Annotated in this window: 55 protein-coding genes and 1 pseudogene (2 of these 56 only partly in view); 33 read left to right on the forward strand and 23 right to left on the reverse strand. The window is 68.2% G+C overall.

Annotated features, from left to right (window positions below):
* Both F614_RS0106605 and F614_RS0106610 read right to left on the reverse strand, forming a co-directional pair.
* Positions 1 to 734 carry the 5' portion of a bifunctional diguanylate cyclase/phosphodiesterase gene (locus tag F614_RS0106605; RefSeq protein ID WP_019558554.1) on the reverse strand. It extends 523 nt beyond the left edge of the window, so only the first 734 of its 1,257 coding nucleotides appear in the window; its start codon is at positions 732 to 734; the stop codon falls past the left edge of the window.
* Positions 735 to 897: 163 nt separating this feature from the next.
* On the reverse strand, positions 898 to 2,145 hold the full coding sequence (locus F614_RS0106610) for an HD-GYP domain-containing protein (RefSeq protein ID WP_051080439.1): 1,248 nt from the start codon (positions 2,143 to 2,145) through the stop codon (positions 898 to 900).
* A gap of 208 nt (positions 2,146 to 2,353) precedes the next feature.
* Here F614_RS0106610 and F614_RS0106615 point away from each other — a divergent pair, with 208 nt between their 5' ends.
* Entirely contained in the window at positions 2,354 to 4,483 is a 2,130-nt protein-coding gene (locus tag F614_RS0106615; RefSeq protein WP_019558556.1) for a DUF1631 family protein, read from the forward strand.
* Positions 4,484 to 4,504: 21 nt separating this feature from the next.
* On the opposite strand, the gene F614_RS0106620 is transcribed toward F614_RS0106615, so the two are convergent.
* From F614_RS0106620 to amrS, 5 genes are all read right to left on the reverse strand, one after another.
* Positions 4,505 to 6,829, reverse strand: a complete 2,325-nt coding sequence (locus F614_RS0106620) for an HDOD domain-containing protein (protein ID WP_018876371.1) — start codon at positions 6,827 to 6,829, stop codon at positions 4,505 to 4,507.
* Between the two features lie 158 nt (positions 6,830 to 6,987).
* Complete coding sequence (locus tag F614_RS0106625; RefSeq protein ID WP_018866118.1) at positions 6,988 to 7,368, reverse strand: DUF2237 family protein; 381 nt, start codon at positions 7,366 to 7,368, stop codon at positions 6,988 to 6,990.
* An 81-nt stretch (positions 7,369 to 7,449) separates the two neighbouring features.
* Positions 7,450 to 8,481 carry a DUF2235 domain-containing protein gene (locus F614_RS0106630; protein WP_018882638.1) on the reverse strand — a complete coding sequence of 344 codons (1,032 nt, stop codon included), beginning with the start codon at positions 8,479 to 8,481 and terminating at the stop codon, positions 7,450 to 7,452.
* Positions 8,482 to 8,541: 60 nt separating this feature from the next.
* Complete coding sequence (locus F614_RS0106635; protein ID WP_026280301.1) at positions 8,542 to 9,078, reverse strand: Hsp20/alpha crystallin family protein; 537 nt, start codon at positions 9,076 to 9,078, stop codon at positions 8,542 to 8,544.
* A gap of 80 nt (positions 9,079 to 9,158) precedes the next feature.
* Entirely contained in the window at positions 9,159 to 10,265 is a 1,107-nt protein-coding gene (gene amrS, locus F614_RS0106640; RefSeq protein ID WP_018876368.1) for an AmmeMemoRadiSam system radical SAM enzyme, read from the reverse strand.
* An 85-nt stretch (positions 10,266 to 10,350) separates the two neighbouring features.
* Between amrS and amrB the strand changes: the two genes are divergently transcribed.
* The 4 genes from amrB (at position 10,351) to F614_RS0106660 (ending at position 13,413) form a co-directional block, all read left to right on the forward strand.
* Positions 10,351 to 11,151, forward strand: a complete 801-nt coding sequence (amrB, locus tag F614_RS0106645) for an AmmeMemoRadiSam system protein B (protein ID WP_018877605.1) — start codon at positions 10,351 to 10,353, stop codon at positions 11,149 to 11,151.
* Positions 11,148 to 11,726, forward strand: coding sequence for an AmmeMemoRadiSam system protein A (amrA, locus tag F614_RS0106650; RefSeq protein ID WP_018880027.1), 579 nt, complete (start codon positions 11,148 to 11,150; stop codon positions 11,724 to 11,726). The genes amrB and amrA overlap by 4 nt, the downstream gene beginning before the upstream one ends.
* Positions 11,716 to 12,330 carry a rhomboid family intramembrane serine protease gene (locus F614_RS0106655; protein ID WP_018876365.1) on the forward strand — a complete coding sequence of 205 codons (615 nt, stop codon included), beginning with the start codon at positions 11,716 to 11,718 and terminating at the stop codon, positions 12,328 to 12,330. The genes amrA and F614_RS0106655 overlap by 11 nt, the downstream gene beginning before the upstream one ends.
* Positions 12,331 to 12,402: 72 nt before the next feature.
* A complete protein-coding gene (locus F614_RS0106660) occupies positions 12,403 to 13,413 on the forward strand; it encodes an adenosine deaminase (RefSeq protein ID WP_019558557.1) in 1,011 nt (336 codons plus the stop codon).
* Positions 13,414 to 13,431: 18 nt separating this feature from the next.
* Here F614_RS0106660 and F614_RS0106665 read toward each other — a convergent pair whose 3' ends face one another.
* Positions 13,432 to 13,920, reverse strand: coding sequence for a PleD family two-component system response regulator (locus F614_RS0106665; RefSeq protein WP_018880030.1), 489 nt, complete (start codon positions 13,918 to 13,920; stop codon positions 13,432 to 13,434).
* Positions 13,921 to 14,162: 242 nt separating this feature from the next.
* Here F614_RS0106665 and F614_RS0106670 point away from each other — a divergent pair, with 242 nt between their 5' ends.
* Positions 14,163 to 15,524 carry a diguanylate cyclase gene (locus F614_RS0106670; protein ID WP_019558558.1) on the forward strand — a complete coding sequence of 454 codons (1,362 nt, stop codon included), beginning with the start codon at positions 14,163 to 14,165 and terminating at the stop codon, positions 15,522 to 15,524.
* A 360-nt stretch (positions 15,525 to 15,884) separates the two neighbouring features.
* On the opposite strand, the gene F614_RS0106675 is transcribed toward F614_RS0106670, so the two are convergent.
* Together F614_RS0106675 and F614_RS0106680 are read right to left on the reverse strand one after the other, a co-directional pair.
* Entirely contained in the window at positions 15,885 to 16,346 is a 462-nt protein-coding gene (locus F614_RS0106675; protein ID WP_018866108.1) for an RT0821/Lpp0805 family surface protein, read from the reverse strand.
* 102 nt (positions 16,347 to 16,448) lie between these two features.
* Positions 16,449 to 17,969 carry an AAA family ATPase gene (locus tag F614_RS0106680; protein WP_018866107.1) on the reverse strand — a complete coding sequence of 507 codons (1,521 nt, stop codon included), beginning with the start codon at positions 17,967 to 17,969 and terminating at the stop codon, positions 16,449 to 16,451.
* A gap of 135 nt (positions 17,970 to 18,104) precedes the next feature.
* Between F614_RS0106680 and F614_RS0106685 the strand changes: the two genes are divergently transcribed.
* From F614_RS0106685 to F614_RS0106695, 3 genes are all read left to right on the forward strand, one after another.
* The gene (locus F614_RS0106685) at positions 18,105 to 18,797 is read left to right on the forward strand and encodes a VTT domain-containing protein (protein WP_018866106.1); all 693 of its coding nucleotides are present in this window, start codon (positions 18,105 to 18,107) and stop codon (positions 18,795 to 18,797) included.
* A gap of 121 nt (positions 18,798 to 18,918) precedes the next feature.
* Positions 18,919 to 19,662 (forward strand): class I SAM-dependent methyltransferase, encoded by a 744-nt coding sequence (locus F614_RS0106690; protein WP_018876359.1) that lies wholly within the window; start codon positions 18,919 to 18,921, stop codon positions 19,660 to 19,662.
* A 117-nt stretch (positions 19,663 to 19,779) separates the two neighbouring features.
* Positions 19,780 to 20,100, forward strand: coding sequence for a hypothetical protein (locus F614_RS0106695; protein ID WP_019558559.1), 321 nt, complete (start codon positions 19,780 to 19,782; stop codon positions 20,098 to 20,100).
* Between the two features lie 18 nt (positions 20,101 to 20,118).
* Here the strand turns inward: F614_RS0106695 and F614_RS0106700 are convergent, their stop codons facing one another.
* Positions 20,119 to 21,555 carry a diguanylate cyclase gene (locus F614_RS0106700; RefSeq protein ID WP_018881123.1) on the reverse strand — a complete coding sequence of 479 codons (1,437 nt, stop codon included), beginning with the start codon at positions 21,553 to 21,555 and terminating at the stop codon, positions 20,119 to 20,121.
* A 170-nt stretch (positions 21,556 to 21,725) separates the two neighbouring features.
* Here F614_RS0106700 and F614_RS0106705 point away from each other — a divergent pair, with 170 nt between their 5' ends.
* Complete coding sequence (locus F614_RS0106705) at positions 21,726 to 22,739, forward strand: MDR family oxidoreductase (RefSeq protein ID WP_019558560.1); 1,014 nt, start codon at positions 21,726 to 21,728, stop codon at positions 22,737 to 22,739.
* A 58-nt stretch (positions 22,740 to 22,797) separates the two neighbouring features.
* Complete coding sequence (locus F614_RS0106710; RefSeq protein ID WP_019558561.1) at positions 22,798 to 23,148, forward strand: hypothetical protein; 351 nt, start codon at positions 22,798 to 22,800, stop codon at positions 23,146 to 23,148.
* A gap of 27 nt (positions 23,149 to 23,175) precedes the next feature.
* Here F614_RS0106710 and trxC read toward each other — a convergent pair whose 3' ends face one another.
* Positions 23,176 to 23,610 carry a thioredoxin TrxC gene (trxC, locus tag F614_RS0106715; RefSeq protein WP_026329819.1) on the reverse strand — a complete coding sequence of 145 codons (435 nt, stop codon included), beginning with the start codon at positions 23,608 to 23,610 and terminating at the stop codon, positions 23,176 to 23,178.
* 35 nt (positions 23,611 to 23,645) lie between these two features.
* Positions 23,646 to 24,203 (reverse strand): hypothetical protein, encoded by a 558-nt coding sequence (locus F614_RS0106720; RefSeq protein ID WP_018866099.1) that lies wholly within the window; start codon positions 24,201 to 24,203, stop codon positions 23,646 to 23,648.
* 144 nt (positions 24,204 to 24,347) lie between these two features.
* Between F614_RS0106720 and F614_RS0106725 the strand changes: the two genes are divergently transcribed.
* A complete protein-coding gene (locus tag F614_RS0106725; protein WP_019558563.1) occupies positions 24,348 to 25,259 on the forward strand; it encodes a patatin-like phospholipase family protein in 912 nt (303 codons plus the stop codon).
* A gap of 50 nt (positions 25,260 to 25,309) precedes the next feature.
* Positions 25,310 to 26,266 carry a pentapeptide repeat-containing protein gene (locus F614_RS0106730; RefSeq protein ID WP_018866097.1) on the forward strand — a complete coding sequence of 319 codons (957 nt, stop codon included), beginning with the start codon at positions 25,310 to 25,312 and terminating at the stop codon, positions 26,264 to 26,266.
* On the opposite strand, the gene F614_RS14815 is transcribed toward F614_RS0106730, so the two are convergent.
* Positions 26,263 to 26,469, reverse strand: a complete 207-nt coding sequence (locus F614_RS14815) for a hypothetical protein (protein WP_019558564.1) — start codon at positions 26,467 to 26,469, stop codon at positions 26,263 to 26,265. The genes F614_RS0106730 and F614_RS14815 overlap by 4 nt on opposite strands.
* A 134-nt stretch (positions 26,470 to 26,603) precedes the next feature.
* On the opposite strand from F614_RS14815, the gene F614_RS0106740 reads away from it, so the two are divergent.
* The 7 genes from F614_RS0106740 to F614_RS0106770 all read left to right on the forward strand — a co-directional run bounded on the left by F614_RS0106740 (position 26,604) and on the right by F614_RS0106770 (position 34,605).
* A complete protein-coding gene (locus F614_RS0106740; RefSeq protein WP_026329820.1) occupies positions 26,604 to 28,160 on the forward strand; it encodes an EAL domain-containing protein in 1,557 nt (518 codons plus the stop codon).
* Between the two features lie 7 nt (positions 28,161 to 28,167).
* The gene (locus tag F614_RS0106745; protein WP_018877613.1) at positions 28,168 to 28,884 is read left to right on the forward strand and encodes a hypothetical protein; all 717 of its coding nucleotides are present in this window, start codon (positions 28,168 to 28,170) and stop codon (positions 28,882 to 28,884) included.
* Positions 28,885 to 28,910: 26 nt separating this feature from the next.
* Entirely contained in the window at positions 28,911 to 29,927 is a 1,017-nt protein-coding gene (locus tag F614_RS0106750) for a sensor domain-containing diguanylate cyclase (RefSeq protein WP_026329821.1), read from the forward strand.
* Between the two features lie 188 nt (positions 29,928 to 30,115).
* Positions 30,116 to 30,499, forward strand: coding sequence for a hypothetical protein (locus F614_RS0106755; protein WP_019558567.1), 384 nt, complete (start codon positions 30,116 to 30,118; stop codon positions 30,497 to 30,499).
* A 161-nt stretch (positions 30,500 to 30,660) separates the two neighbouring features.
* Positions 30,661 to 33,138: an EAL domain-containing protein gene (locus F614_RS0106760; RefSeq protein WP_018877614.1), complete on the forward strand. Its 2,478-nt coding sequence runs from the start codon at positions 30,661 to 30,663 to the stop codon at positions 33,136 to 33,138.
* Between the two features lie 94 nt (positions 33,139 to 33,232).
* The gene (locus F614_RS0106765; protein WP_018866090.1) at positions 33,233 to 33,547 is read left to right on the forward strand and encodes an MliC family protein; all 315 of its coding nucleotides are present in this window, start codon (positions 33,233 to 33,235) and stop codon (positions 33,545 to 33,547) included.
* The gene (locus F614_RS0106770; protein WP_019558568.1) at positions 33,544 to 34,605 is read left to right on the forward strand and encodes a phosphotransferase; all 1,062 of its coding nucleotides are present in this window, start codon (positions 33,544 to 33,546) and stop codon (positions 34,603 to 34,605) included. The genes F614_RS0106765 and F614_RS0106770 overlap by 4 nt, the downstream gene beginning before the upstream one ends.
* Before the next feature lie 139 nt (positions 34,606 to 34,744).
* On the opposite strand, the gene F614_RS0106775 is transcribed toward F614_RS0106770, so the two are convergent.
* A complete protein-coding gene (locus F614_RS0106775; protein ID WP_028484565.1) occupies positions 34,745 to 35,638 on the reverse strand; it encodes a hypothetical protein in 894 nt (297 codons plus the stop codon).
* 99 nt (positions 35,639 to 35,737) lie between these two features.
* On the opposite strand from F614_RS0106775, the gene F614_RS0106780 reads away from it, so the two are divergent.
* Complete coding sequence (locus tag F614_RS0106780; protein WP_019558569.1) at positions 35,738 to 37,042, forward strand: PAS domain S-box protein; 1,305 nt, start codon at positions 35,738 to 35,740, stop codon at positions 37,040 to 37,042.
* A 34-nt stretch (positions 37,043 to 37,076) separates the two neighbouring features.
* Here F614_RS0106780 and F614_RS0106785 read toward each other — a convergent pair whose 3' ends face one another.
* Positions 37,077 to 38,339, reverse strand: coding sequence for an HD-GYP domain-containing protein (locus F614_RS0106785; protein ID WP_018876348.1), 1,263 nt, complete (start codon positions 38,337 to 38,339; stop codon positions 37,077 to 37,079).
* Between the two features lie 143 nt (positions 38,340 to 38,482).
* On the opposite strand from F614_RS0106785, the gene F614_RS0106790 reads away from it, so the two are divergent.
* The 4 genes from F614_RS0106790 to F614_RS0106805 all read left to right on the forward strand — a co-directional run bounded on the left by F614_RS0106790 (position 38,483) and on the right by F614_RS0106805 (position 43,212).
* Positions 38,483 to 39,487, forward strand: a complete 1,005-nt coding sequence (locus F614_RS0106790) for a TIGR00341 family protein (RefSeq protein ID WP_019558570.1) — start codon at positions 38,483 to 38,485, stop codon at positions 39,485 to 39,487.
* Positions 39,488 to 39,635: 148 nt separating this feature from the next.
* Positions 39,636 to 40,778 (forward strand): hypothetical protein, encoded by a 1,143-nt coding sequence (locus tag F614_RS0106795; RefSeq protein WP_018866084.1) that lies wholly within the window; start codon positions 39,636 to 39,638, stop codon positions 40,776 to 40,778.
* Between the two features lie 19 nt (positions 40,779 to 40,797).
* Entirely contained in the window at positions 40,798 to 41,745 is a 948-nt protein-coding gene (locus tag F614_RS0106800; protein ID WP_018880045.1) for a hypothetical protein, read from the forward strand.
* Positions 41,746 to 41,982: 237 nt separating this feature from the next.
* A complete protein-coding gene (locus F614_RS0106805; RefSeq protein ID WP_019558571.1) occupies positions 41,983 to 43,212 on the forward strand; it encodes a bifunctional diguanylate cyclase/phosphodiesterase in 1,230 nt (409 codons plus the stop codon).
* On the opposite strand, the gene F614_RS0106810 is transcribed toward F614_RS0106805, so the two are convergent.
* Complete coding sequence (locus F614_RS0106810) at positions 43,206 to 43,901, reverse strand: DUF4197 domain-containing protein (protein ID WP_019558572.1); 696 nt, start codon at positions 43,899 to 43,901, stop codon at positions 43,206 to 43,208. The two genes, F614_RS0106805 and F614_RS0106810, sit on opposite strands and share 7 nt — an antisense overlap.
* A 112-nt stretch (positions 43,902 to 44,013) precedes the next feature.
* Here F614_RS0106810 and F614_RS0106815 point away from each other — a divergent pair, with 112 nt between their 5' ends.
* On the forward strand, positions 44,014 to 45,081 hold the full coding sequence (locus F614_RS0106815; protein WP_018880047.1) for a triacylglycerol lipase: 1,068 nt from the start codon (positions 44,014 to 44,016) through the stop codon (positions 45,079 to 45,081).
* Between the two features lie 155 nt (positions 45,082 to 45,236).
* Here the strand turns inward: F614_RS0106815 and F614_RS0106820 are convergent, their stop codons facing one another.
* Complete coding sequence (locus F614_RS0106820) at positions 45,237 to 46,364, reverse strand: site-2 protease family protein (protein WP_019558573.1); 1,128 nt, start codon at positions 46,362 to 46,364, stop codon at positions 45,237 to 45,239.
* Between the two features lie 119 nt (positions 46,365 to 46,483).
* Here F614_RS0106820 and F614_RS14820 point away from each other — a divergent pair, with 119 nt between their 5' ends.
* The 5 genes from F614_RS14820 to F614_RS0106845 all read left to right on the forward strand — a co-directional run bounded on the left by F614_RS14820 (position 46,484) and on the right by F614_RS0106845 (position 50,849).
* Positions 46,484 to 46,645: a hypothetical protein gene (locus tag F614_RS14820; RefSeq protein ID WP_155986834.1), complete on the forward strand. Its 162-nt coding sequence runs from the start codon at positions 46,484 to 46,486 to the stop codon at positions 46,643 to 46,645.
* Between the two features lie 72 nt (positions 46,646 to 46,717).
* Complete coding sequence (locus F614_RS0106830; RefSeq protein ID WP_019558575.1) at positions 46,718 to 47,374, forward strand: MOSC domain-containing protein; 657 nt, start codon at positions 46,718 to 46,720, stop codon at positions 47,372 to 47,374.
* Positions 47,375 to 48,013: 639 nt separating this feature from the next.
* Positions 48,014 to 48,367 (forward strand): hypothetical protein, encoded by a 354-nt coding sequence (locus F614_RS0106835; RefSeq protein WP_018866076.1) that lies wholly within the window; start codon positions 48,014 to 48,016, stop codon positions 48,365 to 48,367.
* A 374-nt stretch (positions 48,368 to 48,741) separates the two neighbouring features.
* Positions 48,742 to 50,274 carry an L-lactate permease gene (locus F614_RS0106840; protein ID WP_019558576.1) on the forward strand — a complete coding sequence of 511 codons (1,533 nt, stop codon included), beginning with the start codon at positions 48,742 to 48,744 and terminating at the stop codon, positions 50,272 to 50,274.
* Positions 50,275 to 50,375: 101 nt separating this feature from the next.
* A complete protein-coding gene (locus tag F614_RS0106845) occupies positions 50,376 to 50,849 on the forward strand; it encodes an SgcJ/EcaC family oxidoreductase (protein ID WP_018877625.1) in 474 nt (157 codons plus the stop codon).
* 23 nt (positions 50,850 to 50,872) lie between these two features.
* Here F614_RS0106845 and F614_RS0106850 read toward each other — a convergent pair whose 3' ends face one another.
* The 5 genes and pseudogenes from F614_RS0106850 to F614_RS0106870 form a co-directional block, all read right to left on the reverse strand.
* Entirely contained in the window at positions 50,873 to 51,337 is a 465-nt protein-coding gene (locus tag F614_RS0106850; RefSeq protein WP_018877626.1) for an SRPBCC family protein, read from the reverse strand.
* A gap of 1 nt (position 51,338) precedes the next feature.
* A complete protein-coding gene (locus F614_RS0106855) occupies positions 51,339 to 51,818 on the reverse strand; it encodes a VOC family protein (protein WP_019558577.1) in 480 nt (159 codons plus the stop codon).
* 399 nt (positions 51,819 to 52,217) lie between these two features.
* Positions 52,218 to 52,520 (reverse strand): annotated as a pseudogene (locus tag F614_RS15080) (VOC family protein); the annotation flags it as partial.
* Positions 52,521 to 52,625: 105 nt separating this feature from the next.
* On the reverse strand, positions 52,626 to 52,814 hold the full coding sequence (locus F614_RS0106865) for a hypothetical protein (protein WP_018866071.1): 189 nt from the start codon (positions 52,812 to 52,814) through the stop codon (positions 52,626 to 52,628).
* Positions 52,815 to 52,861: 47 nt separating this feature from the next.
* Entirely contained in the window at positions 52,862 to 54,919 is a 2,058-nt protein-coding gene (locus F614_RS0106870) for a sodium-translocating pyrophosphatase (protein ID WP_019558579.1), read from the reverse strand.
* A gap of 509 nt (positions 54,920 to 55,428) precedes the next feature.
* Between F614_RS0106870 and F614_RS0106875 the strand changes: the two genes are divergently transcribed.
* Entirely contained in the window at positions 55,429 to 55,968 is a 540-nt protein-coding gene (locus tag F614_RS0106875; protein ID WP_018866069.1) for an HIT family protein, read from the forward strand.
* 14 nt (positions 55,969 to 55,982) lie between these two features.
* Positions 55,983 to 56,645, forward strand: partial view of a c-type cytochrome gene (locus tag F614_RS0106880; RefSeq protein WP_018876333.1) — the 5' portion only. Its footprint extends 12 nt past the window's final position; 663 of the gene's 675 nt are visible here — the first part of the coding sequence; its start codon is at positions 55,983 to 55,985; its stop codon lies beyond the right edge, outside the window.

A 56,645-nucleotide genomic window follows, 5' to 3' on the forward strand; every position in this document is an offset into this window, starting at 1 on the left:
CGGTATTCGGCGCACTGGCGCAACGCGGTGTTGAAGACCCAGTGGGTCAGGCGCGGCATCAGATCGGTCCCCTCCGCCGCGCGCACCATGGTGTACGGCCGGATCGCGCCATATTCCGGGTGATCCCAGCGCAGCAGGGCCTCGGCCGATTCCACCCGCCCCGAAGCCAGGGCGATCTGCGGCTGATACTCGAGGTGCAGGGCTCCCTCCTCGATCGCATCGCCCAGCTGCGACCACAGGTCGACACCCTCCAGCATCGTCTCGGCTGCGTCGGGGGCATGCAGGCGCAGGCGGACCCGTTCACGCCGAGCCTTGCGCATCGCCGCACAGGCCTGGGCCAGCAGGGTCGGCGGGGCTACGGCGCGCCCGCCCCGGGACAGGGCCAGTCCGACCCGCGGCCACAGGAGCACCTCGCGCTCGCCGCAGGGAAAAGGCTCGCCCAGCACCCGCAGCATCTTGTGGCCCGCCAGCTCGGCAAATCCGCTGCCGTCCACATGGGGCAGCATGCAGGCGAGCTGGTGGCGTCCCGTCATCCCGACGAACCCGCCCGGCAAGGCGGTCGCCAGGGCCTCGCCGGCCTGATGCAGCAACCGGTCCGTCACGTCATAACCCAGGGCGGCATCAATATCGCCCAGGCCCTCCAGATCGACCACGGCCAGGGCCGGAGAACGCGCACCGCAACCCGCCTGCAGGCGTTCGAGAAAGGCTGGATAGTCCGACAGATTCGACAACATCGCTGGGCTCCGGCATTGCGCCCGCGCGGCGCCTCCAGGAAAAGACTGAATCCGTTCGGTCCGGCCGTGTGCCACGAACGCTGTAGCGGACCAGGAACCACTCACCTGGCACTGGGACGCCGGCCGCCGCTTGTAACCAAACCGGACATTTTTTCAGTCTTTTCTAGAGATAATAGCGTGCAGGATCGACTCCGTAGGCCCCGGCCGGCAAATCGCGCACGATCTGCCGTTGCGCACCCTCGGATTCCGGGTCCGTCGACCCGAGGTCGAGTTCCAGCGGATCGGGGTAAGGCTGACGCTGCGGATCCAGGATGCGCATGACCCGAGGCATGAAGCGCTGGGTCCGCCGGTGGCTCAGGACGATGGCGACCTCGCCGCTGTCCAGCTCCACAAGACTGCCCACCGGGAACAGCCCCACGCAGTGCGTGAACTGGTCGACCAGCGCCGAGTTCAATCCCCAGCGGCCATGCTCGCGCAGTTCCTTGAGCGCCTCGAAGGGCGTTCCCGCCAGGCGCCGATCCGCCAGCAGTTCCTCGTAGGAGTCCACGATCGCCGCCATCCGCGCGCAGGCGCTGATCTCGTTGGCCACCAGCCCCCGCGGATAGCCGCGACCGTCCTCGCGCTCGTGATGCTGAAGGACGATATCGCAGACCTTATCGGGGATGCCGTGGGAGCGCTGCAGGATCTGCTCGCCGTACTCCACGTGCCGCTGCATCTCGCGGCGCTCGTCGGGGGACAGCCGCTTTCCCCGCTCCAGCAAGGCCGGGGACAACTGCATCTTGCCCACATCCATCAACAGCCCGCCCAGCCCCAGGATCGACAGCTCGCCACGGTCCAGTCCCAGGTGCCGTCCCAGTGCCAGCAGATGCACGGACACCCGCAGGGAGTGGTCGTACAGGACATCGCCGGAATCGCGCAGTCGGGCCAGCAACAACAGAGCATCGGGATTGCGCTCCACGCTCTCGCGCAGCGCCTCCGAGGCCTCCCGCGCCGCCGCGACGCGCACCCCGGGATTGCGCTCCATCTCGGTCCGGATGCGATCGAGAATGGTACCGGCCGTGGCCCAGGCCTCGCTTGCGGCCGGGAACTCCTCGTCCACGCTGCACTGATCGCGGTAGACGGTCATTCCCCGAAACTGGGCCGCCTCGGCGCGACCGGGAACGGCTTCGGTCAGCGCCGCTTCGCGGGTGGCGGGCGCAAGTCGGGTCAGCGATTCCGGGGCACTCTTCTCCCGGTCCACGTACACGTGGCGACAGTGGCGGGCCAGCTCGTCGATGTCCTCCTGCGAGCGGATCAGAATGCCCTCGACCCAGTACGGCGTATCCCGCCACGGGCGGTCGAGCTGGCTTACGTACATGCCAACCCGAATCTCCTCAACGGGAATCTCCTGTTGTATCAATCCCCAGGACATGCCAGGAACACTCCGCTTGCCATCCGGCGCTCTCGTAACTCACACCTTCAGTATTGTTTTCTACACTACCCAGACGCCCCGCCCCAGGCCAGCCCGTTAGTGCGCCGGCCGTGAATCGCTAACGCTCGGCGCCCCGAACCCGTGCACACATCACGATTTTGCGGGACGATGGACCCGCAGCGACGACGATCCCACGCCGGAGTGCCTCATGCCAGCCGACCAAGACACCCTCCTTGGTTCTTCCCGCCAGCCGCTCAAGGCCTCCGGCAAATGGACCGGGATGGCCGGGCTGTCGATCGTGCAGCGAGAGCAGCTCGCCGAGATGGTCGTGCCCCGGGTGATCGAACACCTGGAGCGCTGCCTGGCGACGGCCCGCGACGAATGGGAGGCCGGACGCACCTGGGGCAATGTGACGGGCAATCCCCTCCTGTGGGCGAATGACTTCCGCATGTTCGAGAAGCGCGTGACCCGGGACTTCCAGGACGCCCTGATGGAGGACTTCCGCAGCCACGACTACCCCCCGCAGTACGAGTTCTCGGGGGTCGCGTTCGCGGATCAGGACGACGGTCTCAGCATCCTCGACGACTACCAGTCCACGCGGCGGTCGCTGCGGCACAAGCTGGAAGGCTCGATGCGCGAGAACAACCGCTACTCGCACTACGTGTTCACCCAGGCCGCGCGCGAAAAGAACCGCTTCGAGCATCCCAACTGGGCCCCCTGGTCACCGCTGCACTGGTACGAGCGCCTGATCGAGATTGGCGAGCTGTACTTCGGCAAGACCGAGATGACCCTGGACCTGATGCGCTCCTACCTGGACTGCATGCAGAAGACCGCGGCCCCCACCCTGGCCTTCGTGGTCGAGGCGATCGAACACTGCGGGCTGATCACCGAGACACCGGCCGCCCCCGAGTCCAGCGAAACCCTTCGCCGCAACGCCTCATGGAAACGCCTCGCCGGCGCACGCGATACCGACGCCTCCGCGGAACCGGACGCCGACCCCGCCACGACGACCTCCGGGTGGCGGCCCTCCACGCGCAAGGCCGAGGCCGACGAACCCGCGCGCATGCCCGACACCGAGGCCGACCCGGCCCAGTGGGCCGCCTGGGCCTCGAACATGGTGCAGTCCCCGGTGTTTCGCCCAGTCGAAGGCCATGGCGGCGGGCAAGCGGCGGGCTCCGGCAACGCGGCCCCGATGACGGCCTTCGTCATGCCCTCCGATCAGCCGGACCCGCGCGCCTCGCTGATGCCGTTCATCCACGACCTGCTGCAGGGGCTGTTCGACCACATCTTCCGCGAGGTGGGGTTCAACCCGGCCGTGCGCGCCGAGATCGGCGAGATGCAGTACCCGCTGGCCACCGGCGTCATCCGGGATCTCGGCTTTTTCCGCGACCGCTCGCACCCCTTGCGCCTGTGGATCGGGAGCCTGATCAACGTCGCCATACGCATCAATCCGGAGTCGGAGCCCGACAGCGAGGATGTGGAACGCTACCTGGGCTGCATCCGGCGTTCCATCGAATACTTGCGCAACCGGGCCGACCGCCTCGACCGCGACAGCGCCGAGGTGCTGATGAACCAGTTCCTCGAGAGCGTGGAGAACGAGGACGCCCTCTGGCATGCCCGCCAGATCACCCAGATCGACCTGCCCAACGCCGAGGAATGGGCCGAGCAGGCCCGGCGCAACCTGGCGCTGGCCGCGCTGGAGACCGGGGCCGATCTCCCGGAGACCGCGGCCGAGGAGATCTTCCAGTCCTGGGAGACCGTGCTGGCCGTGGAGCACGACGCCGGCGAGGCCGGGGAGGCCCTGCATCGCGTGCTGCGCCAGGTCGTGCGCCACATCTGCAACATGGCCACCGCCGCCGAGGTGAATCCGCTGGTGGCCGAGGCGAAGGAACACGCCCGCGCCGCAGGCCTGGGGGACGACCGCATCCGCGACCTGGTGCAGCACCTGGGCAAGGCCCACCTCTACCGCCTGCGGGCCCCGGAGGACGCCGAGCGCTTCGACCCGCGGGCACGGCTGCAGACACGCGAATCCGTGCGCTACGAGGACGACGACCCGACACTGGACCAGGACCGCGACGACGACCACGTCTTCGCCGCGATCGGGCTCGACATCGGAGACTGGTTCGAATTCTGCGACGACGCCGGCGAGAACCCGCGGCGCCTGGCCCTGATCTGGCGCGGCGACACGACGCGGCGCTTCTTCTTCCTGTCCCTCGACGGCGTGCACGCCCGCCGCCACAGCCTGCAGGGCGTGGCCCAGGAGCTGCGCCAGGGCCGCATGCGCGCGCTGCCGGAGGACAACCCGCTGGACGCCATTATCGAGGCCCCGGGGGGCTGAGCCCCCGCGCAGCCGGATCGGTCAGTCGCGCGCCTGGCGGATCGCCAGGGCCAGCTGGTTGCGCACCGCCTTCAGCGCCCGCAACACGCTCGGGTCCAGCGAAACGCCTTCCGGCAATTCCAGGTAGAGCAATCCCACACACCGATCCCGCACCGCCAGGGGCAGCAACAGGAAGCTGCGCGCATCCAGGGCCTGCCGGAACTCGTCGGGGATATAGCGGCTGATCGATGCCTCGTGGCTGTCGCTGATGACCAGATCCTTCTGCTGCTCCAGGGCGAGGGACAGGATGTCGCCCTTGCCCGCTACGCTCAGGCGCAAGCGACCGGACAGGGTCTCCGCGTCCTGACCAAACGCGGTATGGGCCACCAGGACCCGGTGCTCGCGGTCCGCCAGCATCAGCATGACCCGGCGCAGGCCCAGCGCCTGATACAGCGTCTCGAGCGTCGTCTGGACCAGCGCGTTCAGGTCGAACTCGCCGACCATGCTGTCCAGCATGTCGGTCAGGGCCTCCATCAGCGCCGCGGCCTGAACGGCGGGCTCCTGCCCGGCCCGCGGGAGCGCATCCCCGGCTCCCGGCTCGGGTTCCAGCGCCTCCGCTTCGCCGTCATCAATGCGTACCCCCAGGTTCGCCTTCAGGCGGTTCAGCGGTTCCCGACCTTCCGGCGGCAGCTTGACCACCGCCAGGAAGTGATCCATATGCTCGCGTCCCGAGCGGATCGCCCGCTGCATGCCGCGCGCATCCACGCCCAGGGCATGTTCATAGCGCCGGCGCAGATCGGTCAGCAAAGCCCCCTGCTGGTCGCGCTCGGCGCGGGTGATGCACTGGCCCATCTCGGAGGCCAGGGTCACGATGCGATGCAGGCGCTGATCGGCATCCCGGGCCGCCGGCAGGATGCCGGACGGAGCGCGCTCTACCGATGCCACCAGCTCGCGCGGGAAATTCCAGTCCTCCAGTACGCTGCGCGCCAGCGCCTCGTAGGAGATCCCCAGCACCTGGCGGGCGGCACTGTCCTCCCCCGTGCCCTGACCCACACGGATGCGGATCTCGTCCGCTTCCTCGGGCAGGTAGTACAGCACCAGCATGCGCCCGATATCGTGGAACAGCGCGCAGACGAAGGCCTGCTCGCTCTCCACCCCGCCAACCTGCTCCGCCAGATCGCGCGCCAGCATAGCGCTGAACAGCGTGCCGACCAGGGCCTCCATCAGGCGACCGGAATGCCGGCCGCCCTTGAGGTTTTCGAACAGCACCAGCCCGAGCGCGGCCGTGCGCACCTGCTCGAAACCAAGCAGCACGATCGCGCGCGACACCGTCCGGATATTGCCGCCGAAGTTGCTGTAAAAGGGCGAGTTGGCCAGTCGCAGCAGCTTCTGGGTGGTGGCGTAATCCTTCAGCACCGCGTTCGACAGCTCCGCCACCGAACGCTTCATGGTGTCATCGGAACACTGGGTAATCTCGCGGATGTGGCTGGAGATCCCGGGAAAATCCGGCTTGCGCCGGATCTTGCGCAGGATGAAATCCTGCGACCCGGCGTCCTGCGAGCCTTCCCCCTCCAGGGCCGCCACCAGTGCCTCGCGAAACTCTCGGGCCGAGGCAAAGCGTTCCGCCGGATCGGGGCGGGTCGCCCGCAGGATCAGGGCATCGAAGCGCTCGTCGCCATTACCGGTACGACCGGATGGTGGCTCCAGCCCCGCCGCCAGCATCGACTGCCGGATCGCCTCCGGATCCTCGCCTCCAAAGGCGCGTTCACCCGTCAGCATCTCGAAGAACAGGGCCCCCAGCGAGAAGACGTCAGAGCGTTCGCTGGCCGCTTCGCCTGCCAGCTGTTCCGGGGCCAGGTAGTAGGGGGTGTCCGGCAGGTGGCTCTCGCCACGGGCCGCGGCGTCGGGCAGCGCCATGCCCAGCCCGGTGATGCGTGCATGCCCCTCGGGGTTCACGGTCACGTTGGCCGGCTGCAGGGTCCCGTGCAGGATGCCCTGCTCATGGGCCGCCGCCGCGGCGTCCAGCAGCTCGCGCATCAGGGCCAGGCCACGATCAATCGGCAGCGCGCCCCCGGCCAGGATCCGGTCCAGGGTCTCGCCCTCGACGTACTCGAACACCAGGTAGACGCCCTGGGGGTAGCTCCCCGCCTCGAAGATCGGCGCAATATTCGGATGCCGGAAGCGGCTCAGGCGACGCGCGTCCGCGAGCAGGGCCTGACGGGTGAGGTCGTCGGCGCCCGCCTGGGTCAGCGTGCGAATCGCGACCTGCCGATCCAGTACCGGATCGTGCGCCACGTAGAGCCCGTCGCGGGTACTGGCACCCAGCGTCCGCAGAATGCGGAAGCGTTCAATCTCGGGAACCGCCATGTGCTCAGCCATCCGCCCGAACCCCGACCGCACCCCACCCCTGTCCAGGGCGCCTGCTCGCGCCCGGCATGCTCGGATCCATCCGTATCTCTCCCTAATTTACAGCGGGCCGGCCCCATCCCGGCCCTGCGCCGATATTCCGCGGAGGATTGCCCCGCTCAATCGGCCGGGTCGCGCGCGTGTTCCTTCAGGATATCCAGCGGAATGACCGCCAGGGTCTCCTCGTGCGTGGCGCGCAGAAACACCCCGGGCGCCGCCCCCGCCCGGTAGGCCTCCAGCCAGCGCGCGGCACACAGGCACCAGCGATCCCCTGCCTCCAGGCCGGGGAAGCCGAACTCCGGTACCGGTGTCATCAGATCATTCCCCTGCGCCAGGGAAAAATCCAGGAACTCGCGCGTGACCTCGGCACACACGGTGTGCATGCCCTGGTCGTCATAGCCCGTGGCGCAACGGCCGTCGCGATAAAAGCCGGTCACCGGGTCCCGGCCGCAGGGCTCGAGCGCCCCGCCAAACACATTCTTGGAGGGAAAAGGCTGCATGGAAAACTCCCCGTTCATGGTCCCTACAGCATAACGGACACCCCCCCGCCCCATGCGAGCGACTACTCGGCCCGCGGGAATTCAGTCGGCATCGGGCCAGCCCCATTCCACCAGGTGGTTCCGCAGATTCTCGGGCCGATAGTCGGGATCCTGCTGGTACCGATCGAGGACGCTGGGATGCAGTTCCGTCGGATACCCCGGCTGGTGCAATGGACGCCGATGGCGGCGGCGCAGGCGATAGATGTGCCGCCGTGAACGATGCAGCGGGGCCAGCGGATCGGGCCGCAGGGCATCGACCAGGTGCGGCTCCACCTGCAGGCCGGCCGCCCGCGCCTGGTCGATCATCCACGCGAGCGGCGCCTCCGACGCCAGACGCCCGTCGGCATCCGGGGCATAGCCGCCCCCCACATCGGCATGCACCCCGCTGAACCAGACCTGCTTGAGGTCCAGCCCCGGGCGCGGCTCCCACAGGGTCGGCTCGAAGTCGGCGCGGGTCTCGTCGATCGCCATCGCATGCCGCGCGACCCGCACGTTGGGGCCCAGCTTGGTGTCGTAGAACTCGTCAGTGCGGTCGAACAGCCCCAGCAGGGAGAACGGGATGCCCAGGGCGCCCACCGTATCCCAGACCCCGACAAAGCGGATCTCCCGCGAGGGGTGGGCATACGCCGCCCGGAACTCGCGCGAGGCCAACCCCTCCGGCGCATGGCTCGCCGCGGTCTTCTTGTAGTGACGGAAGGCCTGTTCGATCAGGCGCGCGTCCGGGCGCCTCAGGATCCCGCAGTTGTTGATCAGCCCGCACAGGCTGCGCACGGTGTAGGCACCGCGACTGAAGCCGAACAGAAAGATCTCGCTGCCGGGGTTGTAGTTCTGGACGATGTAGCGATAGGCATCCTGGATGTTCTTGTGGATGCCCCGCCCGGTCACGCCGCCCGTTACCTTCGCGTAGTACGCCCCGACACCCCAGTCGTAGAAGACCTGCTGGGGGTCACCACTGGCATCGGCGGGCGCGATGGCCCGCGCCAGACGCAGCACGTTGGTCGGCACGTCCGACTCGACGTCCTCCTCGGGGCGATTCCAGGTCCCGTCCGCGCAGATCACGATCCGTCGTGTCATCCGCCCGCCTCCCATCCTGTTCGTAATGACGACCGCAGCCGCCGTGGAGCCTGCGACTGATCAGGAGCCAATGTCGATCCGGCGCACTCCCGGCCGCGCGTCCTCCGCACGGCGGGGGATGTCGATCGTCAGCACGCCGTTTTTGAACCGCGCCTGGATCGCATCGACATCCGCATCCCCCGGCAGGCTGAGGATCCGGCGGAACTGCCCGTAGGCCCGCTCGACCCGATGATAGCCCTGGTCTTCTTCTTTGGTCTCCTGGCGCTTCTCGCCGGAGATGATCAGGTCATCGCCGTCCACCGTCAGGTCGATCGCGTCCTCCTCGATGCCCGGCACCTCGACGGTGATCCGGTAGGCTTTGCGACTCTCGGCAATATCCACACTGGGCTTGAGCAGCAGCGAGGCCGTATCACGCCCGCGCCCGCCGAGAGCGGCACCGAAGAAGTCCTCGAACATCCGGTCCATCTCCCGGTGCATGCGCATCAGCGGATCACGCATGTGCACCTCCGACATCTCGCCACGCGCCGGAACCACCTCCGGGTTCGCCGCCTCCTCGCGCTTGAACCAGTTCCACGGCTTCAGCTTTTGCAGGTCCATGATCATCACCTCCGGTAGAAATCCAACCCTGTCTAGCGAATTAACTAGGTCGCCCAAAGGGACTTTTCAAGCCCGGTGAATCAAGCCCTTCGAAAGTCGGCCAGCCGCACCGACTGCCGCCGGGCACCCCAGGTGCCGGGGCGGGACTCGAAGACACCCGGGACCGATGCCCCGCAGGCGTTGCAACAGCTATCGGCGGTCAGATTCCAGTCCGACAGTTCATACCAGTCGCGCCCGATCAGGCGTTGCCCGCACCCCGCACACCAGGTGCTCTGGCCGTCCGCATCGTGCACATTGCCGGTGTACACGTGATGCAGGCCCTGCTCACGCGCGATCCGGCGTGCCCGCTGCAGGGTCTCGATCGGCGTGCGCCGGTGTTCCGTCATCTTGAAATCCGGATGGAAGGCCGTGAAGTGCAGCGGCACATCCGGCCCCAGATGTTCCAGGATCCATTGCGCCATCGACGTAATCTCCGCGTCGCTGTCGTTCTCGCCGGGGATCAGCAACGTGGTGATCTCGACCCAGGTATCGGTCTCGTGTACCAGCCACTCCAGGGTGTCGAGCACCGGCTGCAGATGCGCCCCGGTCAGCTTGTGGTAGAAGCGCTCGGTGAACGCCTTCAGATCCACGTTCGCCGCGTCCATGGCGGCAAAGAACTCGCCGCGAGCCTGTTCGGTGATGTAACCGGCGGTGACCGCCACCGAGCGGATGCCCCGCGCACGGCAGGCAGCCGCGACGTCGATGGCGTATTCATGGAAGATCACCGGGTCGTTGTAGGTGAAGGCCACCGCGCGGCAACCCAGCGCCTCGGCCGCGCGGGCGATGGTCTCGGGATCGGCACGGTCCGCCAGGGTGTCGATCTCGCGCGACTTGCTGATATCCCAGTTCTGGCAGAACTTGCAGGCCAGGTTGCAGCCCGCCGTACCGAACGAGAGCACCGGGCTGCCCGGCAGGAAGTGGTTCAGCGGCTTCTTCTCGATCGGGTCGACACAGTAGCCGGAGGAGCGCCCGTAGCTGGTCAGCACCACGGCATCGTCGAGGTTGGCGCGGACAAAGCAGGCCCCGCGCTGCCCGGGCTTCAGCTTGCAGTAGCGCGGGCACAGGTCGCATTGCACGCGGCCATCCTCCAGGCTGTGCCAGTAGCGCGTGGCCACCGTGAAGGCGTCGTGTTCAGGGGTGTCGTTCATATCCGGTCCGGCTCGTGGTTCATGCCCTTGAATATGAGGCCGAAACCCCGATATTCAACGACATAATGTCCGACGGAGACCTCCCATGAGCGCCCCGCTCCGCGTCCGCGAGCCCGCTATCGCGGGACAGTTCTACCCGGCCGACCCCGCCGAGCTGCGGGCCACGGTCACCCGGCTGCTGGATGCCGTCCGGCCGGCACCCGACGCGGCGCCGCCCAAGGCCCTGATCGCCCCGCACGCCGGCTACCCCTACTCCGGCCCGGTGGCGGCCTCGGCTTATGCCCGCATCCGCCCGCTGGCGGGCCGCATCCGGCGCGTGGTGCTGCTGGGCCCGTCGCATCGCGTGCCCTTCCACGGGATCGCGACCACCACGGTCACGGCCTACCGCAGCCCCCTGGGCGACGTCCCCGTGGATCACAAGGCGCTGGACACCATCGCGGGGCTGCCCGGCGTCCAGGCACTCGACGTCGCCCACGCCCCGGAACACAGCCTGGAGGCGCACCTGCCGTTCCTGCAGGTGGCCCTGGGGTCCTTCGAGCTGGTACCGCTGGTGGTCGGGGATGCCCCCGCGGAACAGGTTGCGAACGTACTGGAACGCCTGTGGGGCGGCCCGGAGACCCTCGTCGTGGTCAGCTCGGATCTCTCCCATTTCCATGACTACGCCACGGCGAGCCGCCTGGATGCCGCCACCACCCGGGCGATCGAACGCCTGGACGAACACGCGCTGGGCCCGGAACAGGCCTGCGGCTGCCGCCCGCTGGCGGGCCTGTTGCGTCTGGCGCGGCAGCGGGGTCTCGCCATTACCACTCTGGACCAGCGCAACTCCGGCGACACCGCCGGCCCGCGCGACCAGGTGGTCGGCTACGGCGCGTGGATGCTGCAATGACGCCCGTCATCGAACTGTCCGCGCCGGCGCGTGAGCGCCTGCTGGAACTCGCAGCGGACGCCATCCACCGGGCCGCGCACGACCATGCCGCCGACGGTATCGCGCTCGCGGAGGAGCCCGCCCCGCTTGCCGACCCGGGCGCCAGCTTCGTGACCCTAAAGCGGGGGGATGCCCTGCGCGGCTGTATCGGCAGCCTGGAGGCCCATCGCCCCCTGGCCACGGATGTCCAGCACAACGCCCGGGCCGCCGCCCTCCATGATCCGCGCTTTCCCCGCCTGCGCCCGGAGGAACTCGTCGGGCTCGAGTATTCGGTGACCCTGCTAAGCGCCGCGCACCCCGTGGATGCCCCGCATCGAGAGGCCCTGCTGCAGCAGTTGCAGCCCGGGCGCGATGGCCTGGTCATCCAGGCCGGGACGCGGCGGGCGACCTTCCTGCCCGCGGTGTGGGAGCAGCTACCCGATCCCGAGGCCTTCCTCGATGCCTTGCTGCAGAAGGCCGGGCTGGGGCATGACGGCTGGACAATGGGGCTCCAGGCCTGGCGCTACAGCTCGCAGGAGTTTGCCGGTGAACTTTGAACCCAGCATCACCCTTTACATCGTCATTGCCACGGTCGTGATCTCGCTGCTGGCATGGCAGAACCCGCGCTGGCTGCAGGCGATGATCCATCACCCACCGTCGGTGCAACGCGGCCAGTACTGGCGCCTGGTGACCCACGGCTTCATCCATGCCGACGGCACCCATCTCGCGTTCAACATGATCACGCTGTTCTTCTTCGGCATGGCCATGGAGCGCGTGCTGGTGCCCGAGATCGGCATGGGTGGCTTCGTCCTGTTCTATCTGGCCGCCATCGTGCTCGCCAGCCTGCCCAGCCACCTGCGCCATCTGCGCGATCCCGGCTACCGCTCCCTGGGGGCCTCTGGTGCGGTGTCCGCGGTGCTGTTCGCCTACATCCTGCTCCAGCCGTGGTCCCTGCTGTTCGTGTTCTTCATCCCGGTCCCGGCCATCGTGTTTGCCGCGGTCTATGTCGGCTACTCGCTCTACGCCCAGCGGCAGAACCGCGACAACATCAACCACAGCGCCCATCTGTGGGGCGGCGCCTGGGGCGTGGCCTTCATGCTCTGGCTGGAGCCCGGCCTGCTGGCCCGGTTCTTCCACGAGCTGCTCGCGCCCCTCGGCTGACCCCGATACTTGTCCGGAGCGCCGCGTCCGCCTAGCCTGCGCGCCTTCTTTCGGCCGCTACGAGATCCCGCCATGCAAGACGCCATCGCCACCCTGCCCAAGGTCGAGCTGCACCTGCACATCGAGGGCACGCTGGAGCCCGAGCTGATGTTCGCCCTGGCCGAACGCAACGGGGTCGAGCTGCCGTACGCCTCGGTCGAGCACGTGCGCGCGGCCTACCAGTTCCACGACCTGCAGTCCTTCCTGGACATCTACTACGCCGGCGCCCGCGTGCTGCTGACCGAGCAGGACTTCTACGACCTGACCTGGGCCTACCTCGAACGCTGCCACGCGGATCACGTCCGCCACACCGAGATCTTCTTCGACCCGCAGACGCACACCGAACGCGGCGTGGCGTTCGCGACCGTCATCGACGGCATCCGCCGGGCACTCGCCGATGGCGAACGTGAACTCGGCATTACCAGCCGGCTGATTCTCTGCTTCCTGCGTCATCTGAGTGCGGACGCGGCCATGGAGACCCTGGAGACGGCACTGCCGTGGCGCGAACATATCCATGCAGTCGGCCTCGATTCGGCCGAGCTGGGCAACCCGCCCGAGCGCTTCCAGGCCGTGTTCGATCGGGCCCGCGCCGAGGGCTTCCCCGCGGTGGCCCATGCGGGGGAGGAAGGCCCGCCGGAATACATCTGGCAGGCACTGGACGGGCTCCGGGTCGCGCGCATCGACCACGGGGTGCAGGCCGAACAGGACCCGGCGCTGATGGAGCGACTGGCCCGCGACCGGATCCCGCTCACGGTCTGTCCGCTGTCCAACATCAAGCTGTGCGTCTTCGACCGCCTGGAAGGCCACAACCTGAAACGCCTGATGGACGCCGGGCTGTGCGTCACCATCAATTCGGACGACCCGGCCTATTTCGGCGGCTATGTGGGGGAAAACTTCCGCGCGACCGCCCAAGCCCTGCAACTGGGTCCCGACGACCTGGAACGCCTCGCGCGCAACGCCATCGACGCCGCGTTCCTGGAGCCCGAAGCACAGCAGCGTCTGCACGGCGAGATCGACGCCTGGCGCACCCGTCTCGCGGACTGACGGCGCTCGACGACTTCTCTACCCGGAAAACCGGAGCGGACGCGCCGGCAGGCGACCCTGCTCCACCAGGCGCTCGATCCGCGAGAAGACCTCGCCGCGACCGAAGGGTTTCTTCATGAAATCATCGGAGCCGATGCGATCGAGGAAGAACTGCTCCACCGCGTCCTCGTTGCCGCTGATCATGATCACCGGCACCTTCGCGGTGGCCGGATCCCGGCGCAGCTGACGCAGCATGGCAAACCCGGTCATCCCGGGCAGGATGATGTCGAGAAAGATCAGGTCCGGCGGGTTCTCGCGGGCCAGCGCCAGGGCCTGCTCGGCATCGCCGGCCCCCACCGGCTCCATCTCGTTTTGCCGGAGCATGCTGGAGAGCAGTGCGACCACGGTGCGCGAATCATCCACCACCAGCACCCGCAGCCCGCGCGCGGCCTCCCGGCGTGCCTTCCTGCGCCGTTCGCCAGCCTTGCCAAAACGCAGCAGACTCCCCATTCGCTGCAGATAGCTCATGCCGGACTCCCTTCCTGATCCATAGGCCTGGCGCGCTCGCCCGCCTGGCTGCATTGTTCCTCCCCCCGCTGGCCCTGTCCACCGCGCCCGTTGCTTCGGTTTGAACAGCAGCGCAAAGGCGCGCATCATCCGGGTTTGCGTGCGGATGCCTGAACGGAGTCGGAACCCGCCATGAAGACCAATACAGCCCGGCCACAGCCCACGCGCGCGCCCCTGCGGCGCCCGGCCGCGGGAGGCCCGGCATGAAGATCCTCGTCGTCGACCGCTCGCGGGTCTTCCGGGCGCTGTGGAGCCGCATGGTCCTGGCCGCCGGGCACAAGCCGATCATGGCCAGCAGCGGGGCCGAAGGGCTTGCCCGCATTGAGGAAAACGACCTGGAACTGGTCTGCGCCTCGATCACCCTGCCCGACATGAGCGGCGTGGAATTCTGCCGCCGGGCCCGTGCCAGGGCCGCTGGCCATGACCTGCCCCTGATCCTGCTCACGACCCAGCACGACCACGACATCCGCCGTCAGGCATTCGAGGCCGGCGCCACCGACCTCCACGACAAGACCAACATCCGTGACCTGTTCCATCAGGCCGCGCGCTACGGGCGGCCGGTGGAACACGCCCACGAGGGGAACGTCCTGTACGTGGAGGACAGTCCCACCGTCGCCCGCGTGATGATCCGCATCCTCGAGGGCATGGGCCTGGAGGTCGCGCACTTCCGCAGCGCCGACGAGGCCCTGCAGGCCTTTGACCGGGGCACCTGGGACCTCGTGCTCTCCGACATCCTGGTCGAGGGCGAGATCAGCGGGATGGGGCTCGTCAGTCGGCTGCGCCAGCAGTTCCCCGACAAGACCAGCCTGCCGATCGTGGCCATGTCCGGCCTGGACGACCAGAACCGGCGCGCCGAACTCTTCCGCCTCGGCGTCAACGACTTCGTGACGAAACCCGTGCTGGAGGACGAGGTCCGCGCCCGCATCGGGAACCTGCTGGCCAACAAGCGGTTGTTCGAGGAGGTCCAGGACCAGCGCCAGAAGCTCTACGACATGGCAATGATCGATCCGCTGACCGGGCTGCGTAACCGCAACGTCCTGGCCGAGTGCGCCGCGCGTTTCTTCGCCGAAGCCAACCAGAACGACATCCCGCTCAGCCTGATCCTGCTGGACATCGACCACTTCAAGCAGATCAACGACACCCATGGCCACCTGATCGGGGACGAGGTCCTGGTCGGCGTCGGCGAACTCCTGCGCACCACCGGACACGAGAGCGACGTGGCCCTGCGTTTCGGGGGCGAGGAATTCCTCCTGGTACTCCCGGAATGCGACCTGTTCGATGCCCACACCCGCGCGGAGGAGCTGCGCCAGCAGCTGCGTGAACTCGAACCCGCCGGGCTGACCATTACCGCAAGCTTCGGCGTCACCAGCCGCCCGGCCGGGCGCGAGGTCAGCATGAACGACCTCTTCCGGGTCGCCGACCAGGCCGTCTACCAGGCCAAGGGCGAAGGCCGCGACCGCGTGGTCTCGCGCACCCTGGACGGCCCGGGCAAAACCGACCTGCCGGACACCCCACCCGATTCTGCCCCGGGGGATGGACAGGCCAGCCCGCAACCCGTCAGCTAGGGAGACGCTGACTGAATCGCACGTCCGCGTTGGTGCCCCCCCAGTTGTTCGAGACAATCGTTCCGAGACAAGGCGCGTCGTGCAGCGGGTAGTGGTTCTACCCGCCCGTTTTGGATGGATTCGGGGCGCAACGCAGGATCGGGCCATATTCATTCAGAATCGGGGGGCACCAACCCCACAAGCCATTGAAAGCAGGGGCTCGGCCGCCCGTTGTTGATCAACAACGGGCGCGCGCACAGCGTTGCGGTTCCCTTGTGCAGAATGACTGCACCGCAGTCACCGCGCCTTGTTCGCACGCAAAAGCGACTCGAGCGCGGACGTGCGATTCAATCAGCGTCTACCTAGGTAGACACCGGCGTCTCAGCCCTGGACGCGCCAGCTGCCATCCGCCTGCCGACAGGCCGTCCCGTACACCTGCTCGGTCTGGCCGCCAATCACCGCGTCAATGGTGTATTCGCGGCACGGGCCGGCCGTGGTCTCGTAGGTTCGGGTCGGCACCACGGTGTACTGATTGCCACTGTCGGGATTGACCCATCGCGAGGGCACGCCCGTGCGCACGCTCTCCAGGGTCTGGGCCGTCTTCAGGCGGTCCACCTCGTCCATGGACTGGCCCACCGAGCCACCGATCGCCGCACCGGCCAGGGTCCCGGCGATGATGGCGGCCGTGCGGCCACGTCCGGATCCGACCTGCGAACCGAGCACGCCGCCCAGCACGCCACCGATCACCATCCCGGCCTGCTCCTGCGAGCCCTGATAGGTCGCACAGCCGCCGAGCCCCAGGGTCGCCGCCAGGACGATCACGAAAGAAACATTGCGCCACATGAGCATTCCTCCACCGGCGACCCGACCCTGAACCCGCGGGGGACCGGCGCCGGCTTCGGCGTCCCCCTGCTCCGAGTATAGGCGGCCCGGCGAACCGGGCGGTCAGCCGGACGGCTTCGGCGGGGCTGCCGTCTCCGGCTTCGAGGCGTTGATCGCGCGCTGGAATACCCAGCTCTTGATCTCGCGGATCTGCTCCACCATGGTCCGCGACAGCGGTACCGTGTTGATCACGTTACGGATCACGTCGCGCTGGTTGAATACCCGGCCCTCCTGGTAGGCGTCGATGCGCGCCGATTTCACCGCCTGCTCGATCTCGGCCCCGCTCCAGTCCTCGGTACTGGCCGCCATGTAGTTCAGGTTGAAGTCCTCGAGGTGGCCGCCATGGCGCTCGATATGGATGCGCAGGATCTCCTTGCGCTCCTCCACGTTCGGCAGGTCGAGGAAGAACAACTGGTCAAAGCGCCCCTTGCGCATCAGCTCGGCCGGGAGCTGCTGGATACGGTTCGCGGTCGCCGCCACGAACACGCGTGGCGACTTCTCCTGCAGCCAGGTGAGGAAGCTCGAGAAGATATTCACATTGCCGGCGCTGCCGGCGGCGTGGCTGTCGAAGCCAAAGGCATTCTCCAGCTCGTCCACCCACAGCACCATGGGCGCGATTTCCTCCGCGATACGGGTGGCCCGGGCAAAGGCGTATTCCGGGGTGCCGAAACTGCCGGACAGCACCAGGCTCATGTCCAGCCGCACCAGCGGCAGCCCCCAGGCGGTGGCGATGGCCTTGGCGGCCATGCTCTTGCCACAGCCGCTGACCCCCATGAACAGCACCCCGGCGGGCAGCGGAACGTTGTCGTTCCAGGCCTTCTCGGTGAACAGGTCGGCGCGCGTGCGCACCCATTCCTTGAGATTCTCCAGGCCCCCGATGTCCTCCAGCGAGCGCTGTGGCGGATAGAACTCGAGACAGCTCTCCTTGCGCAGGATCTGGCCCTTCTCCTCCTGGATCTCGGCCAGCATCTCGGCCTCGGGCAGGGGCTGGCCGCGGAACAGCCGCGCGCTCAGATGCCCGACCTCGTTCAGGGACAACCCGCGCATCCCCGCCGCGAGGCGGAACAACTGCTCGCGCGGGATCGCCTCGGCGCCATGGGTGTGCTCGAGCTGCTCCAGCACCTCGGCCTCCGAGGGCAGGTCCACCTCGACCAGGAAGACCTCCTTTTTCAGGATCTCCGGCAGCTTCAGCAGCGGACAGCTGAGGAACACCACGTTGCGACCCTTCTTCAGCTGGTAGTAGAGATCGCGGACCCCGCGCACCAGTGCCGGGTTGTCGTCGAACCAGGTGGGCAGGTCCTTCAGCAGGACCATGCGCGGCGCTTCCGTCTCCCCTGCCGCCACCCGCGCCACCGCCGCGACCGGATCGGTGGTCGGCGCGCCCGGGGCATCGTGTTCGCCGAACCCGTGGCTCGCCGACCAGACCTCCAGGTGGCCATCCTCGCCGTAGAACGAGCGCGCGACCGAGCGCAGCAGCCGCTCCATGCGGTCCTCGTCCCAGCCCAGCAGGTAGAACACCGGATAACGCGACTTGAGCCCGCGCAGGATCTTGTGTGCCGTCCGGTTTTCCAGCTTCTTGCTCAATCCGTCGCTCCTTCGCGGTACCCCGCCGAGTGTACCCATCCATCGCGGCAATGCGAGGGAAACACGGATCATCCACGCCACCCGTGCGCATCGTCTACCCTGAGACCATCGTCCCGCCGCAGCCACGGAGAACCCATGCCGCCAGTCCACCACCGGATCACGCGCGCCACCCTGGGGCGTGGCGTGCTGGTCCTGCTGATCGCGCTGGGCATCGGCAGCGCGCTGTGGATGGGGGACCCGGCCCGCCTGCTGGCCTGGGGCGAGACCTTCGCGGGCGGCCCCTGGGCCACCGCCGGGCTGGTGCTCCTGATGGCGCTGATGCTCGTCTTCGCCCTGCCGGGCACGCTGGTCATATGGCTGATTGCCCCGTTCCATCCGCCGCTGGTCGCCGTCGGCCTGTTGCTGATCGGCAGCACGAGTGGTGCCTGGGGGGCCTACCGGGTCGCCGCCCGCCTGGCGCGCACCGAACGCGATGGCCGCGAGGACAACTGGCTGACGGATTTCCTGCGGCGCCACGGCCACGTCGCCACGCAGATGGCGCTGCGGGTGTTCCCCGGTTTCCCGCATTCAATGATCAACTACGCCGGCGGGGCCCTCGGCCTGCCACTGGGCGGCTTCCTGCTGGCGGCCGTGCTCGGCCTGGCCGTCAAGTGGGGCGTCTACGCCACCGCCATCCACGAGGCCACGGATGCCATCACCACCGGCGAGGTCCTGCAGGCCCGGACCCTCCTGCCGCTGGTCGTCCTGGCGATCTTCCTGTTGCTCGGCTCGGTGCTGCGCTACTGGATTCAGCGCCAGCACTCGCGCCGGCGGGCGGGCCGGCCATGACGGCGTACCCATGCGGTCGCCCCCCTCAAACCGAGAACGGTTTCCCGCTACACGCCCGCAAACCTGTCACCGTCCTCCAGGTTCGTTAGACTGTCGTCCCGCATTCCAGCACGCCCTCTACGTGACTCGAGAGCCCTCCCCACAACCCTGTTCGGACATCGGCGACGTCAATCAGCGTTTCTATGATGGCCTGTGGGCGGATACCCGCCTGGTAGCCCCCGAGCGCTTCAATACCTGGACCCTGGTCTCCAGTCTCGCGGCATCCCGTGAGCGCCGCCTCGAAGTGGGGCCCGGCATGCGCCCGCGACTGCCCATCGCGGACACCCACTTCGTCGACATCAGCCCGCCGGCCCTGGCCGCACTGGACCATCGGGGCGGTGTCACCCAGACCGCCCCGATCTCCGCCCTGCCCTATGCCGACGACCGCTTCGACCTGGTGTGCGCACTGGACATCATCGAACACGTGGAGGACGACGAGGCGGCCCTTGGCGAACTCTCGCGGGTGGCCGCGCCCGGGGCCCGGGTGCTGCTTTCGACCCCGCTGCACCCGGAATACTGGACCCCGTTCGACGACATCGTCGGCCACTACCGGCGCTACGAGCCGGCGCATCTGATCCAGCTACTCGAATGCCACGGGCTGACGATCGAACAAAGCGCGATCTTCGGGATGAAGCCGAAATCCTCGCGCCTCACCGATCTCGGGATGTGGTTCCTGCAGCGACACCGGCCCGTCGCCATGAAGGTCTACAACCGTTTCCTGATGCCGCTGGGCCTGCGCCTGCAGAAGCCGCTCGCACTGAGCCCCGGCATGGTGCCCACCGCGGGAGTGGAAGAGGTCTTCCTGGTCTGCCGCCGCGAACCCTGAGATCCGCCGGCCGCGCCCCGGGCCAGCCAAAAACCCGGCCTTTCCTCATGCCCGCTTGAAGGAACCACCCGCCCCGGCGTAATGTCTCCTGAAGCAAGACTCCCGAGAGACCATCCGATGCTCGATCTGCTGCGTTCACGTTCCACCTACCGCGATCAGGGCTTCCAGCTGTCCCTGCTGGTGCTGGCCACGGGCTTCGTGCTGACCGTGCAGAACCCCGAGGCACAGGAATCCGCCGCCGAGCTGTTCTCCAAGGTCGAGTTCCCGAATCTGGCCCAGGTCCAGGACATGCGGCCGCAATTGCCGCCGCCGTGGATGGAAGGCGACCAGTTCGTCAGCGAGGACAGCGAGGCCACGCCCGTCGTACCCCTGCTAGAGCGCACCGACGCGCGCTCGCCCGACCCGCGCGAGCGCCCGACGCGCTCAACCGGCGAATAGCGACTCGGGCGCGGCCACTTACAGCCCCGCTGCGCAGACCCGGTTGCGCCCCTCGCGTTTGGCGCAGTAGAGCAGCCGGTCCGCCTCGCCCAGCAGAGCCTCCGGGGTCGTCGAACGCGCCCCGCTCACCGTACTGACGCCGAGACTGACCGTCACCGTAGCGGTCACGTTATCCGGATGTTCCAGTTGCAGGGCCTCCACCTCGCGGCGCACCCGCTCGCCGACCGCGCGGGCACCCTCCAGCGTGGTGTCCGGCAGGATGCAGGCAAACTCCTCCCCCCCGTAGCGCGCAACCAGATCCGTCGGCCGGTGTGCCGCCTCCCGCAGCACCCGGGCCACCTGGCGCAGACAGTCATCCCCGCGCTGATGCCCGAAGCGGTCGTTATACGGCTTGAAGTGGTCGATATCGATCATCAGCAGTGCCAGATTCACCTCGCGGCGAGAGCGGCATTCGCGCTCCAGCACGGCGTCGAATTCGCGTCGGTTCGCCAGCCCGGTCAGGCCATCCACCCGCGCCTGGCGCGCCAGCTCGGCCTCCGCCTGCTTGCGGGCGAACGTTCCGGCGATGATGTCGGCCACCACCTGCAGGGTGGCGATCTCTTCGGGGCTCCATTCGCAGCGCCGGTTCACCGAGTCGAAACCCAGCATGCCGAAGGCGTTCTGATCACTGATCAGCGGGATCAGCAACAGGGACTCGATCATCTGGCGGCGGAACTCGGCCTGCTCCACCGCGGCCTCCGGGGGGAGGTCGTCCACATCGGGCACGTGCACGGTATCGCGGCGCCGGATGTGACCGGTCACCCACCCATGGGACTCCATGGGAATGCCCTGCATCTGGTCGAGGAACGGCTGGACGCCGGGGGCACACCACTCGTGCACCAGGTCCATAGTCGCCCCGTCCGGACGGAACCGGATCACATAGGCACGGCCCGTCTGGAAGAACTCGCCGAGATCCCGAAGTACCTCCGTTACGGCCGCGTCCACTGCGTCCGCCGCGAGGTCGGCGAACCGGGCGGAGATCGCGGACACCAGCGCCTGCAGCCGCTGCTGGCGCTGGGCCCTTGCCTCCAGGTGCTTGCGGCGGGTGATGTCCTCGGCGATCGCACTGGCCCCGATGAGCGTGCCGTCATCATCGAAAAACCGCTGGGCCGCCCACGACAGCGTGCGCGCCTCGCCGCTGCGCGTCCGGATCGTGGTCTCCAGACCCGCAATCTCGCGCCCGTCGCGAATGATGGCCTCCACCTCCTCCTGGATCGCCGCGCGATAGTCAGCGTCGGGGTAAAGCCATTCCCAGATCGCGGCATGCCCCACGACGTCCTCGCGCCGATAGCCGCTGATCCGCTCCGCCGCGCGATTCCAGAGCGTCACCCGCCCCTCGGTGTCCAGGGTGTTCACCCACACCGGGGCATGCTCGATGATCAGGGTGTGGAAACGCGTGTGGAGATCGTCCGCCATGGCCATCCTCGCACAGGGATACCTGTCGGCACGCACCGCGCAATCGTTCGACGGAGCCCGTCCACGATGCTCGCCCATACTCTGGAGGGTAGCAACATTCCCGCCGCGCGGGTCCCGCGCTCGCACCTTTGTTAGGCTCTCCGTCCCATCCGTACACCACGCCAGACCGCATGACCGATACCTTCAAGGCCCTGATCCTCGAACACACGCCCGATGGACCGCGGGCGACAATCCGCCCACTCCAGCTCGATGACCTGCCCGCCGGCGAGGTCCTGCTGCGGGTGCACTATTCCGGGCTGAACTACAAGGACGGCATGATCCTGCAGGGCCAGGGGAACCTGGTCCGGGACTACCCGCACGTGCCGGGCATCGACCTGGCCGGCACGGTCCTCGAGTCCGCGGACCCACGCTACCGCCCGGGCGACCCCGTTGTGCTGACCGGCTACCGAGTGGGCGAGACCCACTGGGGCGGCTACGCCGAACGCGCCCGCGTGCAGGCGGACTGGCTCGTCCTGCTGCCTGCGGGCTACAACGCTCGCCAGGCCATGGCCGCGGGCACCGCCGGCTTTACCGCCATGCTGGCGATCCAGGCCCTGGAGGACCACGGCCTGCAGCCGGACGCCGGCGAGGTCCTGGTCACGGGTGCCTCCGGCGGCGTGGGCAGTATCGCCGTACGTCTGCTGGCCCGCCTGGGCTACACGGTCACCGCCGTCACCGGCGGCGCGGAGAACGCCGACTACCTGCAACAGCTGGGTGCGTCGACGATCCTGCCCCGCGCCGACCTGGCCGATGCCCCGACCAAGCCCTTGCTGCGCGAACGCTGGGCCGGCTGCGTTGACACGGTGGGGGGCGACATGCTGGCCCATGTACTCGCCGGCATGGGCTATGGAACCTCGGTGGCGGCCTGCGGCCTGGCCGGGGGGCCACAGCTCAAGACCACGGTCCTGCCGTTCCTGTTGCGCGGCATCAACCTGCTGGGGATCGACTCGGTGATGTGCCCCGCCGAACGACGGCGAGCGACCTGGGAACGCCTGGCCGCATTGCTCCCCGGCCACGATCTGGAGGCGATGACCACCGAGATTGGGCTGGACGACCTGCCGCATTACGGCGAGCAGATCCTCGCGGGACAGATTCGGGGACGCACGGTAGTGCGCCTGGATCCGCAAGTCGCTGGCGACTCCTGATATCCCCGGGCCACCTCGAACCGGCTATGCTCGCGGACAGACCACCCCGGAGATCCCCATGACCGTACTCGCGTCCCGCCTGAAGTCCATCCGCGACCGCCTCGCCGAACTGGAAGCCATGGCCCGGGAGGACCGAGCGGAGGCCGCCCACCGCCTCACCGCCGAACTGACGCGGGAGCTCAATGAGGCGCTGGAGGAGGCCTCCGGCTCCACGAACGGCGAGCCCGCGCCGACATCCGGCGAACCCCGTCCGCCGCGCGACCCGGTCGAGAAATGCCCGCGCTGCACCCTGCGCAGTTTCACCTTCCAGGACGGCACCATCCGCGAACGCCCGGACGAACCGGGACACTTCGAGGCCCAGTACCAGTGCATGAGTTGCGGCCACGAGGCCTGGCGCCGACTGGGCTAACACGGGACGCCGGGCCCGGACCCACGTCTACACCTGCCCCCGCGTCCAGCGCACGATATCCGCCGCGCCCATGGCCCCCGCCTGGCGGGCCAGCTCGCGGCCGCCGCGGAACAGCGCCAGCGTCGGGATGCTGCAGATACCGAACTGCTGCCCCAGATCGGGTGCTGCCTCGGTGTTCACCTTGGCCAGCCGCACGGTGGGCTCCAGCTCCCCCGCCGCCTGCCGAAACTGCGGCGCCATCATCTTGCAGGGACCACACCAGGGCGCCCAGAAATCGACCAGCAGCGGGATATCGTTGCGCTCGACGTGCCGCCGGAAATTCGTGCTCGTCAGTTCCGCCGGTTCGCCGACGAACAACGGCTGGTGACACTGGCCACACTTCGCCCCGGCGCCAAGGCGCGCGGCGGGGATTCGATTGACCGCATCGCAATGCGGACACACCACATGCAGGGACTCACTCACAGCAGCACCTCGCCATTACCACCCGACGGACCACTTCATTCTACTCCGCGCCGCGGCAGCAACCACCCGAACAGAAGATGGGTCAACCACCAGACCCCGGTACAAAAAGCCATCACCACGCCCAGCCACGTGACCGGATGCATCCACTCCTGGACCTGGCCGCCCGGCCCCAGGACCCAGTTCACGTTGTTCTCGGGGTCCGCCAGCGCAAAGGTCAGCAGCAGGATGGCCCAGCCCAGAACCGCCATGTAGCGCCAGGCGCGCGGGTCGTAACCCAGGCGCCAGACCAGCCAGATCAGCACGAACGGCAGCGGCAGGTGGTACAGCGACAGCAGGCGCACGAACAACGGAATCTCGGGGTTGAACATGTAGTGCACGATGCCCAGCGGCGCCCAGCCCCAGACCAGCATGCTGAGCAGGAAGTCCAGCACCCAGCCCAGCTCCAGCAGGACCACGGCCACCAGCATCATGCTGGCCAGGCGACGGCTCTCCAGCCAGGCCGCGAGCAGCCCGCCCAGCAGCGCGACGTTGGAAAACCACAGGAAATTGAACCACCCGTGCACGGCCGCGTAGATCGGCACCAGCACCAGCACAAAGGCGAGATAGGCCCACTTGAACCCGCGGGGAATCCTGTCGGCCCGCGCACTCGAATACCCTGATTCCAAAAGGCTTGCCCCCGGATGCATTCCGGCTCAGGGTAGCAGGATGCACCTCACGATTCGGAAGTACGCCACCCCATGAAGCCGCTGCTGGTCCTGCTCCTCGCCCTGTTGCTGTCCGCCGCGCCGGCGCCTCTGATGGCGGAGCGCGCCGATTCGTCATCGCCAACCATCGGGCTGGCGCTGGGCTCGGGCGGCGCCGGCGGCCTGGCGCATATCGCCATCCTCCAGGTGTTCGACGACCTCGAGATGCACCCCGACCGCATCACCGGCACCAGCATCGGGGCCGTGATCGGCGGGCTGTATGCCGCTGGGCTGGATGCTGAAGAGATCCTGGACCTGTTCGATGACTTCGCCGGGTCCGAACTCGACGCCCTCACCGGGCTGGCACGCTCCGACATCAAGCTGCTGGACCTGGTCCCGCTGCGGCTGGGCCGCAACGCCCTGTTCGACTCCAGCGAATTCCTGCGCTTTCTCGCCGATCACACCGAGGCCCGTGACTTCGACGACCTGCGCATCCCGTTCTCCGTGGTGGCCACCGACTTCCGCAGTGGGGACAGCGTGGTGATCGACGAGGGCGACCTCTTCGCCGCCATCGGCGCGAGCATGGCCGTTCCGGGACTGTTCGAACCGGTGCAACATGGCGATGACCGCTACCTGATCGACGGAGGCGCCTCCAACCCGCTGCCCTACGACCTGCTCCAGGGCCAGTACGACTATGTCATCGCCGTGGATGTCTCCGGCAACGGCGCGCAGAACGACACCGAGGACATCGGCATCACGGACCTGCTGTTCAAGAGCTTCAGCATCATGCAGGGTTCCATCATCCGCCACATGACCCGGCTGGATCCGCCCGATCTTTACCTCGTCCCGGACACCGGCGGCATCCGCCTGCTGCACTTCAACCGCATTGACGAGATCCTCGAAAAGGCACAGCCCGCCGCCGACGAACTGCGCGAGCAGCTCGAGTCCCGGGGGCATCCCCTATAATCGCGGCATCGGTCGCAACGGAGGTGACCCCGCGGGAATCCAGGAGCAGCGTGGCCCACGACCCCCCCAATCCCTCGCCCGATCCCAACGACCCGTTACCGGAACCCGGCGACGGGCGCCATGAACTGTGGTTCACCCGGCGCGGCGGGCAGGTCTGCGGCCCCTACCCCCAGCGCTCCATCGGCCGCTTCCTGATCCTGGGCCGCCTGTGCCCGGATGACGAGGTCAGTCGCGACGGCGAGACCTGGTGGCGGATCGACCAGCGCCCGCACCTGATCCCCGAAGAGCTGCAGAACGCCCACACCCCGGAGGGTCGCGAACGCCTGGAGCAGGCGCGCCTGCGCGAAGACGAACGCCGCCGCGAGCGGCGTCACGACGACCCGCCGCCCGAGATCCGCGACCGCCGCAAGGGCGACCGCCGCTGCCCGGAATCACCGGAGACCCTCTCTCACCGCCAGCAATGGGCCGAGATCCTGGAACAACCGCCACCGCCCTGGAGCGGCTGGATCCGCGGGCCGCGCCCCTGGATCGTGGGCGGCTCCGCGGTTGCGCTGGCCCTCGCGCTGCTCATCGGTTTCGGCATCACGCTCGAACGCGACCCGGGACCGGACTGCGCAGCGGCACCGGCGCCCGGCATCAACTGGAACTACTGTGACCGGGCCGGCGCCGACCTGCGTGGCGTCGACCTGACGGGCGCATCCCTGCACAACACCCGCCTGGCCGGCGCGCGCTTGCACGGTGCCCGCCTCACGGACGCCGATCTGCGCTTCGCCGATCTCACCCTGACCAGCCTGGAGGGTGCGGATCTCGCCGGCGCCAACCTGACCGGGGCGGACCTGATCCGGGCGCACCTGGTCGACGCCAACCTCGAGGACGCCAATCTCGCGCATGCCAACCTGACCGGGGCCGACCTCGCGGGCGCACGCCTGGACGGGGCCCGGCTCGGGCGCAGCATCTGGACCGATGGCCGCATCTGCGCCCGCGACTCCGTCGGGACCTGCGACTAGGTGTGATCTCCCCGTCCATCCGCGGCGGATTCCGGGTCGATCCCCAGTTCCCGGGCGACTTCCGCCCAGTAGGGTTCCGCCTCGCAGGAACAGCAGTCACAGGACGCGGTCACGCCTTCGTGCATGCTGAGGCGGCTGCGCGGCACGGCAACAGCGGCTTCGGCCCGTGTTCCGGGCTGGGTGGGTTCCGTCTTCGTGTTCATCGGGCACCCCCGAACCGACTGGTATCCCTTCGAGCATAGACGGCTCCGGGTACCGCGCCAAAGCGCGGCGCCCAGCCCGGAATTCGTCCGGGCGCATGCTAAGCTTCACCTGTCCCGCCTCTTCCACGGCCACCATGATCACACGACGCGACAAGGTCCTGCTCTCGGTCTCGGCCGCGGCCCTGCTCGGCATCCTGCTGCCGCTCGCCGCCCTGGCCTGGTTCCTCTGGCAGGAGTCCGTGGTGGCGGAGGAAAAACGCCTGGCCGAACTCGCCCAGCGCCTGGGCGAAGGGACCGAGGCGACCCTGGTCGATGCCCGCGACCTGCTGGACACCCTGAACCAGCTGGAGATGGAGCCCTGCTCGCCGGAACACCTGGAACACCTGCAGGATGTGGCGATGGCCCGGCCGCATGTACGGGCCATCGGCTACTGGCGCGCGGCGGAACGCCAGTGCGGGGCCGGATTCGTCCAGGGCGAGGCCCTGACCCCGCCCCGGGCCAGCCGCATCTACGACAGCGGCGTGATCGCCTGGTGGCCGAGCACGGCAACCGCCGTGGGCGGTGTCGAGCTGTTCCTGATGCGCTTCGGACAGCACGACGTGGCCATCGACCCGCGGCTGCTGATGCCCCCCGGCCTGCTGGACAGCCAGCAGGTGGGTCTGTGGGTCGAAGGCCTGCCCATGACACGCCATCCAGCCGACGCGGACCTGCCGTCGCCCGACGCCACGCCCGCCGGTCTCAGCGTGGACCATGCCGCGGGGCGCCTGGTCAGCCACTTCTCCCTGGATACGATCTTTCCCATCGACATCATCGCGGCGCAGCCACTGGCGGCCTTCTGGGAGCGCTACCTGCCAACCCTCGTCGTGGCCGGGATCTTCGGGCTGCTGCTGGTGGCATTGTGGCTACTCCTGGTGGTGCACTACCTGCGGCGGCGCCTGAGCCTCGCCAGCGAGTTGCGCGAGGCCATCGCCCGCGACCGCCTGAGCGTGGAATACCAGCCCATCGTCGACCTCGCCGATGGCCGCTGCCGGGGGGCGGAGGCCCTCGCACGCTGGCACCGCGAGGGCGACGAGACCATTCGTCCGGATGTGTTCGTGCCCCTGGCCGAGGACACCGGACAGGCCACCGACCTGACCCTTGCGATCCTGCGCGCCATCCTCCACGACCTGGGGGATCACCTGCGGGCGCATACCGAACAGACCATCAACCTCAACATCACCGGCCACGACCTGGCCTCCGATCGCTTCGGGGACGCCCTGCGCAAGACCCTGCGCGAGGCGGGCGTTGCCCCCGCCTCGATCAAGCTGGAACTGACCGAACGCTCGCTGCTGAACGAAGACGCCGTACGCGGCCGCCTGCGGGAACTGCGCGGGCGCGGGCACCGCATCGCCATCGACGACTTTGGCACAGGATATTCAAGCCTTTCCTATCTGGAACATTTCGAACTGGATACACTGAAGATCGACAAGACCTTCGCCGATGCCATCGCCCACGAGGCGGTAACCAGCAGCGTGATCGGCCACATCATCGAGATGGCCCGTTCCCTGAAGCTGCACATCGTCGCCGAAGGCATCGAATCGCCCCACCAGGCCGAATGGCTGCGCCAGCAGGGCGTGGACGGCGGACAGGGCTACCTGTACAGCCGCCCCCTGCCCGCCGCGGCCTTCCTGGACTGGTGCCGCAACCACTGAGGAGAGCATGCCCAATATCCCCACCCCGCGCCTGCCGGGACGCGCCCTGACACTGGCCCTGTTGCTGGCGGCAACCGCCACCGGCTGCGGCCTGTTGCCGGTGGAACAGGAACGCCCGGCCGCGACCGAGGACCGTCCCGCCACGACCGCCGAGCCGGCCACCGACCCGGACGGGGCCGCGGACACCCCCGCGGCCGACGAGGCCACGCCCGAGGAACCCTCGGCCGCGGCGCTGAGCCTGGCCACCTCCGAGCACGCGGAAAGCGAACGCCGCGTGGCCCTGCGCGAGCAGGGCCACGAGACGCTGGAGCCGGCCCGCGTGGGCTACTACGTGGATGTCCTCGGCGCCCGGCTGCGCCAGGAGCTGGCCGGGCAGCCCGCCACCATCGAGCACCGGGACGCGGGCATCCACGTCACCCTGAACGAAGGCAACGGCCAGGCCCGTGCGCTGGACACCATTGGTCACCTGCTCCACGAATTTCGCGCCAGCCTGATCACCCTCGTGGCCTATCGCGACGGCCCGGACCCCGACTCCGACGACGGCGCGGAGACCCCCGCCGCAGGCGATGCCCTGAACGCGGGCAAGCGCCTGCAGGATGCCGGCGTGGCACCCGAGCGGCTGGTACTGCGCAGTATGGGTACCGGTACAGTGAACACGAACCCGGGCAGCCCCGTCCGGACCCCGCGCCTCGAGCTGCTGATCCAGCCACTCACAACAAGCTGAAATACGGCACAAGGACGCCTTTCGCCATGAGCGCGAACCCTCCCGAAACACCCGGTGGCACACCGGCGGACCTCGCGCGCGCCCGCGAGCCATCCACGACGCTCGCCGACATGGAACCGGACAGCGACGTCTATCGCACGCTGCTGGAATCCACCCGCGCGATCCCGTGGCGAATCGACTGGGCCACCATGCGCTTCACCTATATCGGTCCCCAGATCGAGGCCCTTCTGGGCTGGACGTCGGAGAGCTGGGTCAGCATCGACGACTGGGTGGAACGCATGCACCCGGACGACCGCGAATCGGTGGTCAACTTCTGCGTGACCCAGTCGCAGTCCGGCGTCGACCACGAGGCCGACTACCGCGCCCTGACCCGGGACGGACACTACATCTGGATCCGCGATGTGGTCCACGTGGTGCGCAAAGGGGGCGAGGTCGAAGCCCTTGTCGGGTTTATGTTCGACATCAGCGAACGCAAGCAGCAGGAAGAAGAACTGCTGCGCCTAAAGACCGAACTGGAAGCGCTGTCCTACCGCGACTCGCTGACCGGCATCGCCAACCGTCGTCAGTTCGATCTGGTGCTCGAGCGCGAGTGGGCGCACGCGCGGCGCGATCAGCGGCCGCTCGCCGTCATCATGCTCGATGTCGACCACTTCAAGGAATACAACGACCGCTACGGCCACCCGGCCGGCGACGTCTGCCTGCAACGGATTGCCTCCTGCCTTGGCGGTGTCGTCGAGCGCGAACAGGACCTGCTGGCACGTCTGGGCGGAGAGGAGTTCGTCCTGATCCTGCCGGACACCGATCGGGAGAGTGCTCACACCCTCGCCGAACGCTGCCTCCAGCGCATACGCGACGAGGCGATCCCTCACGCCAGTTCGCGCATTGCCCCGACGCTCACCGCCAGCGCCGGGGTGAGCAGCATCATCCCGGACGCAACGGGCGACGCCGCGCGGCTGGTCGAGACCGCGGACCGCGCGCTGTACCAGGCCAAGCGCAATGGCCGGAACCGGGTCGCGATCACGGACTCCCCGAGGGCTGGCTGAACCATTGCCATCGCCAGCGATCTCAGGGAAAACCGATACGCGCGCGTGACCGGGACACGATCGGCCGCTAACGCCCGAATCCGTGATCCATACCCGATTCCGCCGGGCGCTAAGCGCCGTCATCTGGAAAGCGCCCCGGTTTCGGACCAGACTCCGGGGAATCCGGCACTCGGGAGGGCGACACGAACATGACCAGCCTGCATGACCCCGCGCGCGAACCCGCGCTGTACCGAACCCTCGGCGTCACCCTGCCCCCGGTCGCGGCCTACCGCTACGGTGCCGCTGCCCACAGCTGCGCCGCTCCCATCGCCATCGTCTGGGCCGCCGCCCTGGTCTCCATTGCCTATGCGCTGTGGACCGGCCTCGGGGATACTTCGGGGCACGCCGCCTTCCCGCTGGCCATCGGGGTCTTTCTGTGGGGGTTTGCCACCGTGTGGACCTTTCTGGTGGTACGCAATGTACAGGCCGACCCCTCGCTCGCCGATCCCGGCCTGCACGCACGACGGGTGCGTCAACAGGAGGACGACCACGACCCGCTGGATCAGCTGGAGTCCCGCGAGGACCCGCACTGACCTCTACGGGCGCTCCCGCACCCGGCGACAGGCGGTCGCGTAGCGCGAGCCAAATCTCCCTCTGAAGTACCGTTTGCGCGGTCGCGGACCTCCTGCCAGACTCCGGAAGACGCGATCGGTGGGAAGGGGCCACCGAAACCGCGACCGACAGGGGGAAGTGCATGAGCGATTCGTCCGGGGTGGAGATCCAGTACCAGGAACTGGTGGAACATCACCCCTTCATCATCATCTGCTATCACCCCGACACGACCATCCTCTATGCCAACCAGGCCGCCCACGAATTCTTCGCGGCCCCGCCCGGCGGGCTGGTGGGCCACCGCTGGATCCACGACCTGCCCGACGAGCGCCAGGCGGAAAACCGGGCCGACCTGCTGCGCTACACCCCCGATGCCCCGGTGCGCACCATCGAAAACCCCGTCCAGCGCGGCGATGGCGCGGACCGCTGGGTTCGCTGGACCAGCCGCGCGTTCTTCGACGGGGCCAGCCGGATCACCCACTTCCAGACCCTGGGCATCGACGTCACCGAGCGCCGGCAGACCGAGTCCCTGCGCGACAACCTCCTGGGGAGCCTGGCCGAAGGCGTGTTCGGCATCGATGCCGACGGTCACTACACCTTCCTCAACCCCGCCGCCCGCGAACTGCTGGGGTTTGCGACGGAGGAAGAAGCTCTGGGCCGCAACTCGCACGAGCTGTCCCATCACAGCCGCCCCGATGGCCAGCCCTTCCCGGCCACGGAATGCCCCGTGTACCGGGTCCTGCGTACCGGGGAACCGCTGCAGGCCTGCGAGGAATACTTCTGGAGCCGCGCCGGGCACGGGTTTCCTGTACTGATCAACGTGGCCCCCCTGTTCAATTCCCGCAACCGGGTCACCGGCGCGGTGGTCTCCTTCCAGGACATCACCGAGCGCCAGGCCGCGCGCGAGGCCCTGGAGCAGCGTGAATGGGAACTCCAGGAGGCCCAGCAGATTGCTCATCTGGGCAACTGGATCTCGGATTTCGAGGCCGGCAGGATCCGCTGGTCCAGCGAAGTCTTCCGGATCTTCGGCCTCGAAGCGGACCAGTGGGGCGCGACCCACGAGGCCTTCATGCGGGCCGTGCATCCGGACGATCGCGAGCGCGTGCAGCATGCCGTCGACGCGGCCCTGACCCCGGAGGGCCCGGACTACGACATCGAACACCGGATCGTCCGCCCCGATGGCAGCGTCCGCATCGTGCACCAGCGCGGTAGCGTGGACTTCGACTCCCGAGGCCAGCCCCAGCGCATGGCCGGTGTGGTGCACGACATTACCGAGCGCCGCGAGGCGGAGCGGCGGCTGCATTTCATCACCTATCACGACGCCCTCACCGGCCTGCCCAACCGGACCCGGTTTGCCGAGCGCGCCGAGCAGGCCGTGGTGGATGCCGAACGCCTGGGACGCCCGCTGGTACTCGCCCATATCGGGCTCGACCGCTTCAAGAGCGTCAACGAAGGCATGGGCCAGGCCACCGGTGACGAGGTCCTGCAACATGTGGCGCGGCGGCTGGAGAACCGCCTGCCCGTGGGCGGCGTCCTGGCCCGACTGGGCGGGGACGAGTTCGGCGCCCTGCTGCCGGTGGAAGCACCCGGCGCGGTCGCCGGATCGGTCACCCGCCTGCTGGAACCCCTGCGCCGGGTCATCAAGGCCGGGGAACACGAACTCTACGTCCCGGGCTCGATCGGGGTCGCCGTGTATCCGCACGATACCCGCGACATCGCCGACCTGATGCGGCGCGCCGAATCGGCGATGCATCAGGCCAAGCGTACCGAGGGCAATGCCATCGAATTCTGCTCCGGCGACCTCAACAGCGACGTGCGCAAGCGCGTCTCGCTGGAGGGTCAGCTGCGGCGCGCGGTCGACCACCACGAGGGGTTCTTCCTGCATTACCAGCCACGGGTGGCCGCGCAGGACGGGCGCGTCGTCGGCGTCGAGGCCCTGCTGCGCTGGATGGACCCCGGCGGTACGGTGCATTCGCCCGGCGGCTTCATCCCGATCCTCGAGGAGACCGGGCTGATCGTCGAGCTGGGCCAGTGGATCCTGACCGAGGCCTGCCGCCAGTGCCGGGCCTGGCATCAGGCCGGACTCCCCGCCGTGCGGATGTCCGTGAACCTGGCCGCCCCCCAGTTCCGGGATCGGCAAATGGCCCACTGCATTGACCGTGTGCTGGAAGAGACGGGGCTGGACGCCAATGCCCTGGAACTGGAGGTCACCGAAAGCATGCTGATGGCCGACATCGAGCAGGTAATCCGTACCCTGGGCCAGTTCCGCGAGCGGGGCGTGCGGGTGGCCCTGGATGATTTCGGTACCGGGTATTCCTCGCTGGCCTACCTGCGCCGCTTCCCGCTGGACGTGCTGAAGATCGACCGCTGCTTCATCGCGGATCTGGCGCCCGGGACCAGTGATGCCGCCATCGTCCGCACCATACTGGGCCTGGCCGACAACCTCGGTCTCGAATCCGTCGCCGAGGGCGTGGAGACCGCGGCACAGAAGGACTTCCTGGAGGCGGAGGGCTGCCAGACCCTGCAGGGCTTCCTGTTTGCCCGCCCGCAGGCAGCGGCGGACTGCGAACGCCTGCTCGCGCGACCCGCGGCAACCGGCGCGCAGTCGGGCCACAGCGCCTGATCACTGCGTGCCAACAACCCCGGCACCGCAGGGAGACATGCAAGGGCGTCCGCCCAGCGGCTACGATGGCACACCATCCACCGGAGGCCACCGCGTGCGCCCACTCCTCGTCCTCGCCGGAATCGTCCTGCTCGCCGGCTGCAGCGCACTGCCCCGCGGCGACGACGCGCCGCGCGAGGTGTCCTACATCTGCGCCTACGGGCCCGAGTTCACCGCCACCTTCGAAGACAACCAGGCCCTGCTCGCCTTCAATGGTGCCCGGGCCCGCCTGCAGGCCACCGAGACCGCCTACGGCGGACGCTACGCCAACCCCACCGACGACATCGTGTTCTGGACGCGGGACGACGCGGCGATGCTGGAGATGGTCGGCGTGTTCTGGAGCTGCCGCGCCCTGCCCCCGCGCCGATGAGCGCCCGCACCACCGACTTTGTCCGGCAGGCCACCGGCGCCCGCCAGGCGGAACGCGAGCAGGTGATCCAGACCCTGTGGAGCGGTTACGGGGAGATCGTCCGCTACCGGCTGCAAGGGGCCGACCAGCCGACGGTCATCCTCAAGCACGTGGTCTTCCCCGACGCAATGGACCATCCGCGGGGCTGGAGCAACGACCGCTCGCATCAGCGCAAGGTTCGCTCCTACCAGGTGGAGATGGCCTGGTATCGTGACTGGGCCGGCCTCTGCAACCCCGTTAGTCGTGTGCCCCACTGCCTGGCCACCGGGACCATCGGCGACGAACACCTGCTCCTGCTGGAAGACCTCGACGCCGCCGGCTTTGCGCGGCGCAAGGAACACCTGACCCGCGCCGAGGCGCAGCACTGCCTGCACTGGCTGGCCCGCTTTCATGCACGCTTCCTTGGACACGCCCCGAAGGGGCTGTGGCCCGAGGGCAGTTACTGGCACCTGGCCACCCGCCCGGACGAATGGGCCGCCATCGAGGACCCGGCGATTCGCGCCGCGGCGCCCACGCTGGACGCCGCCCTGACCGGTGCCCGCCACCGCACGCTCGTCCATGGCGACGCCAAGGTCGCGAACTTCTGCTTCACGCCCGGGGCCGACGCCGTCGCCGCCGTCGATTTCCAGTACGCAGGCGGTGGCTGCGGGATGCGCGACGTGGCCTATTTCCTCGGGAGCTGCCTGGACGAACGGGAACAGGAGGCCTGGGAGGCCGAACTGCTGGAGGTCTATTTCGCCGCGCTGGGCGAGGCCCTGTACGCGCAGGGCAAGGGAGACGTGGCCGGGGCCGTCGAGCGCGAGTGGCGCGCACTGTTCCCGGTGGCCCAGGCCGACTTCTACCGCTTCCTGGTCGGCTGGATGCCGGACCACTGGAAGGTCCACGACTACAGCCGGCGCACGGCCCTCGCGGTGATCCACCGCATTCAGGAAGAAGGCGGGTCCGACACGGGCCCGGGGTCCATCGCGGGGCCCATCTCGGGATCCAGCCCCAGCTCCTCCGCGACTTCCAGCCAGTAGGGCTCCGCCGAGCAGCTGCCCCAGGCCGCGGTCGTGCCTGCCGGTTTCGCGTCCGGGGTGGGCGCTTCACTCGCCGATTCGGTGTTGTTCCGGCTCGTTTCGGTCGTCATCGGTGAATGATGGCATGTCCGGGCGCCCATCACGGAGCGGGAGAGTCGGCCGCGGCCGCGCCCGCCGCGCCGGAAAACCCGGGACCGCGCACATCCTCGGTTGACCAGCCGCGGTTGCTGTCACGTCCCGTAACCCACCACTCGTGCACGAACAGACGCAGCGGGCCCCGCACCCGCTCCTCGAAGCGGGTCGGCAAGGTGAATCCCTCGACCTCGGCATACTCCAGGAAGGTCGTGTCCACGTGGGCACCCTGGGTCGGTCCAAAGCCGTTCAGCGTGATGTGCACGCGATAGAGCAGGTCCGTCTCCGGATGGATCCACATCACCACCTGGTCCCGGTCGGCCTTGCCAAAACCCGGCTCGAGGGTGGCCAGGACGCGCCGATAACGCACCCCGCCCTCGCGCCGATCCTCCAGGCGCTCGAAACCCGTTGCCCGATGCTTCACGAAGCTGGGTCCGTAATGAAACAGCTCGCCGGCATCCGTGGTCATCGCGCTGGCACGTATCCGCTCGGGATCCGTGCTGCGTTCGCCGTCGTAGAACACCCGAAACACGTCGCCATGGCGGTACACGCTCTTGGTGCCCTCCGGTCCGGTGTAGTGGAGGGCGTACAGATCATCGGCGGGGCGGAAGCGCTCCTCCCCCACCCCGCGGTAGCCCGCGTCGGCCACCAGCGGCTGGATGCGCTGGATCATGCGCCCCCATTCGCCATCGGTCGCCTGATTCAGGTCGCCGTCGAACGCGCGCAGATCTCCACCGTGCGCCGCGAGCGTGCGCTGGAACAGGGCGTCCGCCGTCAGTCCATCCTCGAACGTCGCGCCGGGACCGGGCTGGGGAAAGGTCCCGCCACAGCCGGCCAGCAGCACGGCCAGACCAAGCCACAGAACCGCCCACGAGCCTCCCGAACGTGCTGAGTGCCCCATGCCATCGCTCCTTTTAACAAATAGCTGTACTTTTCTTGTACACGCCCTGTACAGTGTTTTCAACGACACAGGTCGTTCCCTCACTGTCCGGAGTCCACCATGACATCCATCTTCCCGTCCCGAGCCGACGCCGCAGCCGCTTCCGACGCGCCCGCCAACCCCGTGCTCGAGGCGATTCGCGAGGCGGTCGCCTACATCGAATTCACCCCGCGCGGCCAGATCCTCGACGCCAACGAGCGTTTCCTCCAGGCCGTGGGCCACAACCGCGAGGACGTGATCGGGCAGCACCACCGGATGTTCTGCAGCCCGGAATACGCCCGTTCGCTGGAGTACCGGGACTTCTGGCGCCGCCTGGCGGCCGGGGAATCGCGCGCCGGCACCTTCCCCCGAGTGACACGCTCGGGCGAAACCCTCTGGCTCGAGGCCACCTACTTTCCCGTGCGCGACGCCCATGGGCGGGTGGAGAAGGTGGCGAAACTGGCCTACGACGTGACCGAGCGGCAGGCTCAACTGCGCGACCAGGCTGCGGTGTTTACCGCGCTGGACCGGTCCATGGCCGTCATCGAATTCACCCCGGACGGCGTGATCCTCAAGGCGAACGACAACTTCCTCAGGGCCGTGGGCTACGATCTCGACGCGATCCGCGGCCAGCACCACCGCATGTTCTGTGACGAAGCCTTCTACCGCGATCATCCGGACTTCTGGGAGCGCCTGGCGCGCGGGCAGTTGATGAGCGGCAAGTTCCGCCGGCTCACGGCATCCGGTGAGGAACTGTGGCTGGAGGCTACCTACAACCCGATCCTTGATGAACACGGACGGGTCGAGAAGGTGATCAAGTTCGCCACGGACATCACCGCCAGCGTGCATACCGCCGAACGCACCCGCGAAGCGACGGCCGTCGCCCACGAGATGGCGCAGAAGACCGCGGAACATGCCCGCCGCGGCGCGGATTCGCTGCAACAGAACGCCCGCCATACCGAGCAGATCCGCAGCGAGGTCAGCGGCACCCAGGAGGCCGTGGAACGCCTGAACGCCGAGGCCCGCAACATCGAATCCATCATCGAGACCATCCGCACGGTGGCCGAAACCACCCGGATGCTGTCGCTGAACGCCGCCATCGAGGCCGCCCGTGCCGGCGAACAGGGGCGCGGCTTTGCCGTGGTCGCCCAGGAGGTGCGCAAGCTCGCCGCCAACACCAGTGAGGCCACCACCCGCATCGCCGAGGTGATCAACGGCAACCTGGAACGCACCCGCGAGATCGGTGAACGCATCGAGACCGTGCGCGAGATCGCCGAACAGGCCGACGCCCAGGTGCAGACCGTGCAGGGCATCGTCGACGAGATCCACGACGGCGCGAATCTCGTGGTCGAATCCGTCGCCTCCATCCCCCGCGACGGGCACTAACCGTCTTACGGGTCCGCGAGCGGTCTACGCCTGGCTACGCCTCGCGGCGGTCGCGGGTCTGCCGCTCCTGTGGCAGGCCCGACCAGAGTTCATCGAGATCGGGGAACGGCCATGCGGCCGGATCCTCGCGCGCAGCAATGGCCTCCTGCTGGTGCGGCGCGGACAGATCCACGATCTTCGGGGGGATCCGGCAGCCCGAGCTGGTGGAGTAGAAGATCTTCACGACCGGCTTGAGCAGGGAGCCGGACGACTGGTCGACGACCACCCCGATGCGGCCGGATTCCAGGCGTACGAGCGAGCCCACGGGGTAGATCCCCAGGCTCTTCACGAAGGCCTGGAACACCCGGGGATCGAAGTGGCCGTCCGCCCACTCGGCCATCTTGCGAATGGATTCGCCCGGATCCCAGCCCGCCTTGTACGGCCGGTTCGAGGTGATCGCGTCGTAGACATCGCAGACCGCGCCCATCTTCGCGTGCAGGGTGATCTGCTCGCCGGTCAGCCCCTCGGGATATCCCGAGCCGTCCATCTTCTCGTGGTGATGCAGGCAGACGTCCAGGGTCACCGGATCAAGCGCGTCCGCGGACGCCTGCAGGATTCGGTGCCCCTCCGCCGGATGGCGTTTCATCACGGCGAACTCCTCCGCGGTCAGCTTGCCCGGCTTGTTCAGCACCTCCAGCGGCATCGCGGCCTTGCCGATGTCGTGCATCAATCCCGCCTCGCCGGCCGCCAGCAGGGCCTCGTCCTCCAGCCCCAGTTCACGCCCCAGCGCAACCATCAATGCACAAACCGCCACCGAGTGCATGTAGGTGTAGTCGTCCGCGTTCTTCAATCGCGCCAGGCTGACCAGCGCGCGGGAGTTGCGGGTGACCGAATCGGTGATCTCCTCGACCACCTTGCGCGCCAGTTCGGTATCCACCGCGCGGCCCATCCGCGCCTCGCCGAAGATCGACGTCATGGCCTGGCGCGACTTCCGGCAGATGGTGGCCGCCCGCTCCAGCTCCTCCCGGGTCGAGGCGGGCTCCCGGTCGCGCCCCGTATCCGGGATGAACTGCAACGGCGCCGGCACCGCGGCGTCGCGCTCCTCCGGCGTCACAACGGCCTCCACGGCCTCCGTGTCGCGCCCCCTGGAGGTGTCGATCCACACCTCGCGGATACTGCTGTCCCGCAGGCTCGCCAGATCCTTCGGGTCATCCAGCAGGAAGCGCGTACGCCAGAAGGGATGCTCCATCCACGACCCGCACAACTCGCGGATGAACATCCCGCAAACGACGTGCTCCACCTTGATCTTCTTCAGCATTCGGGTCCCGGGATCGTCAAGAAAGGGCGGGGTGCCCCGTGGCCGCGGAGTATGCTGCGGCCACGGGATGGCCACAAATCGCGGCTAACGGCACCTAACGGGAGGCCCTGCTACCATCCCGGAATTCCACGGGGAGGACGTTCATGAGCAGCAAGATCATCGAGGTCGTGGGACCCGCCGGGCACCTGGACACCGTGCTGGGCATCGCCGAGGGGCTCGCGATCGACGTGCTGTGGCACGGCGTGGACGAGAACCGCGACCGCATGGCGGTGCACATGCTGGTCAGCACCGAGTACCGCCAACGCCTGATGGACGACCTCTACCGTGTACTCGCCGCGTCCGAGACCGCGCGTATCCTGGTGCTGCCGGTCGAGGCCGTACTGCCGGACCCCTTTCAGGAGCCGAAAGAGGCCGACAAGGAGGCGGCCGGCAAGAAGGCCCGCGCCGTGTCACGCGAGGAGCTCTACACCAACGTCGCCGGCGGGGCGGATCTCACCGGCCAGTTCCTGCTGCTGACCGTGCTGTCCACCATCGTGGCCGCGATCGGCCTGCTGGAGAACAACGTGGCCGTGGTCATCGGCGCCATGGTCATTGCGCCCCTGCTGGGGCCCAACCTGGCGCTGGCGCTGGGCACCTCCATGGCGGACACCCGGTTGATCGGCCGCTCCCTGCGCACGAACGCGGTGGGCCTGGGGGGTGCCATCCTGATCGGGATGCTGCTCGCCACGGTCATGTCGGTGGATGTGGGTGCCCGCGAGCTGCAGATGCGCACCGAGGTCGGACTGGATTCGGTCGCGCTGGCCCTGGCCTCCGGTGCCGCGGCCGTGTTGTCGCTGACCACCGGCCTGCCCACGGTGCTGGTCGGCGTGATGGTCGCCGTGGCCCTGCTCCCGCCGGCCGCGACCGTCGGGATCATGCTCGGCTCCGGCGAATTCTCCGCCGCGTACATGGCGGCCCTGCTGCTCGCGGTGAACGTAGTCTGCGTAAACCTCTCGGCCAAGCTCGTCTTCCTCTACCAGGGCGTACGCCCGCGCGGCCAGGCGCAGCAGGCAGCCGCCGCGCAAAGCATGGCGGGCTACCTCCTGCTATGGGCCATCACCCTCGCCCTGCTGGTCTTTCTGATCCTCGAGGCGGACGTCACGCTGTAGTCTCGCCCCCGGCGCCACGCGCGGCTTTGACCCCGTCCACCGCTTCGCCTAATCTCACGACTGGGTGGCGATCCTTCAGGATCGGTGGCGAACATACCGGAATGGATCCGAATGGGCCGCGACCACCCGACAGGGAGGAACCCGCCCCATGCCCCTGCGCATGCCCGGCTTGATCGCCAGACTCGGCCCCTGGCTTCGCCCCGCTCTGCTCGGACTGGGGGGCCTGCTTTGCCTGCCCGCCGTGGCCTCCGTGGCCCCGGAGCCGCTGCCCGACAATCGGGGGGCCTATCTCTCGCCCTATACGGCGCAGGGGGATCTCGCCGGCTGGGTCGACGAGGCCGTGGGCGAATCCTCCCGCGACATCGCGGGTCTCGCCGGGCGGCTGCTGCAGACCGCCGCAATGGCCTATGGCGCGCAGCAGACGCATCGCATGAGCGGCCTGCTCGATCATGCCAGCCGCACCGCCGGTGTCCCCGCAATGGATTTCGGCAGCGCCCTGGTCGCCGCCACCGAGCCCGGCCGCACCCCCGCCGGCGGACTGGAACAGGTCACCGCGATCCTCGGAGAGCTGGGCCGGCACGGACTGGTCGGCGAGCATGCCGGGCACCAGGTGCGCCAGCTCGCGCGCGTGCTGGAGGACCCGGAAGCCGCCGTGCGCGGCGAGCTCGAACGCCTGCAGATCGGATCGCGGGATGTCGCCGGGGTCTTACGGGATCTCGAGCGCCTGCCACACGGACAGCGCCAGGACGTCCTGCGTGCGCTGGGTGACGACACCGCCCCGGCGCTCGAACTCCTGCTGGACGCGGGGCATCAGCGCCTGGACCGCGAGATCCGCGAACTCTCCCGGCCCCGTGGCGCCCCGGCCAGTGCCACCGGCAGCCTCTTTGGCCTGCTGGCGCGCGATGGCAATGCCGGCCTTTTCGGCGCCGGCGAGGTCCTGCAGCGCCAGCTGGGCGATCACGCCCTGCGCCAGGGGGCCGATCTGGGGATGGGCTTCTTCGCCCTGTTCGACGGCTTGTCGCAGACCCACCGCCAGCTCGAACTGACCCCGGAGCGCATGGCGCGCTACCGCGAGGCCGCCGACCGCTCCTTCGACGATCTCGACAGCCTGCTGGTGCACACCATGGTGCACTACCGCACCCGGCGCGACTTCGCCCGCGCCAGCGAGGCCGTGATGCTCCTCTACCCCGAGGCGCGCCCGCGCATGGACGCCGCCCATCGCGTGGCGGGCGACATCATCACCGCCGAATGGCACCGCATGCAGCAACGCATGGACCTGCAATGGCAGTAAACCCACGGAGAACCGACTGATGCGCACCCACCCGACACCCACCCGTTTCCTTGCTCTGGGCCTCGCCCTGACCCTCGGCCTGGCCGCCACGGCCGCCCACGCCACCCCGGGCGCCGACCGCCAGTTCGACCGCAACATCCAGGCGGTGGACACGGCCTTGCTGGAGCCCGGCACCCGCGCGCTGCTGGACACCTATCGCAGCGAACGCGGCTCGCGCGAGGCGCGGCAGATCAGCCGCCAGGCCCTGCCGGGACGCGGCGCCACGCAATGCGCCTGGGACGACCGCTACCGCGCCATGGCCAACCTCGAAACGCCGGCCGAGGTGATCTTTGCCCGCGCCCTGGTCACCAACAAGGGACGCGGTTCGGTGGACCTGGGCTTCGACCGCTTCGAACTGCATGCCGACGGCGCCTGCCCGGATGCGGTCGACAACGGGCCCGTCAGCTTCTGGATGACCTGGTACCAGAACCACCAGGCCATGGAACCGGCGGCCGTCTCCAGCATCGAGGAGGCGCGGCGGCTGTACGCCGCCTCCGCCATGGACAGCAGCATGAAGATGGTCATGCGCTTCGACGGCGAGATGCGGGACGGCCAGCCCCACGGGCGCTTCCGCGTGATCCAGACCAATCACACCCCCGAGATGCAGGGTATGCGCGGCGGCCATGTCAGCAGCCATGCGCTGGGTTATGTCGAATTCGAGGCCGGCGAGCGGATCCGGCGGCTGATCGTGACCGAGATGGCCCACGGCGCCACCCTGGTCTACCTGGAACAGCCCCACGGCGAGGCGCACATGCTCAACTACTGGGTCCTGCACGGGGCCGGCATGCACATGGGCGACCATTACCCGACCAACGCCGCGGGCGAGATCGACGGCCGCTTCGTCCGCCTGCGCAGCAACGAGAACCCGCCCGAGATCAGCACCTGCGTGCGCGGCAACCTCCCGGCCGCCGCCACCGCCTGCGACTAGCCCGTCAAATCCGGTGCGGGCGCCCGACCCGCACCGGACACCCGGATCCCCGCGCGACCCAGCCGGCAACAGGCCCGGGCCATGGCGGACCCCGGCCGGCGTTTTCCCGCACATGGACTACACTCGGGAAATAGGTCGCGATCTCGTACATTCCGGATCGCGGCCGAGAGCCGCGCCCCGCAATGAGGCGGCCCGCACTGCAGCAACCGGCCCGGGATCGGCCAAAGGAAGTGCGCGATGTCCAGGTTCGAATCGGCTCCCCCCTCAGCCGGCGGCCTTCGGTATTCCGACCACCTCGCCCGCACGACCCTGCGCGCCTGGGTCGGCATGTCGTTTGTCACCGCGAGTGCGCTGATCCTCGGTGGGCTGATCCTTTCCTGGCTGATCGTCTACACGGCGGGCGGGGCCGACAGTATCGTCCCGCATTTCTATTACGTTCCCATCCTGTTCGCCGCAGCGCGCTTCGGCGCCAGCACCGCGCTGGTCGTGGCCCTGGTCGCCGGCGTGCTGGCCGGCCCCCTGACGCCGGTGGATGTCGCGGCCGGCACCGCCCAGGAGACCGAGCGCTGGCTGACGCGCACCGGCTTCTTCATCGGCATCGGACAACTGATGGCCTGGCTGGTCATCCCGGCGCTGCATCCGGTCACCGAGGAGCTGCGGCGGATGCGCCAGGAATTCGATATCCGGCGCGGGCTTCGGCACAACGAGTTCTTCCTGCGCTACCAGCCGATCTACTCCCTGGAGCTGGAACGCCACGTCGGGGTCGAGGCACTGATCCGCTGGCAGCACCCCATTCGCGGCGAACTCGCCCCGGCCGACTTCCTGGATGTAGCGGAGGACTCCTCGCTGATCCACGACATCAGCGACCGGGTACTGAACGAGGGCTGCCGCCAGGCCGCTGAATGGAGGGCCCAGGCCACCAAGCATGGCCACCCACCCTGGTACGTCGCGATCAATCTCTCGGCACACGACATCGTGCGACCCGAAATGGCGGCCCACGTCGCGGCCGCGCTAGAGCGGCATCAACTCCCGCCGGAGCTGCTCCACATCGAACTGACGGAAACCGTGCTGGCCATGGACAATGCCACCGACACCCTGCACCAGTTCAAGTCGCTGGGTGTCCCGCTGGCCATCGACGACTTCGGAACCGGCTATTCATCCCTCGCCTACCTCAATCGCTTCCCCATCGACATCCTCAAGATCGACCGCCAGCTCATCTCCGGACTGGGTCTGGATACTTCCGCTCGGGACCTGTCGCGGGGCATCGTCCTGCTGGCCGACTCCCTGGGTCTGCGCACGATCGCCGAAGGGGTGGAGACCCGGGAGCAACTGGAGATCGGCCGCCAACTGCGATTCGACTGCGTCCAGGGCTACTACTTCGCCCGCCCGCTGCTGGCCAAAGAGATCCCGACCTTGCTGCTCTCCGACGAACCCCGCACCGGGGCGCTCCACGCGGTTCACTACTGACCGAAGTACTCCCGCAGCAACTGGGTGGTGCGTGCCGCCGGGTCCTCGCGGATACGGCGCTCCTCATCGGCCAGGATGGTGAACAACCCGTCCAGGGCGTGATCGGTCACGTAGCGGTCCAGATCCACGTCCAGCGCCTCCAGGCCGGGAATGCGTCCCGCCGCATCCCGCAGCGGCTGGTACACGCGATACACATCCGCCCGCTCCATCTGCTCCCGGACAATGGGCATGTAGCGCTCGCGCAGGGTGGACTCCGACGCCCCGCGCAGGTACTGCGTGGCGGCATCATCGGCACCCCGCAGCACGCCCTGAACGTCTTCGGGACGCATCCCGCGGATGGCGTCGACAAACACCGGCACCGCCTCCCGTGCCGCGGACTCCGCCGCCCGGTTCATGCGCCGCTCCAGGTCCTCCACTTCGCGCGCGAACCCGACGCGTCGCAGCACATCCCCGGCCGGCTCCAGCTCCTGTGGCAAGCCGATGCGGATCAGCGCATTCCCCCAGTAGCCGTCCTCGCGGCCGGTGCGCTCCACCGTGCGCTCGGTCCCGACGCGCAGGGCCTCGCGGATCGCCTCTTCGGCTCGATCACCCCCGCCCCCGTCCAGCCCGAAATCGCGTACGTCCAGTCCCGCGCAGGCCGTCAGCAGGAAGGGCAGAAGGAGCCAGGGGAGAAGGTAAGCGCGGCGCATAACAGGTGATCCATAACGGGTGTCCCGTCATGATACACAGGGCGGAGAACCCTCCGGTACATACCCGGCGACGCCCCTTGCCGCGCAGACCCGCTTGTCCGATGGTGAACACATGAACGCCCCCCGTCCCGATTCGTCCCGGCGCCGCCGGCGCCTCGCGGCCTTCCTGATCCTGGTGGGCCTGCCCCTGCTCGCGCTGGCGATCTGGGTCGGCTGGGCCGAACACAACCCGGAGCAGGAGCGCGAACTGCGCGTGGAGGTGCAGGACCGCCTGAGCGAGTGGTTTCCGGAGGCCATGGAGCTTCCCGACGAGCTGCTCGGATTCATTCCCCGATCCGAGCGCTTCGCCGAGGACCACCCGCCGGACGTCTTGCTCCTGCACGGGCTGGACGAGCCTGGCGATATCTGGGATACGCTCGCGCCGGCGCTGGACGAAGCCGGCCTCAACGGCTGGGAGTTCCGCTACCCCAACGACCAGGCCATCGACCACAGCACGGACCTCCTGGCGGAACACTGGGGGCAACTCGAGGGCGATGCCCCGCTGATCCTGATCGGTCACAGCATGGGTGGCCTGGTGATCCGCGATTTCGTGACGCGCTACCGGCACCCCGAGGGCAAGCCGCCCCGGGTCGGGGGGCGGCCAGTGGCCGGTGTCATCCTCGTCGCCACCCCCAACCACGGCTCCGAATGGGCACGGCTGCGGGTCTGGCTGGAGGTACGCGAGTGGCTGGCCGACCTCCAGGAGCAGCGCTTCTCGCTGTTCGCCGGACTGCGCGACGGCACCGGCGCCGCCAAGATCGACCTGCGTCCCGACAGCCCCTTCCTGGCCGAACTGAATGCCCGTCCCTGGCCCGAGGCGATCCCGGTCCGCATCATCGGTGGCAAGCTCCCCGAACCCACCCCCGCCATGCGCGAGAGCCTCGCCGCGCTGGACGAGCAGATCGACCTGGAGGCCGTGGCCGGACGCATCAGCGAATGGTGGGAGCAGACCGACGAGGAACTGGGCGACGGCGTCGTACCGCTGGAGTCACTGAGCCTGGAGGGACACCCGGAGCCCCTGATTCTTGAGGCCTCGCACCGGGGGCTGCTGGTCCCAGGCCCGCTGACGGACGAGCCCCCCGCCATCGACCCGATCCTCGACATCCTCGACCAGTGGCGCGCCCGCCCCGCCAACGACTGACCGAAGCCACGGCAACCGCGAGCGGTCCCGGCCGGCCCGTGCATGCCTGGCGCAACGACGGAACGACGGACCGACGGAACCAACCGGGGCTTTGCCAGCATCGCGACCGACGTACGTCCGAAAAGCCCCGCTCGCCGCCACCCTGAACGACCCGCCTATGGCCGCTGCAGATCCATGTGGATCTCGATGGTGCGCAGCAGTTGCTGGCGTTCGATCCAGCCGATCGCGCGCCCGGAGGCCTCCATCACCGGGATCTGGTTGAGGTTGCGCTCGCTCATCATGCGCAGGATCGCCTCGGCCTGCGTGTCTGGCGCCACCCGGCTCAGCGACTCCACCGGGGTCATGATCTCGTCGACCCGGCGCACGGCCCACTGCTCGCGCGGCAGCTTGCGGCTGTCGCTGAGGCTCACCAGGCCCTGCACCCGCTCCGGCGTACCCACCAGAAAGGCCCGGCGCCCGCCCGGCAGCACATCGTGGTGAATCCAGTCGTCGATGGTGGTCTCCGGGCGCACGCAGGGCGGATCCGGGCTGGCCAGGTCCCGCGCGCGCACATCGGCCAGGCGTTCCCGCATATCGAACATTCGGCCCTGGCCCTCGGCCATGGTCAGCAGGAACCAGGCGATCAGCATCATCCACAGCCCACCGATCAGGTTGCCGATCACCACCAGGTTCCAGAAGGCGAAGCCAAACAGCAGGAACGCCACTACGCGCCCGCCCCACACGGCCGCCTCGATGGCGCGGCGCGCATCACCCGTGAGCTTCCAGATCACCGCGCGGAACACCCGCCCGCCATCCAGCGGAAACCCGGGGATCAGGTTGAAGATCGCCACGACCAGGTTGATCAGCGCGAGCCAGCCAAGGGCCACCGGGATCGGCTCGTACCCGTCCGCGGTGGCCCGCGCGAGCGCGGCGAAAGCGAGCGCCAGTGCCACGCTCACCGCGGGCCCGGCAATGGCGATCCAGAACTCGTCCTCGGCCCGCTCCGGATCCCGCTCCATCTGCGCCACGCCGCCGAAGATGAACAGCGTGATGGACTCCACCGGTACCCCGCGCCGCAGCGCGACGATGCTGTGCCCCAGTTCATGGGCCAGGATGGATGCAAAGAACAGCAGGGCCGTCACCAGCGCGGTGGCGGCCGCCATGGCCAGACTCCAGTCCGGGTATTGATGGTGAAAGCCCGTGCTCATGCTGGCCACCAGCAGGACCAGAATGAATACCCAGCTGATGTGGAGCTGGATACGAATCCCGCGGATATGGCCAAGGATCAGGACGGTCTTGAACATGCAGCAACTCCTTGCGGCGCCAGGCTCTCCGATACCATCAGCGGTACCGACGTGGTCCGTATTATGGCGCGGCGCACTTGGCTGTCGGCGGGCACGGGGCTTGCGGAACATCCACCGCCGTGAGTGCTCTCAATGCCATGGATATCCCCCTGCTTATCATCGGCGCCCTGCTCGTCGCCAGCCTGACCGCGTTCTTCTCCGGCGTGGTGCCCTACCCCATCGGCTGGATCATCCTGGGCATCGCCTTCATCGCGCGGCTGCTCTATCTGGCCGGGCGCTGAGCGAACAGGCGTCACGCAGACGCGGACCTGTTGTATCGTCGCGACCATGCGCAAGCCCGGAACTGCACCCGTATGACCGCCAACCGACTCATGGGCCTCTACACCGGCCGCGTGGCCCCGGATTACGCCCGAGGCCGCGCCAGCGCCATCGACAAGCAGCCGGTGGCCGGCCCGCTCGCGGTGGGGCCCCTGGGCCTGGACGGTGACGAGCAGGCGGACCCGGACAACCACGGCGGACCGGAACGCGCCCTGCTCCATTACAGCCTGGACCGGTACGACGGTTGGCAGGCGCAGTACCCGGCTCACGCCGCCCGCTTCGTCGCCTCCGGCTTTGGCGAGAACCTCGCCAGCCACGGCATGGACGAGCGCAACGTCCACATCGGCGATATCTACCGCATCGGTTCCGCCCGGGTGCAGGTCAGCCAGCCCCGTACGCCGTGCTGGAAACTCGACGTACGCTTCGACATCCCGGGCCTGGCCCGCGAGGTCCAGGACACCGGCCGCTGTGGCTGGTTCTACCGCGTGCTGCAACCGGGCACCCTCGGCGTGGGCGACACCATCGAACGGCTTGAACGCCTGCCCGACACCCTCAGCATCGCCGCCGCCATGGCGGCGGTCTACCAGCACAACCAGCGCACGCCCCTGGAGCAGCTCGCGGACTGCGAGGCCCTGGCCGCCAACTGGCGCGATAAGGCCCGAAGAAAGCTGCGCGGCCTTGGCAAACACTGATCAATCTGCACGCTCGCGTTGGCCCCCAGGTTTTCCGATGCAAGGCGCGGCATGCCGCGGGTAGTGGTTCTACCCGCCCGTTTCTAGTTGATTCGAGGCGCAACGCAGGATCGGGGAACCCGGGGCACCAACCCCACAACTTAATCAACGAAGGGGCCCGGCCGCCCGTTGTTGATCAAAAATGCACGCGCGCACGGCGTTGCGGTTCCCTTGTGCAGAATGACTGCACGGCAGTCACCGCGCATTAAACGCACGCAAAAGCGACTCGAGCGCGAGCGTGTACGTGGATCGGTGTTTCCCTGGCAGGCCCCAGCGCCCACCGCCGACTTGCCGACAAGCCATCCCCCGGGTAGAACAGCGCAACCCTCACCGCTCACATGCTCCCTGTGCACTGCGCTCGACGCATCGCCGACTTGCGCGACTGGCCGAATCGCGTGGCCAATCCGGAGAGCTCGTGCCGGTGCGCACGCGAACCACTCCACAACGCGCCGCCTACGTCTGTGAACTGGCGGTCAACTCCTGACGCACAGGCTTTAACGCGATTTCCGGCCACGCTATCCATGGGTTGCACACAGCCGGGGCGCACCCCCGCAGGGCGCCACCCCGGCGGTGCTTTGTTCAAATCGCAGGAGCAAAACTATGTGGAACGTTCGCAAGACAGCCATTGCCATCGCACTGAGTTCGCTGTTCACCGTCGGCGCCGTGGGCGCCGCCCAGGCCCAAGACCTTGGCGGGTCGGCAGAAGGAGCGGCCGAAACCGGAGCCGAGGCCAGTGGCGGAATGGCCGGCGGCTCCGAACGGGGGTCCGAGGCCTCCGGTGGCGCGGCCGGCGGTGCGACCGGTGACGGTCGGGCCCCGGGTGCCGAAGGCGGTATGGGCGCAGGTGCCGGCGCGGACACCCGGATGGGTGATGACGGCGCCGAAGCCGAAACCGATGCCGAAGCCGAAGGTGGCATCGACCTGGGGAATGACACCGAGGAGGAAGAAGACTGAAACCAGGTCCGTCGACAGGCCGGCCCCTTCGGCCGGCCTGTACTGCCTGCTCCCCGGGGAGCGATGCCCGGGGTCATCGAACCAGCGGGGGTATCCCCTTTACCCCCTGAACCTTCCTGCCCATGGCACGCGCCATGGGCTTTCCCGAGCCGACGCAAGTCCTGGTGGCCCGGAGCCGAACACCTTCCTCCGCCCCCTCGCATCCCCTCCGAACGATTTCCACCGGTTCTCCAAGCGGTGTGACCGATGACGGATATCCCTTTGTCTGTGCAGGTTCGCGTGCCTGTTCTATAGCGATCCGACCGCACCGATGTGTATGCGCGCTCGGCGACGGGGTAGCATGATCCCATTCGCGTCGCGCGGGAGAAGCGATCGTGCTGTTCTGGCTTACGCTGGTGCCCTTCCTGCTGCTGTTCGCATGGCTGGTGCCGTTGCGCCGCCCGGCCTTCGAGGCCGCGCCGCTCGCCTATCTCGCCACACTCGTGCTGGCCGTCCTGGTCTGGGAGGTATCGGGCCCCGTGCTGGTGGCCAGTCTGCTGGACGCCGCGGTCGTGTTCGTGGAGGTCCTGCTGATCATCGTACTGGCGCTGCTGGTGCTGAACGTGATGATCGGTACGGGGCACATGAGCGCGATCCAGTCGGTGATCGCCAGCGTCTCGCGCGACCACCGGGTACTGGCCATGCTCCTCGGCTGGGGGCTGGTCAGCTTCGTCGAGGGCATCGCCGGTTTTGGCACCCCCGCGGTGCTGGCCGCCCCGCTACTGGTCTACTTCGGGATGCGGCCGCTAAAGGCCGTCGCCATCGCCCTGATCGGCAACAGCACCGCCGTCCCTTTCGGTGCGGCCGGCACCCCCGTGATCATCGGCTTCGCCGGCCTCGGCCTGGATGCGGAAACCACCCGCTCCGCGGTGCTGCAGACGGCCGTGATCCACACCGCTCTGGCGCCGTTTGTCACGCTGTTCATGGTCTGGGTCGCCACCCTGGGCGAGGAACGCGGGCGCTTCCGCGCATTCGTGCCGTTCGCCGTTCTGTCGGCCCTGGCCTTCGGCATCCCGTACCTGCTGGTTGCCTGGCTGGTGGGGCCTGAGCTGCCGTCCATCATCGGGGGCGTGGCGGCCATGGCGATCATCGCCCTGGCGGCCCACCGCGGCTTCCTGCTGCCCGGCCACGAGCGACGGGAGGAAGTCGAGCAGGCCCCGGTCGGACGCGTCCTGCTGGCCTTCGTCCCCTTCGCGGTAATGGCCGTTGCCCTGATCGCGTCGCGGACCATCATGCCCCTGCGCGAGGCCCTGCAGTCCGTGCGCTGGTCGCCCGGGGCGTTTCGGGAGATCGAACTCGGCCAGAGCCTGACCCCGCTGTACACCCCGTATTTCTACTTTGGTCTTGCCCTGCTCACCGCCCTGGTGCTGTTCCGCGTGAGCCGCCCCACGCTGGCCCAGGCCGTCGCCGCCACCTGGACCAAGCTGCGCGTCGCCGCGATCGTGCTGGCCTTTATCATCGCCCTCACCCAGCTCCTGCTGACCTCCGGCCACAACGCGGCCGGCCTGCCGTCGATGCCACAGGTCCTGGGCCAGGGGCTGGCGGAGATCCTGGGCGGCACATTCGTGATGTTCAGCGCCTTTATCGGCGCCATGGGCTCGTTCATGACCGGCAGCGCCACCGTCTCCAACCTGTTGTTCGCGCAACTCCAGGCCGATACCGCCGACGCCCTGGGCATGGCGATTCCGACCGTGCTGGCTCTGCAACTGATCGGTGCCGGGGTGGGCAACATGATCTCGCTGCACAACATCGCCATGGCGGCCGGGGCCGCCGGGCTGCAGGCCCGCGAGGGTCAGGTGATCCGCGAGACCATCGTCCCGGTCATCGTGGTGTGCGTCGGCGCGGGCCTGCTCGCCCTCGCCTGGTAGCGCCCGTCCGGCGCCTGCGCCGTGGCCCCGTGGCTCGGGGCTGGCGTCGCCGGCCACACTCCTGTACACCGGGGGGCGGAACCCCACACCCCGGAGATCGCATGTTCGCCAAGCCGCTTCTTCTCGCCGCCCTGCCACTCGCCGCCGTAATGGCATCCCCTGCCTGGGCAGCCGAGGACACGATCCAGCAGATCCTGGAGGCCAAGGCGGCCGCCTGGGAGGCCGGGGACGGCGAGGCCTGGGCGCGCGACTATGCGGAGGATTCTGGAGTGGTCAATCTGGTCGGCACGCGCTTCGAGAACCGCGCCGGCAATGCCCGGCGGCATACGGAGCTTCTGCAGGGCCCCTTTGTCGGCACCTCCCTGGATGTGGACGTCCAGGACATCACCCTGCTGAGTGAAGACACCGCCTTCGCCGAGGCCCGGTTCCGGGTCTCCGGTATCGAATCCATGCCCGAGGGCCTGCCGGACCACGGCGACGGGGAACTGCACACCCGCATGAGCTTCCTGCTCGAACACGACGAACACCACGGCTGGCAGATCCGGTTCGGCCAGAACACCGCGGTGCACCGGTAGACCGGGCCCCGGTCGCGAACGCCTCAACGGCTGGCGTGCTCACCGGGTACATCCCGGCCAGGGGGATCCCGGCGCTCTTCCAGCAACCGCTTCAGACATTTCAGATCGTCTTCCACCGCGCGGCGATCGGCCCGGAACTGCTCGTCCGTCGTCCCCGGCTGGCGGAACAGGCTGAACACGAACTCGCTGCCCGCTCCGTTCGGCAGCACGCGCATGGGGTTGTGGATCACCGCGCCGGTGGGCAGCTCGACCTCATGATCCAGCACCCCGAACGGGTTGGCCGGGGCAAACCGCAGCGTGACCGTGCCCACGGGGCCGTCGACGACCCACGCATCCCCCGCCTGCCGCACGCTTGAACGCGCCAGCCCCGCCGCCCATAGCGGCAGGTTTCTCGGGTCGCACGCGAAGGCGTACACGTCCTCGGGCGCTCGCGCGATCGAGGTCGTCAGATGGACCACCTCGGCCAGGTGCGGCCCGCGGACGTCCACGTCACCGACCTTCGTACGCGCGAACGAGCGCCGCGATGTCGAACTTCTTCATCTGCAGGAATGCCTGCGTGACCCGGGCCAGCGCCTCGGGGTCACCCGGCTGCATCAGCTCGTCCAGCACCGCGGGCACGATCTGCCAGGACAGGCCGAACTTGTCCTTCAGCCAGCCGCATTCCACCGCCTGCCCGCCATCGGCCGTCAGCCTGTCCCAGTAGTGGTCGATCTCCTGCTGGGTATCGCACTTGACCACGAACGAGATCGACTCGTTGAACGGGAACAGCGGACCCGCGCTGATCGCCTGGAACTCCTGCCCCAGCACGAAAAAGGTGACCACCTCCACCGAGCCGGAGGGGGTACCCTCCAGGGTGACCGAACGCTCGACCCACGAGTTCTCGAACACCGACGCGTAGAACTCGGCCGCCTCCCGAGCCTGGTGGTCGAACCACAGGTGCGGAACGAGTTTGTGCCGAATGGTTGCCATCATGCACCTCCCGCAAGGCCCGGGCCCTGCTACTCTGAGGTCACCCCCAAGTATTGGCTCCCTGTTCGAAGCCTCCCCGATAGGAGCACCCGACACAGAAGCGATGGCCATTAGGGAGACACTGACTGAGTGGCGCATTCGCGTTGGTACCCCAGGTTTTCCGAGACAAGGCGCGTCGCGCAGCGGGTAGTGGATCTACCCGCAAGCGGCGCAACGCAGGATCGGGGAACCTGGGGTGCCAACCCCGAAGGGGCTCGGCCGCCCGTTTTTGATCAACAACGGGCGCGCACGGCGTTGCGGTTCCCTTGTGCAGAATGACTGCACGGCAGTCACCGCGCCTTGTTCGCACGCAAGAGCGACTCGAGCGCGAACGCGCCACTCAGTCAGCGTCTCCCTCAGGGCTTGCATAACCACCCAGGCCGCGTGCCGGGACACGACGGTTGCGCCCAGCTCCTCCAGACGCGAAACCTCCGCGTCGATCGAATCGGAGTCGATATCCAGATGCGCCCGCGGCGCGTGATCCACGCGCTGGATGATGACCTGGAGCTCCCCGGGCGGCGTGACGAGCTGGATAAAACCGCTGTCGGCATCGAAGTCTTCGGGCATCGGGTAGCCCAGCGCCCCCGCCCAAAAACGTGCCTCGGAAGCCAGATCCTGCGTCCGGCAGTCGATCACGATATTGCCCAATCGGCTTCTGTGCACGGCACCCTCGCATCGGCGCGGTACGACCCGCGGCCGTCCGCCCCGAGGTTCACGCTTGCGCAGCGCAGCGGGAGAACACGCGCGCCTGCGTGTCCTCCCGCTCGGTCAGCCTGGCTTGCAGGCCAGGCCGTACTCGAAGGTGTGGATCTTCACCCCCTCGGGGAAGGCCGCCTTCAGCCGCCGCTCGAACTCGGCGTAGATCTCGGCCTTGTGCTGCTGGACGTCCCAGTCGCGGCTGTCACAGTCGACGCCCTCGACGTCGAGTTCCATGTTGAACTCCAGATCCGGGGCCATTTGTACGCGGATTCTCGGCATGTCGATTCTCCTTCCGGTTCGGGGCCCTACAGAACGGGCACGAGCAGCAGCGCCATGATGTTCAGCACCTTGATGAGCGGGTTGATCGCGGGCCCCGAGGTGTCCTTGTAGGGGTCGCCGACCGTGTCGCCGGTCACCGCGGCATGGTGCGCTTCCGACCCCTTGCCCCCGTGATGTCCGTCCTCGATGTACTTCTTCGCGTTATCCCAGGCGCCGCCGCCCGCGGTCTGCGAGATCGCCACGAACAGCCCGGTCACGATCGTCCCGATCAGCAGCCCCCCGAGGGCCTCGGTACCCAGGAACACGCCGACCAGAACGGGGACCAGCACCGGCAGCAGCGAGGGCACGATCATTTCGCGGATCGCCGCGCTGGTGAGCATATCCACGGCTCGAGTGTAGTCCGGCTTCGTGGTGCCCTCCATGATCCCGCTGATCTCGCGGAACTGGCGCCGCACCTCGTTCACGATGCCGGAGGCCGCGCGGCCGACCGACTCCATGGTCATCGACGCAAACAGGTACGGGATCAGGCCGCCGATAAACAGGCCCACGATGACGTTCGGGTTGCTCAGCTCGAAGTTGTGCCCACCCCCGGTGTAATGCACCAGCTCGTGGGTGTAGTCGGCAAACAGCACCAGTGCCGCCAGGCCCGCCGAGCCGATGGCATAGCCCTTGGTCACGGCCTTCGTGGTGTTGCCCACCGAATCCAGCGCATCGGTGGTATCCCGAACCTCGGAGGGCAAGTCGGCCATCTCCGCGATGCCACCGGCGTTGTCCGTGATCGGACCGTAGGCGTCCATCGCCACGATAATCCCGGTCATCGACAGCATCGTGGTCGCGGCGATCGCGATGCCGTAGAGCCCGCCAAAGGCATAGGCCACCAGGATGGCGGCGCACACCGCCAGCACCGGCGCGGCGGTCGCCTTCATCGACAGCGCCAGACCGGCAATGATGTTGGTCGCATGGCCGGTCGTGGAGGCCTCGGCCAGATGGCGGACCGGCCGGAAGACCGTGGAGGTGTAGTAGTCCGTCGCCACCATGATGACGCCGGTCAGGACCAACCCCACCAGTGCCGCCCCGTACAGGCGCAGCGCGGCCCCGCTCTCGATCCCCATGCTGTTGGCCAGCGCGGTATCCGGAACCAGCACCAGGGTAATGGGCAGGAATGCCACGGCAGCCAGCCCCCCCGAGACGATTAGTCCCTTGTAGAGCCCCCGGATAATCTCGGAACCCTCGCGCGCCTTGACCACGAAGGTACCGATGATCGAGGCCAGGATCGCGCCGCCACCCAGCACCAGCGGATACACCGCGGCCATCAGCCCCAGCTCGGGAATCAGCAGCGTGCCCAGGATCATCGTCGCGATGATGGTCACTGCATAGGTCTCGAACAGGTCCGCGGCCATCCCGGCGCAGTCGCCCACGTTGTCGCCCACGTTGTCGGCGATCACCGCCGGGTTCCGCGGGTCATCCTCCGGAATACCGGCCTCGACCTTGCCCACCAGGTCCGCCCCGACATCCGCGCCCTTGGTGAAGATGCCACCGCCCACACGGGCAAAGATGGAGATCAGCGAACCGCCCAGGGCCAGCCCGACCAGGGGCGAAAGTCCCACATCGCCCCCCTCCGGTGTCAGCCACCAGAGCACGGCGAAATAGCCCGCCACCCCCAGCAGCCCGAGCCCGACCACCAGCAGGCCGGTCACCGCGCCCCCGCGGAAGGCCACATCCATCGCCGCCTCCAGGCTCGACTTCGCAGCCGCCGCCGTGCGCACATTGGCGCGCACCGCCACATGCATGCCAATGAACCCGGCGGCCCCGGAAAGCACGGCACCGATCAGAAACCCGACCGCGGAGCCGATGCCGATCACCAGCCACAGCCCTACGAACAGCACCACCCCGACCACTGCAATGGTCGTGTACTGCCGCTTCATGTAGGCCGAGGCGCCTTCCTGGATCGCGCGGGCGATCCGCCGCATCTCGTCGGTACCCTCCGATCGCGAAAGTACCCAGCGGATGGACAACAGACCGTAGACCAGCGCGACAACGCCGCACAGCAGCGCAAACACGAGGCCGGAAAGTGGCATGGACATGAGCTCCCCCTTCGATACGTCGTGACACAAACTCCTCCGGCGCAGCGGGCACCCGCGACGTTCAAGAAGAACGCGCCAGGCGCGACGCCACCGCCCGGGTCAGGCCCGGACATCCGGTTTGTGCAGCCCGGTCGTGCCTGCGCGCGACCGGTCGTCGAGGCGCGCGGCGGCCGCTGGCGCGGGCGTACAGCCTCGACAAACGTATCGGGGGATGGTGGGTCGGCCGGGAGATCACTCAGTGACCGGACCGCAAAAACCCCTTACAATGCTAGGGAACTTACGTGGTGCGATCCCGGCCGTCAAGCCATGCAGCCATCAGGGTTTTCGGAACCTGCGCCGACATTACCGTTCACAAAGAGCGTTGCTCGCGCACGACCGGGCCCGATTCGTCCCGCGGCCACACCGCGTATCCGATTCGCCGCATACAGGGACGCGGGCACGCAAGCGTGGAAGTCGCGTAAAATCCGCCACTTTCCAACTGACGCAAGCCCCTACTCGCAGGCCTTCCCATGACCAGTGCCCAACCAGCCACCCCGAACTGCTACTTCTGCCGGGTATCCGCCGGCCTGGCCGACCCGCTGATCTACGAGAACCGCTCGTTCGTCGCCCTGTTCGACACCAATCCGGTCAACCCCGGGCACGCACTCGTCATTCCCCGGCGCCACGTGGTCTCCCTGTTCGACCTCGACGACACCGAACAGGCGGACTACTTCGACGCGCTTCACGGCGTGCGCCGGGTCATCGAAGCCACGGACCTGGAAAAGCTGTACCGCAACATGCGCGTCCGCGAAGACCTGCGCGAGCGCCCCAAGGACCACATCGACAACGTCCTGGACCTGCCCTTCCTGGGCAATCCGCCCGATGCCTATACCGTCGGCAACAACGACGGCCGCATGGCCGGGCGCAGCATCGACCACCTGCACGTGATCCTGCTGCCGCGCTACGCGGGCGACGTCGAAGACCCTCGCGGCGGCATCCGCAACGTCATCCCGGATCGCGCGAACTACCACCGCCATGCCCACCCGGGCGTACGCACCGACACGGCCTGAACAACGCCAATGCCATGCGCGTGGCACGCCTCCACCAACCCCTCGGCGCAGTCGCCTGGCTCGCACTGACCGCGGCATCGTTGGGTCTGCCGACGGCCAGTGCCAGCGGGGACGAGGACCTCGGTGCACGCATTGCCCAGGAAGGCAACGACCGCGGGGCGACCGCCTGCATCCAGTGCCATGGCGAACAGGGTCAGGGCCAGTCGCAGCCGCCGTTCCCGCGCCTGGCGGGGCTGCCGGAGCAATACCTGGTGGAGCAGATGGAGGCCTACCGGGACGGCCTGCGCCCGAACGCCACCATGGCGCGGATCGCCCAGCACCTGAACGACGAAGAGATCGAAGCGATCAGCCGGCACTACGCGGAGATGGAACCGGCGGGCGGCCCGCATGACGTGCCGGGCGATCTGGCGGAACGAGGGCGCGAGATTGCCCTTGCAGGATTGCCGGAACGCAACGTCCAGTCCTGCGCCTCCTGCCATGGGGACGAAGGACGCGAACGGAACCCCAGCCTGCCGCCGCTGGCCGGCCACCCGCCCCGCTATCTGATGGCACAGCTCCAGGCCTATGTCCACGGCGCGCGCGAGACGTCCCTTGCCGGCTTGATGCAGGGCATCGTGAGCGAACTGGAAGAGGAAGAAATGGCGGCACTCGCGGCCTACTACGCCTCCCTGCCGGCC

Origin of the sequence: Thioalkalivibrio sp. ALE12 (assembly GCF_000381105.1) — a bacterium.
Classification (GTDB): Bacteria; Pseudomonadota; Gammaproteobacteria; order Ectothiorhodospirales; family Ectothiorhodospiraceae; genus Thioalkalivibrio.

Coding starts and splice junctions, on each gene's coding strand:
- F614_RS0106610 (WP_051080439.1), bottom strand. CDS start 2,145: ATGTCCTGGGGATTGATACAACAGGAGATTCCCGTTGAGGAGATTCGG.
- F614_RS0106615 (WP_019558556.1), top strand. CDS start 2,354: ATGCCAGCCGACCAAGACACCCTCCTTGGTTCTTCCCGCCAGCCGCTC.
- F614_RS0106620 (WP_018876371.1), bottom strand. CDS start 6,829: ATGGCGGTTCCCGAGATTGAACGCTTCCGCATTCTGCGGACGCTGGGT.
- F614_RS0106625 (WP_018866118.1), bottom strand. CDS start 7,368: ATGCAGCCTTTTCCCTCCAAGAATGTGTTTGGCGGGGCGCTCGAGCCC.
- F614_RS0106630 (WP_018882638.1), bottom strand. CDS start 8,481: ATGACACGACGGATCGTGATCTGCGCGGACGGGACCTGGAATCGCCCC.
- F614_RS0106635 (WP_026280301.1), bottom strand. CDS start 9,078: ATGGACCTGCAAAAGCTGAAGCCGTGGAACTGGTTCAAGCGCGAGGAG.
- amrS (WP_018876368.1), bottom strand. CDS start 10,265: ATGAACGACACCCCTGAACACGACGCCTTCACGGTGGCCACGCGCTAC.
- amrB (WP_018877605.1), top strand. CDS start 10,351: ATGAGCGCCCCGCTCCGCGTCCGCGAGCCCGCTATCGCGGGACAGTTC.
- amrA (WP_018880027.1), top strand. CDS start 11,148: ATGACGCCCGTCATCGAACTGTCCGCGCCGGCGCGTGAGCGCCTGCTG.
- F614_RS0106660 (WP_019558557.1), top strand. CDS start 12,403: ATGCAAGACGCCATCGCCACCCTGCCCAAGGTCGAGCTGCACCTGCAC.
- F614_RS0106665 (WP_018880030.1), bottom strand. CDS start 13,920: ATGAGCTATCTGCAGCGAATGGGGAGTCTGCTGCGTTTTGGCAAGGCT.
- F614_RS0106670 (WP_019558558.1), top strand. CDS start 14,163: ATGAAGATCCTCGTCGTCGACCGCTCGCGGGTCTTCCGGGCGCTGTGG.
- F614_RS0106675 (WP_018866108.1), bottom strand. CDS start 16,346: ATGTGGCGCAATGTTTCTTTCGTGATCGTCCTGGCGGCGACCCTGGGG.
- F614_RS0106685 (WP_018866106.1), top strand. CDS start 18,105: ATGCCGCCAGTCCACCACCGGATCACGCGCGCCACCCTGGGGCGTGGC.
- F614_RS0106695 (WP_019558559.1), top strand. CDS start 19,780: ATGCTCGATCTGCTGCGTTCACGTTCCACCTACCGCGATCAGGGCTTC.
- F614_RS0106700 (WP_018881123.1), bottom strand. CDS start 21,555: ATGGCGGACGATCTCCACACGCGTTTCCACACCCTGATCATCGAGCAT.
- F614_RS0106705 (WP_019558560.1), top strand. CDS start 21,726: ATGACCGATACCTTCAAGGCCCTGATCCTCGAACACACGCCCGATGGA.
- F614_RS0106710 (WP_019558561.1), top strand. CDS start 22,798: ATGACCGTACTCGCGTCCCGCCTGAAGTCCATCCGCGACCGCCTCGCC.
- F614_RS0106725 (WP_019558563.1), top strand. CDS start 24,348: ATGAAGCCGCTGCTGGTCCTGCTCCTCGCCCTGTTGCTGTCCGCCGCG.
- F614_RS14815 (WP_019558564.1), bottom strand. CDS start 26,469: ATGAACACGAAGACGGAACCCACCCAGCCCGGAACACGGGCCGAAGCC.
- F614_RS0106740 (WP_026329820.1), top strand. CDS start 26,604: ATGATCACACGACGCGACAAGGTCCTGCTCTCGGTCTCGGCCGCGGCC.
- F614_RS0106745 (WP_018877613.1), top strand. CDS start 28,168: ATGCCCAATATCCCCACCCCGCGCCTGCCGGGACGCGCCCTGACACTG.
- F614_RS0106750 (WP_026329821.1), top strand. CDS start 28,911: ATGAGCGCGAACCCTCCCGAAACACCCGGTGGCACACCGGCGGACCTC.
- F614_RS0106755 (WP_019558567.1), top strand. CDS start 30,116: ATGACCAGCCTGCATGACCCCGCGCGCGAACCCGCGCTGTACCGAACC.
- F614_RS0106760 (WP_018877614.1), top strand. CDS start 30,661: ATGAGCGATTCGTCCGGGGTGGAGATCCAGTACCAGGAACTGGTGGAA.
- F614_RS0106770 (WP_019558568.1), top strand. CDS start 33,544: ATGAGCGCCCGCACCACCGACTTTGTCCGGCAGGCCACCGGCGCCCGC.
- F614_RS0106775 (WP_028484565.1), bottom strand. CDS start 35,638: ATGGGGCACTCAGCACGTTCGGGAGGCTCGTGGGCGGTTCTGTGGCTT.
- F614_RS0106780 (WP_019558569.1), top strand. CDS start 35,738: ATGACATCCATCTTCCCGTCCCGAGCCGACGCCGCAGCCGCTTCCGAC.
- F614_RS0106785 (WP_018876348.1), bottom strand. CDS start 38,339: ATGCTGAAGAAGATCAAGGTGGAGCACGTCGTTTGCGGGATGTTCATC.
- F614_RS0106790 (WP_019558570.1), top strand. CDS start 38,483: ATGAGCAGCAAGATCATCGAGGTCGTGGGACCCGCCGGGCACCTGGAC.
- F614_RS0106795 (WP_018866084.1), top strand. CDS start 39,636: ATGCCCCTGCGCATGCCCGGCTTGATCGCCAGACTCGGCCCCTGGCTT.
- F614_RS0106800 (WP_018880045.1), top strand. CDS start 40,798: ATGCGCACCCACCCGACACCCACCCGTTTCCTTGCTCTGGGCCTCGCC.
- F614_RS0106805 (WP_019558571.1), top strand. CDS start 41,983: ATGTCCAGGTTCGAATCGGCTCCCCCCTCAGCCGGCGGCCTTCGGTAT.
- F614_RS0106810 (WP_019558572.1), bottom strand. CDS start 43,901: ATGCGCCGCGCTTACCTTCTCCCCTGGCTCCTTCTGCCCTTCCTGCTG.
- F614_RS0106815 (WP_018880047.1), top strand. CDS start 44,014: ATGAACGCCCCCCGTCCCGATTCGTCCCGGCGCCGCCGGCGCCTCGCG.
- F614_RS0106820 (WP_019558573.1), bottom strand. CDS start 46,364: ATGTTCAAGACCGTCCTGATCCTTGGCCATATCCGCGGGATTCGTATC.
- F614_RS0106830 (WP_019558575.1), top strand. CDS start 46,718: ATGACCGCCAACCGACTCATGGGCCTCTACACCGGCCGCGTGGCCCCG.
- F614_RS0106835 (WP_018866076.1), top strand. CDS start 48,014: ATGTGGAACGTTCGCAAGACAGCCATTGCCATCGCACTGAGTTCGCTG.
- F614_RS0106845 (WP_018877625.1), top strand. CDS start 50,376: ATGTTCGCCAAGCCGCTTCTTCTCGCCGCCCTGCCACTCGCCGCCGTA.
- F614_RS0106855 (WP_019558577.1), bottom strand. CDS start 51,818: ATGGCAACCATTCGGCACAAACTCGTTCCGCACCTGTGGTTCGACCAC.
- F614_RS0106865 (WP_018866071.1), bottom strand. CDS start 52,814: ATGGCCCCGGATCTGGAGTTCAACATGGAACTCGACGTCGAGGGCGTC.
- F614_RS0106870 (WP_019558579.1), bottom strand. CDS start 54,919: ATGTCCATGCCACTTTCCGGCCTCGTGTTTGCGCTGCTGTGCGGCGTT.
- F614_RS0106875 (WP_018866069.1), top strand. CDS start 55,429: ATGACCAGTGCCCAACCAGCCACCCCGAACTGCTACTTCTGCCGGGTA.